Raw genomic sequence first — 54,969 nt, 5'->3', positions numbered from 1 at the left:
ATCTTCGCGTTCCTCGTCCCCGGGCTGAACACCCGCGAGCGCAAGTTCACGCTGGCGTTCTTCGCATCGGCCATCCCGCTCTTCCTGCTCGGCTGCGCCGCCGGCTGGTTCGTGCTGCCGAACATCGTGAAGGTCATGACGAGCTTCGTGCCCGACAGCTCGCCGGCGTGGCTCACGGCGAAGGAGTACGTCGACTTCGTCCTGAAGCTCGTGCTCGCGATCGGCGTGGCCTTCGTCGTGCCGGTCTTCATCGTGCTGCTGAACTACGCGGGCATCTTCAGTGCGGCGGCGATCCTCAAGGCGTGGCGCGTCGCCATCCTCGTGATCATCCTGTTCACGGCGATCGCGACCCCGTCGGCCGACGTCGTGTCGATGTTCCTCCTCGCGATCCCGATGATCCTCCTCTACTTCGTCGCCTGGTTCCTCTCATTCCTCCACGATCGCCGTGTCGCGAAGCGGAATGCCGCCGAGTTCGGAGCGGCTGTCTAGGCTGGACTGGTGACGAACCCCTCCCCGTCGGAGCGGTACGCGCTCTCGCGGCAGCAACGCAGGCAGCCACGGATCGCGGAGTTCCAGGCGACGATCCGATTCGACCTCGATCCGTTCCAGCGCGCCGCCTGCGGGGCGCTCGACGAGGGTCGCAGCGTGCTCGTCGCCGCGCCCACCGGCGCGGGCAAGACGATCGTCGCGGAGTTCGCCGTGTTCCTCGCGATGCAGGAGTCCGGCGACAAGGTCTTCTACACGACCCCGATCAAGGCGCTGTCGAACCAGAAGTACCAGGAGTTCGTCGACGCCTGGGGTGCCGACCAGGTCGGACTGCTGACAGGCGACACGAACGTGAACTCGAGCGCGCGCATCGTCGTGATGACGACCGAGGTGCTCCGCAACATGCTGTACGCCGACTCGCCCCTCCTCGACCGGCTCGCGTACGTGGTGATGGACGAGGTCCACTACCTCGCCGACCGCTTCCGCGGGGCCGTCTGGGAAGAGGTCATCATCCACCTCCCCGAGGCGGTGCGGCTCGTCTCGCTGAGCGCGACCGTCTCGAACGCCGAGGAGTTCGGCGACTGGCTCCAGGCCGTGCGCGGCGACACCGACGTCATCGTGTCGGAGGAACGACCGGTGCCGCTCGAGCAGCACGTCCTCGTCCGGCAGAAGCTCCTCGATCTCTTCGATTCCTCCGGTCAGGCGGCGACCCACCGCGTGAATCCGGAGTTGAAGCAGCTCGCCCGGGCGAGCGGACGGTCCCTCGGCGGGCGCTCGCAGCGCGGGCAGCGGGGGAGCGACCGGGGCCGCTACCATCGCGGCCAGCAGGGCGGCCAGGGGAGCGGACGGATGGACCGCCCGGAGCTCGTCGCGATGCTGCAGCAGAAGCACCTGCTGCCGGCGATCGTGTTCATCTTCTCCCGTGCCGGCTGCGATCAGGCCGTCCGCCAGCTGCTGCGGAGCGGCCTCCGACTCACCGAGGCGCACGAGCGGGACGAGATCCGCAAGATCGTCGAGGCGCGCGTGCGCACCTTCCGCGACGAGGATCTCGCGGTCCTCGGCTACTGGGAGTGGCTCGAGGGGCTGCAGCGCGGCGTCGCGGCCCACCACGCGGGCATGCTGCCGGCGTTCAAGGAGATCGTCGAGGAGCTCTTCCAGCAGAAGCTGCTGAAGGTCGTCTTCGCCACGGAGACGCTCGCCCTCGGGGTCAACATGCCCGCCCGTTCGGTCGTGCTCGAGAAGCTCGAGAAGTTCAACGGCGAGGCCCGGGTCCCGATCACGCCGGGGGAGTACACCCAGCTCACCGGCCGCGCCGGGCGCCGGGGGATCGACGTCGAGGGCCACTCCGTGATCCAGTGGGTCGAGGGCCTCGACCCCGAGGCGGTCGCGGCGCTCGCCTCGCGTCGCAGCTACCCGATGAACTCGAGCTTCAAGCCGACGTACAACATGGCGGTGAACCTCATCGACCAGTTCGGTCGCGAGCGGACCCGGCAGATCCTCGAGCTCTCCTTCGCGCAGTTCCAGGCCGACCGGGCGGTCGTCGATCTGGCGCGGACCCTGCGCAAGCAGGAGGAGTCGCTCTCCGGCTACGAGCAGGCCATGCGCTGCCATCTCGGCGACTTCGCCGAGTACGCGGGCATCCGCCGGAAGATCGCCGAGCTCGAGCGCTCGCAGGCGAAGGGCAATCCGACCCACGCGCAGCGCGAGCGGATGCAGCGCGAGATCACCGGCCTGCGGAAGGCGCTCCGCGCGCACCCCTGCCATGGCTGCGCGGAGCGCGAGGCGCACGCCCGCTGGGCGGAGCGCTGGTGGCGGCTGCGCAAGGAGCACGACCAGCTGCAGTCGCAGATCCGTACCCGCACCGGGCAGGTCGCGAAGCGCTTCGACCGGGTGACGGAGGTGCTCGAACGCCTCGGCTACCTCGAGCGCGACCGGCACGGGGCTCTCGTCTCGACGCCGGACGGACGCATCCTGAAGCGCATCTACGGCGAACGCGACCTCCTCGTGGCCGAGTGCCTCCGTCGGGGCCTCTGGACGGAGCTCGACGCCCCGGGCCTCGCCGCGATGGCGGCGGCGCTCGTCTACGAGCCCCGGCGCGACGATCGCGGCGTCGAGTACCGGCTTCCGCGCGGCGGATTCCGCGAGGCCTTCGCGCGGACGAGCGACGTGTGGTCCGAGCTCGACGACCTCGAGCGGGATCATCGCCTGAACGGCCCTGAGCAGCCGTCTCCCGCGCTCGCGCAGGCGATGCACGCCTGGGCTCGGGGTGTGCCGCTCGGCGTCGTCCTGGAGGACATCGAGCTCGCCGCCGGAGACTTCGTGCGGCTGACGAAGCAGGTGATCGACCTGCTCGACCAGATCTCGATCGTGGCCGACTCCGCGCTCGCCGTCCGCGCCCGCGACGCCATCGACGGGGTGCGGCGCGGCGTCGTGATCGACACGGTCGTGTCGTGACCCGCTCCGCTCCCGCGGACGCGGCCGACCCACAGCTTCCAGCGCCTAGGATCTCCCTCGTGCCCGACCGCCCCCGTCCGCTCCTGCCCTGGTGGGCCGCGCTTCCCGTCGCCGTCGGCGCCGCCTTCGTCTACGACCTCGGCTTCCCGGGGGCGAGCATCTGGCCCCTCGCGTTCGCCGGCATCGCCCTCGCCCTGCTGACGCTCATCGGGCGGAGCATCGGCGGGGCGCTGCTCATGGGCTACGTCTTCGGCGCCACCTTCTACCTCGTCGACGTGTCCTGGACGGGCCGCTACCTCGGGCCCATCCCGTGGCTCGCCCTCTCCCTCTTCGAGGCGGTGTTCGTCGCCGTCGGTGCGCTCGCGATCGCCCTGGCGTACCGGTGGATGCCCCGAGCCGCCCCCGGCCGGTTCGGACGGCTCGTCGCGCTCCCCGCGCTCGTGGCCGGCCTCTGGGTGCTGCGGGAGAACGTCGTCGGCTCGGTGCCCTACGGCGGCTTCCCCTGGGCACGGGCCGCGCTCAGCCAGTCGGAGAGCCCGTTCGCGGAGCTCGTCTCCTGGGGCGGCTCGACCGGGCTCGGCTTCGTGATGGTCTTCCTCGTCGCGGCCGCGATCGAGTGGGTCCGCGCCCGAGCCTGGGCCGATTGGCGGGGCGCGCTGCCCGTCGCCGCGACGCTCGTCGTCGCACTCCTGCTGCCGGCCTGGCCCACGACGCCGAACGGCGAGCTGCGCGTCGCGAGCGCGCAGGGCAACGGCCCCGCCGGCTACTTCGACGAGCGCGAGCCCGGCGAGGTCTTCCGCAGTCAGCTGGAAGCGACGGAGCCGATCCTCGACGCCGAGGACGTGGACGTGCTGCTCTGGCCCGAGGGCTCGGTCGACCTCGATCCGCTCGGCAACCCGTCCGCGGCCGCCGCGCTGGACCGGATCGCCGAGGAGATCGACGCCCCGTTCATCATGAACGCCGTGAGCTACCGCGACGAGAAGTACTTCAACACCTCGATGCTCTGGCGGGCGGGGGAGGGCGCGACGGCGTTCTACGACAAGCGCAACCCGGTGCCGTTCGGCGAGTACATCCCCGATCGCGACTTCTACATGCTCTTCGCGCCGGATCTGATCTCGCTCGTGCAGCGAGGCTATTCGCCGGGCACCAATCCGCCGGTCTTCGATCTCGACGGCACGCTCGCCGGGCTCGCGATCTGCTTCGACGTGATCTACGACGGACTGATCTGGGAGGGCGCGCGCGACGGTGCGGAGGTGTACCTCCTCCAGACGAACAACGCCGACTTCCGCGGGACCGACGAGAACCTGCAGCAGCTCGCGATCGCGAGGCTCCGGGCCATCGAGACGGGGCGTTCGGTGGTGAACCTGTCGACGGTCGGCACGAGCCAGGTCATGAACCCCTCGGGACGCACGATCGACGGGCTCGAGGCGGATGTGCCCGGCGCGATGCTGACGGACGTCGAGTTGCGGACGGGGCTCACGCCCGCCGTCTTCCTCGGCCCGTGGGTTCCCGGCTCGATCGGCCTGCTGGCGTTCGCGGGGCTCGTCGCCGCGGGGATCGCCGCCCGGCGTCGGCGGAGCTGAAGCATCCGCGGGCCTAAAGCATCCGCGGGCCTGAAGCATCCGCTCGGCGGAGCTGAGGCATCCGCCCCGTCGTCACCCCGATCTGCTGCGGAGACGACGAACGCCCCGCTCGAGGCGGGGCGTTCCGTGGTTCGCGGGAGTCGGCGCTCAGGCGCCGATCTTCTGCTGCCCGCGACGTGCGCGCAGGTAGCTGAGACGCTCGGCGAGCAGCTCCTCGAGTTCGGGGATGGTGCGGCGCTCGAGCAGCATGTCCCAGTGGGTGCGGGCGACCTTCTCGCCGGAGCGGTCGACCTCGACAGGCTTCGAGTCCACGAGCAGCGTGGCCTCGGCACCGCAGAAGCGGCACTCCCACGTCTCGGGGAGCTCGGCTTCGGTGGAGAAGACCATCACGGTCTCGCGCTCGCAGGTCTCGCAGCGGTAGGTGTACTCGGCGCGGTCGGCGAACACCACACCGTCTTCGCTCTGCAGACTCTGCGAACCGATTCGCATGCCTCGAAGGCTCCGGTCGGCCATGGTGGGCTCCTCTCGATCGCTTACAGTTCTAAACGATCAAGCTGGGCGTTCCCTTGCCAGCGGCCGTGCAATTGTCGGGGAATTCTCAGTGTTCGGCGAGGAGCTCGAGCGCGATGTCCGCCCGATCGGTCACGATGCCGTCGACGCCGAGGGCGAGGAGCCGACGCATGTCGATCGGATCGTTCACCGTCCAGACGTGCATCTCGGCCCCGACGTCGTGCAGGGCGCGGAGGAAGCGCGGAGTGACGAGCCGGATGCCGTTCGCCCGCTCCGGGATCTGCAGCGCGTGCGCGCCGCGGAGCGCCCGGACGAGGAGGGGCCGGCTGCCGCTGAGCGCCGCCGAGCGCGCTGCGAGCACACCGGAGCCGCCCGCGGACGTGGCGACGCCGGGAAGGGCGGCGGCGAGGCGGCGACGACGGGCCTCCGAGAAGCTCGTGAGGAGCACCCGGTCGGCGGAACGAGTGCGGCGCACCGCCTCGATCGTCGGCTCGAGGGCGCCCTCGGTCTTCACGTCGATGTTGAACCGGGTCTCGCCGAAGCCGTCGAGCGCCTCGGCGAGGCTCGCGAACCCCTGCCCGTCGCCGAGCTCGACGCGCCGGAGTTCCGGCATCGTCAGCTGCTCGACGCGCACCGGGCGGCCGGCGACGCGCTCGAGCGTCGGGTCGTGGGCGATCACCGCGATGCCGTCGTGCGAGACGTGCACATCGGTCTCGACGTGGGTGACGCCGATCGCGACGGCTTTCGCGAAGGCGAGCAGCGTGTTCTCGGGAGCCTCGAGGGCGAGCCCGCGGTGCGCCAGCACACGCGGAATCCCGCCCTCGAAGTACGCCGTCGTGACGTCGTCGCTCACTGCGGAGGCTGTCCCTCCGAACGCGCGCCGGGCGCCCCGCCGGGGGTGAACGCCTTGCCGATGCCCTTCAACGCCTCGGTGAGCTCGCTCGGGACGATCCAGAGCTTGTTCGCCTGGCCCTGCGCGAGCTGCGGCAGCGTCTGGAGGTACTGGTAGGCGAGGAGCTTCGGATCGGGGTCGCCCTCGTGGATCGCCCGGAACACCGTCTGGATCGCCTCGGCCTCGCCCTGCGCACGGAGCACGGCGGCCTTCGCATCGCCCTCGGCGCTCAGGATCTCGGCCTGCCGACGGCCCTCCGCCTCGAGGATCGCGGACTGCTTCGTGCCCTCGGCGGTGAGGATCGCCGCGCGACGGTCCCGCTCGGCACGCATCTGCTTCTCCATCGAGTCCTGGATCGACACGGGCGGGTCGATGGCCTTCAGCTCGACGCGGGACACGCGGATGCCCCACTTGCCGGTCGCCTCGTCGAGCACGATGCGCAGCTGACCGTTGATGTTGTCGCGGCTCGTGAGCGCCTCTTCGAGGTTCAGCCCGCCGACCACGTTCCGGAGGGTGGTCGTCGTGAGCTGCTCGACGGCGCCGAGGTAGTTCGCGATCTCGTAGGTCGCCGCACGCGCGTCCGTCACCTGGAAGTAGACGACCGTGTCGATCGAGACGACGAGGTTGTCCTCGGTGATCACCGGCTGCGGCGGGAACGAGACGACCTGCTCGCGCATGTCGACGAGCGGGCGCAGCCGGTCGATGAACGGCACGAGCACATTCAGCCCGGGCGTGAGCGTCTTGTGGTACCTGCCCAGTCGCTCGACGACGCCCGCGTAGGCCTGGGGAATGATCCGGATCGATCGGGCGATGACGACGATCACGAAGATCGCGATCGCCGCCACGACGATCGTGACGATGATGGTGGGGACGTCGATCACGACGCGGCGCTCCTCTCTACCGGCACGACGACGGCCGTCGCGCCATCGATGCCGGTGACGAGAACCTTCTCGCCGACCGCGACATCGCGCTGTTCGGTGATGGGGGAGAGCCTGGCCGTCCAGGTCTCACCGTTCTGCAGGCGGACCTGTCCGCCGTTCTGGGTCACGGTGCTCACGACCGCGCCGTCGGCGCCGATGAGCGCGTCGATGTTGCTCCTGGCCGGGTCGCCACCGCGTCTGAGCCTGCGGAGGAGCGGCGGCCTCAGTGTGAAGATGAGGACGACGGCGACGATCGCCGCGACCAGGAACTGGACCCACCAGGGGATGCCGAAGGCGCCGGAGACCAGGCCGGCGACGCTGCCGAGCGCGAGCATCAGGAACGTCATCTCGAGGGTGAAGACCTCGATGGTCGCGAACGCGAGGATCAGCACGATCCACGCGATCCAGGCGTACTGGGTCAGTACATCCACTTTCCTTCTCCTTCGAACGCCCCATTCGAAACTAGCAGCCCGGCTCCGGCATACGGGGATTGATATCCTCGGGTTCGGCGTCCGTTCGGCCGCCCGTATCGACCCCCGAGGAGTCCGCCAGTGACCAGCCCGCTCGCCCCCGCTTCGCTCGACGGCAAGGTCGCGCTCGTGACCGGTTCGTCCCGGGGCATCGGCGCCGACACGGTGCGGTACCTCGCCGCCGCCGGCGCCGCGGTCGTCGTGAACTACCGCAGCAAGGCGCCGCGCGCCGACAAGGTCGTCGCCGAGATCGTGGAGGCCGGCGGCCGTGCCATCGCCGTCGGCGCCGACCTCACCGACGCCGCCTCCGTCGCCGCGATGTTCGAGCGCACGGTCGAGGAGCTCGGCCGCGTCGACATCCTCGTGCTGAACGCCTCCGGCGGCATGGAGAGCGGCATGGGCGAGGACTACGCCATGCGGCTGAACCGCGACGCCCAGCTGAACGTCGTCGAGCAGGCCCTGCCGTTCCTCGCCGACGGCGCGCGCATCGTGTTCGTCACGAGCCACCAGGCGCACTTCATCCGCACCACGCCGACCATGCCCGAGTACGAGCCGGTCGCGCTGTCGAAGCGCGCCGGCGAGGACGCGCTCCGCGCGAAGCTGCCCGAGTTCGACGCCGCGGGCATCGAGTTCGTCGTCGTCTCCGGCGACATGATCGAAGGCACCATCACCGCGACGCTGCTCGAGCGCGCGAACCCGGGGGCGATCGCCGCCCGCCGCGAGGACGCCGGCCGCCTCTACAACGTCTCCGAGTTCGCCGCGGAGGTCGCGCAGGCCGTGCTCGACCCGATCCCGGCCGAGCACACCCGCCTCGTCGGCGACGTCTCGGGCTTCGCCCCCGAAGCCTGACGGGCGGCCCAGGCCACGACGAAACGGCCGGTGGCGGCAGCGAGGGTTTCGCGCCCGGCCGTCGACGTCCCTGCTCGGATCAGGCGGTGACGCCCTTGCCGAAGGTGAACGCGCGCACGATCTGCACGATGCCGAGCACGATGAGCGCGACGCCCGCGAAGATGAACAGCACCACGGCGCCCCAGAGCGGCGAGAACAGCAGCACGATGCCGGCCACGACGCTCAGGATGCCGAAGAAGATCGCCCAGCCCTTCGAGCCGGAGTCGCCCGACTGCACGAGCGCGACGATGCCCTCGACGATCCACAGGATGCCGACGAAGAGGCCGAGGAACAGCCCGAGGATCACGGCGGACTCGCTGGGGTTCGCGAGCACGATCACGCCGCCGATGACGAAGAGGACGCCGAGGATGATGTCGAGCGCCCTGGCTCCGCCCGAGATCCCCTTGGAGAAGATGCCGAGGCCGAGGTAGGCGAGGCCCGCGATGATGAAGTAGATCCCGAACAGGATCGTGATCACGACGGCGGAGTTCTTCGGCCAGAAGGTGATCAGCAGACCGAAGATGAGCGCGACGGCACCGGAGATGCCCAGGGTGGCGCGCACCGTGTTGATGGCGGACTTCGTCAGGTCCTTCGCATCGAGCGAGAACGAGGCGAAGACGCCGTCCGACTGGGGCGTTGACATGAGCAGTTCCTTTCTCACGACTGGGAGATACGGGGCCAGGCTAGGCCTCCCTGGAAGCTGAGTGTCGGATGTGAAGCCGCGCGTCGCGATGCGACCCCGCGCGACGCGCGGTAGTCCGGGCCGGGCAGGTGCCGGTGTCGGCGGACTACGCTAGCGTCGCTTCACGTGCAGGGGAGTGGTCGACCGGGGCTCGACCGCCCCACGACGTCGACGGGAGACGAGTGACCGAGCAGTCGGGGGAGTCGGAGCGCGCGCAGCAGCGGCTCGCCGATCTCGCGCGTCTGCGCCGGGTCCGCGACCGCATCGACCGCGAGTACGCGCTGCCGTTGAACGTCGACGAGCTCGCCCGCGGGGCGAGCATGTCGGCCGGCCATCTCAGCCGCGAGTTCAAGGCGGCGTACGGCGAGTCCGTCTACAGCTACCTCATGACCCGGCGGATCGAGCGGGCGATGGCGCTGCTGCGCCGCGGAGATCTCAGCGTCACCGAGGTGTGCTTCGAGGTCGGCTGCTCATCGCTCGGCACGTTCAGCACCCGCTTCACCGAGCTGGTCGGGGTGTCGCCGAGCGCCTTCCGCGCGCAGGTGTCCGGGCCGCTCGAGGGGGTGCCGTCGGTCCTCGCGAAGCGCGCCACGAGACCGATCAGGAATCGAGAAGCGCGCCCGAATCCGCAGCGGCTAGCGTGACGACCATGGACATCTCGATTCAGTACACCTTCCTTCCGCACACGGATGCCGAGGCATCCCTCGCCTTCTACCGTGATGTGCTCGGCCTCGAGCTCCGCAACGACGTCGGCTACGACGGCATGCGCTGGCTGACCCTCGGCGCGCCCGAGCAGAGCAACTCGGTCGTGCTCTACCCGCCGAACGCCGACCCCGGCATCACGGAGGAGGAGCAGCGCACCATCGCCGAGATGATGGCGAAGGGCACGTTCGCGAGCATCGTCCTCGCCGCCGCCGATGTCGACGCGGCGTTCGACCGAGTGCAGGCGAGCGGGGCCGAGGTCGCCCAGGAGCCCATCGACCAGCCGTACGGCGTCCGCGACTGCGCCTTCCGCGACCCCGCGGGCAACATGGTCCGCATCCAGCAGCCGAGCTGAACGACGCAGCCGATCCGACCCCAGACCTCACGCCCTACGATCAGTAGCCAAAGCCGACCCGCCGAGTGATGGAGCACGCATGACCGACGCCGCCACGACCGAGCACGCCGCCGACCAGCACGAGCGCATCCGCGTCCGCGGCGCCCGCGAGAACAATCTGAAGGACGTGAGCGTCGAGCTGCCGAAGCGGAGGCTCACGGTCTTCACCGGCGTCTCGGGATCGGGCAAGAGCTCGCTCGTCTTCGACACCATCGCGGCCGAATCCCGGCGCATGATCGACGAGACCTACAGCGCATTCGTGCAGGGCTTCATGCCCTCGGTGCCGCGACCCGACGTCGATGTCCTCGAAGGGCTCACCACCGCGATCATCGTCGACCAGGAGCGGCTCGGCGCGAACCCGCGCTCGACCGTCGGCACCGTCACCGACGCCAACGCGATGCTGCGCATCCTCTTCAGCAAGCTGGGCCGGCCGTACATCGGCGGCCCCACGGCGTTCTCGTTCAACATCCCGACGCAGCGGGCGAGCGGGGTGATGACCGGGCCCGGCGGCGAGAAGAAGATCGTGAAGGACGCCATCTACCTCGGCGGCATGTGCCCGCGGTGCGAGGGCCGGGGGCAGGTGTCCGACCTCGACCTCTCGCAGATCGTCGACGAGACCAAGTCGCTCAACGAGGGCGCGATCATGGTGCCGGGGTACACGGCCGACGGCTGGATGGTGAAGGGCTTCTCCGAGTCGGGGTTCTACCCGGCCGACAAGCCGATCGCGCAGTTCACCGAGAAGCAGCGGCACCTCTTCCTCTACGGCGAGGTGACGAAGGTCAAGATCAGCGGCATCAACATGACCTACGAGGGCCTCATCCCGAAGATCACGAAGGCGATGCTCTCGAAGGACCTCGATGCGCTCCAGCCCCACATCCGCGCGTTCGTCGAGCGCGTCGCGTCCTTCGCCGTCTGCCCGGAGTGCGACGGCACCCGCCTCACCGAGGGGGCGAGGTCCTCGAAGATCGCAGGAATCAGCATCGCCGACGCGTGCCGGATGCAGGTCACCGACCTCGCCGAGTGGGTGCGCGGCCTGGAACTGCCCGAGGCGGGCCCGCTGCTCGGCGCGCTGAGCGCCAACCTCGACGCATTCGTCACCCTCGGCCTCGGCTATCTGAGCCTCGAACGCCCATCGGGCACGCTCTCCGGCGGCGAGGCGCAGCGCATCAAGATGCTCCGGCACCTCGGCTCCTCGCTCACCGACGTGACGTACGTCTTCGACGAGCCGACCATCGGCCTGCACCCGCATGACATCCAGCGCATGAACGGCCTGCTCGAGCGGCTCCGTGACAAGGGCAACACCGTGCTCGTCGTGGAGCACAAGCCCGAGACCATCGCGATCGCCGACCACGTCGTCGACCTCGGCCCGGGCGCGGGCAGCAACGGCGGCGAGATCTGCTTCGAGGGCGACGTCGACGGCTTGAAGCGGAGCGGCACGCTCACGGGACGGCACCTCGACGATCGCGCGACGATCAAGCCGGAGGTCCGCACGTCCGATGGGGCGATCGAGATCCGGGGCGCGAACGAGCACAATCTCCGCGACGTCGACGTCGACATCCCGCTCGGCGTGCTCACCGTCGTGACCGGGGTCGCCGGCTCCGGAAAGAGCTCGCTCATCCACGGCTCGGTCGCGAAGCGCCCGGGAGTCGTCTCGATCGATCAGGGCGCCATCAAGGGCTCGCGCCGCAGCAACCCGGCGACCTACACGGGATTGCTCGAACCCATCCGCAAGGCGTTCGCGAAGGCCAACGGCGTGAAGCCCGCGCTCTTCAGCGCGAACTCCGAGGGCGCGTGCCCGAGCTGCAAGGGCTCCGGCGTGATCGTCACCGAGCTCGGGTTCATGGACACCATCGAGACCCCGTGCGAGGACTGCGGAGGCAAGCGGTTCCAGGCCGGGGTGCTGGAGTACAAGCTCGGCGGACTCGACATCACCGAGGTCCTCGATCTGCCGGTGGCGCAGGCGCGCGAGTTCTTCGCGAGCGGGGAGGCGAAGATCCCGGCGGCCGTCGCGATCCTCGGCCGCCTCGCCGATGTCGGGCTCGGGTACCTGACGCTCGGGCAGCCGCTGTCGACACTCTCCGGCGGCGAGCGTCAGCGCATCAAGCTTGCGATCGCGATGGGGGAGACGGGCGACATCTACGTGCTCGACGAGCCGACCACCGGTCTGCACCTGGCCGATGTGGAGAACCTGCTCGGGCTCCTCGACCGGCTCGTCGACTCGGGCAAGTCGGTCGTCGTCATCGAACACCATCAGGCGGTGATGGCTCACGCCGACTGGATCATCGATCTCGGTCCCGGGGCCGGACACGATGGCGGACTCGTGGTGTTCGAGGGCACACCGGCCGAGCTCGTCGCATCCAAGTCGACGCTGACCGGGCAGCATCTGGCCGAGTACGTCGGGGCGTAGGCGTCGGCGTCGCGACCCCGGACTCCAGCGAGCGAAGGCCGACTTCGTCCCGCCGTCAGAGCCTGCGCGTCAGCTGTCAGAGCCTGCGCGTCATCTGGATGCGGCGCCCGTACGCGTCGAGACCCAGCGCTGCTTCGATGGGAGGAAGACGGCGCTCGAAGTCGGATGCCGGCTCGGCCTCGATGAAACCGTGCTTCGCATAGAACGGGCCGTTCCAGGGCACGTCGGCGTAGGTGCGGAGCGTCAGCGCTCGATGGCCGCGCGACGCCGCCTCCGCGACCGCCGCGTCGAGGAGCAGCCCGCCGATCCCGCGGCGCCCGCAGTCGGGACGCACCGAGAGCTGCTCGAGATGCGCCTGTCCCTCGATCTCGAGGACGTGCGCGAAGCCGACGATCGGCGGCGACTCGCCCGTTAGGTCACTCGACTCGGCCACGAGCGTGAACCCGGGAGCTGCGGCACGCGCTTCAGCGGAGGTCTCCGGGGGCCAGTCGCTCGCGTGGAATCGGTCGATGAACAAACGATCCGCGTCGCGTTCGATCTCCTCGGTCGCGGCGAAGTCAGACGCCGAAGCGAGACGTACGGTGCAGCTCATCCTCCGACGCTATCGCGGTCATCGACCGAATCGGAGAAATTACTACCAGAACGGAACAAATCTGAGTAGGATCTGGCACACGGAACGGGGGAGCGGCATGGAACTCATCGCATGGCTCGGCGGCTTCATCGCACTGCTCGCAGCGGGAACTGCACTGCTCGCGCTCCGCTCGCGTCGTACTCGCGGCCGGCCTGGAGAGCAGGATGCGACGATCACGGGGGAGCGCACGCACAGCGACGCTCTCGCGGCCGCGCACACCGCCGGTGAAGCGCTCGGGCCGCATTGAGCGAGCCCGGGCATCTGCTCGTCTCGGCGAGCTACTTCTTCGAGAGCGTCGAACGCGCGCGGGAACTGGGATTCGACGCACGGGCGCACCATCTCGTCGACCAGGCGCGCATCCCAGGCGCAGATTGGCGCGAACGGCAACGCCGACTAGACCAGGTGCTCGGAGATGCCGTTCAAGCGGCGACCGTCCTGCAGCCTCCAAGAGGAGGCGACGGCATCGAGCTCGTACTGCGAATCAGCTTCATCTCCGACGGGACCGAGCAGCTCGGCTATGCGCTCACGAGCGAGTTCCTGCACACGTGGGCCGAACTCGGCGGAGCCATCCACATCGACAGCTGAGCGCGCATGCTCTGCATCAGTCGTCGCTCGCGACTGCGCTCGTCTCGGAGAATCGGCCGGGGTGAATCGCCCCGGCGTACCAACGACCGTGAATGACCGGCAGATCGACCATTGCCTCGCCGTGAAACGGAGAGGCGTAGTCATGTCCGTAGCCAGGGCTCGAGATCAGCAGCTCGAGTAGCTCGCGGTCCGACTTCGACGTGTCGACCGCGAAGCGAACCAACTGCACCCACATGAACGTCAGTCGGTCGAGATGCACGACGTCCCAGCCGGTGATTCGCAGCGCTGCCATTCGATGAATGTAACGCCTGTCGGGCCGCCGTCGGACGGGGTAATCATGCGCCGATAATGCACATTATGTCCGAATAGGTTTCGAAGGCACGGGGAACCGCTCGCCCCTTACCCCGTGCCGTGCTCGCCTCACCTACGCTGAGGACCAGCCTGGAAGCTGACCGCGATGCACGCGGTCGCAACGCGAGGAGGAACACGATGGGCGTGGCATTTCCGACGGGCTCGGTTTCCCTGACGACCCCGAACGGCGACATCGTCATTCTGCGCATCTGCGATCTGTGCGGTGCGACCGTCGTCGAAGCCGACGACACCGATCTCGCCTTCCACAAGCGCTGGCATCAGCTCACCGGGTCCGGCAACTGGGTCGACCCGTCGACCGGTCGGCTTCATACGCTCGGGAGCTCCTCGGCCCCGAGCGCGTGATTCTCGTCGTGACCGATCGTCACTCCCCCAGCGGTTTCCGCATCTGCTGCGTCGTCACCGTGTACCCGCTCGAGGAGTACAGCCCGATCGCGGGCGCGTTGCTGCCGAACACATTGAGCTCGAGCGCTTCGACCCCGGCCGCCAGCGTCGCCTGCTCGACGGCGGAGAGCAATGCCCGACCGAGGCCGGAGCCGCGCCGTTCCTCGACGATCTCGAAGGCATAGAGGAACGCGACCCCCGCCGCCCCGCGCGGGTGATCGAGCCCGACCCATGCCCGGCCGACCGGCTCACCGTCGTCGTCGAGCCCGAGCAGGAGCAGCATCCGCGGTGTCGCCACGCCGTCGGGGAGGAGAGCGTCGTTCTCGCCGCGGGCGCGCTCGATCGCGCCATCCGCAGCCCAGGCACCGCTCGCGATCTGCTCGGCCGCGTACTCCTCGGCGACACCCGTCTGCCACTCCTCGTACTCCTCGGGCGTCATCGCCCGCAGTGTCACCGCTCCCATGCGCCTATCCTGACACCGAGTCAGCGCGGAGCACCCAGACGCCGGACTCCTCGACGTTGCCGACCGGGTACTCGAACGCCTCCGTGCCGAGCAGCGCGAATCCGGCCTTTCGGCAGATCGCATTGGATGCCTCGTTCACGACTCGCGGATAGGCGTAGATCGACACGCTCGTGTCGTGACGGCGCACCTCCGCGACGAGTGCGCGCAGCGCCGCCGTCGCGATGCCCTGCCCCTGGTATGCGCTTTCGACGGCCCAGCCCGTCTCGACCGCGGCCTCGCCGTGATGCTCGTGCGGCCAGTAGCCGATCGACCCGACGCCCTCCGGATGCCCATCGACCACGATGCGGAACACTCGCGCGGTTCCCGTCCGCCACTCCCCCAGGTACTTCTCGTGGCGGCGAACGAGCGCCTCCGGCGTCTCCGGCCCGCCGAGATACGCGGTCATCTCGACGGTGTTGCTGCGCTGCAGCGTCGCAAGATCATCATCGTTCCAGCGTTGGAGTCGCACCTCGGTCATGCGAGTATTCGACCATGGACCGCTGACATCGCCCCTCCCCGGGCGCGACGTGAAACGGAGAAGCGTGGAGCTTTTGGTGCATCGCCGCCGTTCCCCGACCGCCCGCGCGCAGGATGCGGCTCCTCGCCCGGCCACCTGCCTCCTCGACGGCGCGCACGCCCGCGCCGGCTTCGACGTGAGCGAGGTCTCCCGCCGTATCGGCGACGGCGACGCGCTCTGGCACCGCGCCGCGGTGGACCTGCTCCGGTGGCGGGTGAAGACGCGCAGCGGTTTCCGCGTGCCCGACGGCGCGCGGGCGAGTGCGGGAGAGTCGCTCTCGATCCGCGCGGGCGCATTCGGGTGGACCGTCGAGGAACCGGTCCAGGTGATCGCCGTCGTCGACCGGCCCGACATGGTCGGCTTCGTCTACGAGACGAGGCCGGGGCATCCGCTCGACGGCGACGAGGCCTTCCTCCTCGAACGCGCACCGGACGGGATCGTCCTCACCATCCGCTCGCGCTCGCGCGCAGCGCGCAGCGGACCCTGGCGACGGGCCTACCCGCTCCTTCGGATCGCCCAGCGCGTCACCCGCTGGCGGTATCTCCGTTCGCTCCGCTGAGCACCCCGAACCGCGGCTCAGCGATCCGCCGCTGCGCGCTCAGTGATCCGCCGCTGACCGCTGCTCGTACCGGTCGAGCCGGCGCCCCTGCGCCGGCATACCGAGTTCGTTCAGCGGCCCGGACGTCGATCGCTCGGGAAGCCGGTCCGTGGTCGGACACGTCATCACGATGTTCCCGGAGATGTCCTCGAAGGAGTGCTCGAAGACCGCGTGCCCGCAGACCGGGCACGGTCGCGCACGGAGCTCGGCCGCGTCGGCCTGCTCCACGCCGCCGGTCATGGGCGGGGCGCCGAAGATCGGCTCGAGTGCGGAATCCACTCGATCGAAGAACCTGGTGAAAGCGTTGCCGTCGACTGGGCGGCTCGCCGTTTCGCGTGCCATGGGCGGATGCTACGCCCCCGCGAGCGGCGCCGCCACCCCGAGCCGCTGCCTAGGCTGGACGCATGACCTCCGTAGTTCCGAGCTCAGCGACCATCATCACCGGCGGCACCCGCGGCATCGGCGCGGCCATCGCCGAACGCCTCGCCGGCAGCGGGCACTCGCTCCTCCTCACCTACCGGAACCGGGACGACGAGGCGATCGCGCTCGCCGAGCGCCTCCGCGCACGCGGTGCCCACGTCGAACTCCTCCGCGTCGATCTCGCCCACCTCGACGCGGCCGCGGAGGTCCTCCCGACCGCGATCGCGCACTTCGGCACGGTGACGGGGCTCGTCAACAACGCGGGTATCACCGGGCGGATCGGCGGATTCCTCGACGCCCCGATCGAGGAGAGCGAACTCGTCTTCCGCGTCAACGTGCTCGCGCCGATGGTGCTCACCCGCGACGCGATCCGGCACATGTCGACCGAGCTCGGCGGCCGCGGCGGCTCGATCGTGAACATCTCCTCCGGCGCTGCGACGAGCGGCTCCCCCAATCGCTACGTCCCGTACTCGATGAGTAAAGCCGCGCTCAACGTCCTCACGCTCGGCACCGCGAAGGAGTTCGCGCGCGCCGGCGTCCGCGTGAACACCGTCTCTCCGGGTACGACGCGCACCGAGATCCACGCGGATGCCGGCCGGCCGAACGCGCCCGAGGAGCGCGCCGCGTCGATCCCGATGGGGCGAGCCGGCGAACCGCACGAGATCGCCGGCGCCGTCGTCTACCTCCTCTCCGAGGACGCGAGCTACACGACGGGCGCCGACATCCGCATCAGCGGCGGCAACTGATCCGACGATCGCGCGCTCGTTCAGGCATCCGGAAGACCAGGCGTCACGCCTCTCCGAAGCCCGATTCGACGAGCTCCGCAAGCGCATCCACCGCGGGCCCGCCCTCGGGATCCGCGCTCGCGATCACGACCTCGGCCCCTTTCGTCAGACCCATCGCCATGATGGCGAGGAGACTCTTCGCATTGGTGCCGTTCACCGTCACCGGCTGCGCGAACGTGCTCGCGAGCTTCACGAGCTCCGCCGCGGGTCGGGCGTGCAGCCCGTCCGCGTTGATGAGCCGCACCGTCCGCTGCGGACCGCCCCCGCCGGCCGAAGGGTGCGCATCGGCGACCGGCGAACCGGATGCCGGCCCAGGGGCCTCGTCGACCCCGGACGCGCTCCGCGCCGCCGCGACGACCGCCTCGAGGTCGTCGCCCGCCTGGGCCGCGACCGCTGCGGCGACCCCGCCCTCCACGAGCGGAGCATCGACGATCCGCACCCGGTCGCGCTGCTCCTCGTCGAGGAAGTCGAGCGCCGTCTCGGCGGTGAGGATGGCCGAACCGAGGTCGCACAGCACGACGACCCCGCGACCGGCATCCGCCTCGTCGATCGCGGCGCTCACCCGATCGAAACTCGTGCCGATCCGACCGTCGTCGGTCCCGCCCGCAGCGATCAACGCGGCATCCGGCGCCATCTGCCCCGCGAGCTCGACGAGCCCCTCTGCGATCTTCGCGGAGTGGGAGACGAAGACGAGGCCCACCCGTCCTTCGGCCGCCACCCCTCAGTCCCCCGCCGCCGCTTCCGCGGCGTCCGCGGCAGCACGCAGCAGCAGCGCCGACGACTCGGCCCCGGGATCGCGATGCCCGGCGGAACGCTCGCCGAGATAGCTCGCCCGCCCCTTGCGGGCCACGAGCGGCTCGGTCGCCACCGCACCGGCCTCGGCGGCGCTCGCCGCGGCCTCGAGCACGGTGCGCGCGTCGGCGCCCGCCTCGGCCGCGGCATCCGCCGCCTCGACGGCGGGCGTCCACGCGTCCACCATCGTCTTGTCGCCCGACTCCGCCTTGCCGCGCGCGACGATGCCGTCGCGCGCGGCGGTGAGCACCGCGGCGATGGCGGGGCCGTCGAGCGAGGTCGCAGAGCCGGCCGCCATCGCCCCCTTCAGGTAGGCGGTGCCGTAGAGCGGTCCGGCCGCGCCGCCGACGGTCGAGATCAGCGTCGTCGCGACGAGTTTCAGCACGTCGCCCGGCGTCGATCCCGCCGCCAGGTCGTCGAGCTTCGGCAGCACGGCCTGGAACCCGCGATCGAGGTTCTCGCCGTGATCGCCGTCACCGATCTCGCGGTCGAGGGTGATGAGTCTGATGCGATTGTCCGCGACGGTCTCCGCGCTTCTGCGCACCCAGTCGACGGCCCAGGTGATGTCCAGCCCCACGCCCAGCCCCTCCCTACCGGCCCCAGCGGAGCGCGGCCGTCTGCACGGGCGCATCCCACAGTTCGATCATCTCGTCGTCCAGCTTCAGCAGGGTGATGGACATGCCCTGCATCTCGAGCGACGTGATGTAGTTGCCGACGAGCGAGCGCACGACCTCGATGCCGTGCTCGGCGAGCGCCTCCGCCGCGCGACGGTAGGCGAGGTAGAGCTCCACCTGCGGCGTGCCGCCCATGCCGTTCACGAAGAGCAGCACCCGGTCGCCCGAGGCGTACGGCAGGTCTTCGATGATCGGGCCGAGGAGGCGATCGACGAGCCGATCGGCCGGCTCGAGCTTGATGCGCTCGCGTCCGGGTTCGCCGTGGATGCCGATGCCGATCTCGATCTCGTCCTCGGCGAGTGTGAAGCTCGGCTCGCCGGCGTGCGGCACGATGCAGGGCGTGAGCGCGAGGCCCATCGACCGGGCGTTGGCGTTCACCCGCTCGGCGACCGCAGCGACGCCGTCGAGCGAGTCACCGCGCTGGGCGGCGGCTCCCGCGATCTTCTCGACGAGCACCGTGCCCGCGACCCCACGGCGACCGGCGGTGTACAGCGAGTCCTTCACCGCGACGTCGTCGTTCGTCACCACGGCGCGCACCTCGATGCCGTCGGCCGCGGCGAGGTCGGCGGCCGTCTCGAAGTTCAGCACGTCGCCCGTGTAGTTCTTCACGATGTGGAGCACCCCTGCGCCCCCGTCGACGGCCTTCGTCGCCGCGAGGATCGGGTCGGGCGTCGGCGAGGTGAACACGGCGCCCGGCACGGCCGCATCGAGCATGCCGTAGCCGACGTATCCCGCGTGGAGCGGCTCATGACCGCTGCCGCCGCCGCTCACGAGTCCGACCTTGCCGGCGACCGGCGCATCGGCTCGCACGACGAAGATCGGGTCGTATTCGACTCGCACCAGGTCGGCGTGGGCGGCCGCGAAGCCCGCCACGGACTCGTCGACCACGCGCTTCGGGTCGTTGATGATCTTCTTCACCGCAAATCCCTTCCCCGCAGGGCCGCGCGGCGTCGCGCAGAGGGCACCGACGCCGCAACGGCAGTACCGCCAACCTACGCCCCGGCGCGTGGTTCAGGTAAGGGGGCGGAACGGAATCGCCCGTGACGCGACCGAGGGAGCGCTCTTCCGCAGCGCCCGGCTCTGTGACTAGGGTGAGGACTATCACCGCCCTTGGGCGCGGCCCGCGGGCTCAGCGAAAGGATGGGTAGTCAACGTGGACAATCTCGGGGTCTTGTTCCTCGCGGAGCTCGTCGGCACGGCGATGCTCGTACTGCTCGGCACCGGCGTCGTCGCCAACGTCGCACTCGTGCGCACGAAGGGCTTCAACGGCGGCTTCCTCATGGTCAACATCGGCTGGGGCCTCGCGGTCTTCGCCGGTGTCGTCGTCGCCTACGCCTCGGGCGCGCACATCAACCCGGCGGTGACCCTCGGCCTCGTCGCCAACGGGGCGACCGAGTTCGGCAATGCGGCGATGGGCACGACCGTGCCGGTCACCTTCCTGAGCATCATCACCTACATCGGCGCCCAGCTCATCGGTGCCATCATCGGCGCCGTGCTCTGCTGGCTCGCGTACAAGCAGCACTTCGACGAGGAGCCGGAGCCGGCGAACAAGCTCGGCGTGTTCTCGACCGGTCCGGCGATCCGTTCCTACGGCTGGAACCTCGTGACGGAGATCATCGGCACCTTCGTGCTGGTGTTCGTCGTCATCGGCTTCGGCCGCAACGGCGACGCATCCGGCCTCGCCGCCCTCGGCGCGCTCCCGGTGGCGCTGCTCGTGATCGGTATCGGCGCCTCCCTCGGTGGCCCGACCGGCTACGCGATCAACCCGGCCCGTGACCTCGGGCCGCGCATCGCGCACGCCATCCTGCCGATCAAGGGCAAGGGCTCGAGCGACTGGGGCTACTCCTGGGTGCCCGTCGTCGGCCCGATCATCGGCGGCGTCCTCGCCGGCTGGGCGGCGATCTTCGCCCTGCCGATCCTCGGCTGAACCGCTCGGGGCCGTCCTCTCGGAGGACGGCCCCGAGTCGTTCCGACCGCCTGAATCTCAGCACCACCACGACGGCGACCGCCGGAAGCGGCCGCGAGAGGAGCCAGTTCCATGGCCGACTACATCCTGTCGATCGATCAGGGCACAACGAGTACCCGCGCGATCATCTTCGACAAGGCGGGCTCGATCGTCTCGACGGGCCAGCTCGAGCACGAGCAGATCTTCCCGAAAGCGGGTTGGGTCGAGCACGATCCGTTGGAGATCTGGAACAACACCCGCGAGGTCATCGGCCAGGCACTCGGCAAGGCGGATCTCACCCGGCACGACATCGCCGCGGTCGGCATCACCAACCAGCGCGAGACCGCGGTCGTCTGGGACAAGAACACGGGTCAGCCGATCTACAACGCGATCGTGTGGCAGGACACCCGCACGCAGGACATCGTCGACCGCCTCGCCGCGGACGGCGGCGTGGAGCGCTTCAAGGCGGATGTCGGCCTGCCGCTCGCCACCTACTTCTCGGGCACCAAGATCGTCTGGATCCTCGAGAACGTCGAGGGTGCGCGCGAGAAGGCGGAGGCCGGCGACCTCCTCTTCGGCACGACGGACTGCTGGGTGCTGTGGAACCTCACCGGCGGGGCCGACGGCGGTGTGCACGCGACCGACGTGACGAACGCCAGCCGCACGCTCTTCATGGACCTCGAGACGCTGAGCTGGCGCGACGACATCCTGGAGGCCTTCGGGGTGCCGCGCTCGATGCTCCCCGAGATCAAGAGCTCCTCCGAGGTCTACGGAACGGTCGAACCGTCGAGCCTGCTGCGCGAGGTGCCCGTCGCCGGCATTCTGGGCGACCAGCAGGCGGCGACGTTCGGCCAGGCGGCCTTCGACCCGGGCGAGTCGAAGAACACCTACGGCACGGGCAACTTCCTCATCTTCAACACCGGCACCGAGATCGTGCACTCGAAGAACGGCCTGCTCACGACGCTCGGGTACAAGCTCGGCGACGACGCGCCCCACTACGCGCTCGAGGGCTCGATCGCGGTCACCGGCTCACTCATCCAGTGGCTGCGCGACAACCTCGGGCTCATCTCGAGCGCGCCGGAGGTCGAGGAACTCGCGAAGGGCGTCGAGGACAACGGCGGCGCCTACTTCGTGCCCGCGTTCTCCGGCCTCTTCGCGCCCTACTGGCGTCCGGATGCCCGCGGCGCCCTGGTCGGCCTCACCCGCTACGTGAACAAGGGCCACATCGCCCGCGCCGCGCTCGAGGCGACCGCCTTCCAGACCCGCGAGGTGCTCGACGCGGTGAACGCCGACTCGGGGGTCGAACTCAGCGAGCTGAAGGTCGACGGCGGCATGATCGCGAACAACACGCTCATGCAGTTCCAGGCGGACATCCTCGGCGTGCCCGTCGTGCGGCCGGTCGTCGCGGAGACCACGGCACTCGGCGCGGCCTACGCGGCCGGCCTCGCGGTCGGCTTCTGGTCGAACCTCGACGAGCTCCGCGCCAACTGGCAGGAGGACCGCCGCTGGGAGCCCGAGATGGAAGCCGACGAGCGCGAGCGCCAGCTCCGACTCTGGAAGAAGGCCGTGACGAAGACCCTCGACTGGGTCGACGACGACGTGCGCTGAATCGACTGTCCACGACGCACGGATGCCCCGCACGAGCGTGCGGGGCATCCTCGCGTCCGATCGCCGGAGTGGGAGCTCAGCGCTGCGTCGCAGCCACCCACTCGCCGAGCCGGCGCTCCGCGGCGCCGGAGTCGATCGCCTCCTCGGCGACGGCCATCTTGTCGCGGAAGCGGTCGATGATGGCGCGCTGCACCTGCGTCGGGTCCTTCGCGAGCTCGAACGAGACGAGCCCCGCGGCCGCGTTCAGCACGACGATGTCGCGGATTGGGCCGCGCTCGCCCGCGAACACCCGGTGCACGATCTCGGCGTTGTGGGCCGCGTCGCCGCCGACGAGGGCGCTGATGTCCGCCCTCGGGATACCGAGGTCGCGCGGGTCGAGGTCGTGCTCCTTCACGGTTCCGCGGGACACCTCCCAGATGTGGGAGTGCCCGGTGGTGGTGAGCTCGTCGAGACCGTCGTCGCCGCGGAAGACGAGCGCGGTCGCTCCGCGCGTCTGGAAGACGCCGACGATGAGCGGCACCCGGTCGAGATGCGCGACCCCGACGGCGGATGCCTCGGGCCGGGCCGGATTGCAGAGCGGGCCGAGGAAGTTGAACACCGTCGGCACGCCGAGCTGCGAGCGCACCGGACCGGCGTGCCGGAAGCCCGGGTGGAAGGCACCCGCGAACGCGAAGGTGATGCCGGCTTCGCCGAGCACCTCGGCCACGCGCTCGGCGGGGAGCGAGAGATCGATGCCGAGCGCTGCGAGCACGTCGGAGGATCCGGAGGCGCTGCTCGCGGCCCGGTTGCCGTGCTTGATGACCGGCACGCCCGCAGCGGCCGCGATGACCGAGGCCATCGTCGAGACGTTCACCGTGCCGAATCGGTCACCGCCCGTGCCGACGATGTCGAGCGCCATCGGGTCGACGGGCAGGGGCAGGGCGTGCTCGAGGATCGCGTCGCGGAAGCCGACGATCTCGTCGACCGTCTCCCCCTTCACGCGGAGCGCGACGAGGAATCCGGCGAGCTGGGCCTCCCCCGCCTGACCGGTCATGACCTGCTCCATGCACCACGCGGCGTCCGACACGCTGAGGTCTTCGCCCTCGAGAAGGGAGCTGATGATCGCGGGCCAGGTGCGTTGATCCGTCATGGCTTCGATCCTACTGTCGCGGATTCACGGCGAATTCCCGGTGATCCCGCAGCACAACTGAGGGTGACCTTACTTCAATGGACGGACACGGCTTGCCCTCCTGACGAAAACTCAGCGCTGGTTTCAGCCATAATGGAGGGGTGACGAGCACCTCTATCACTCCTCAGGCGAGCATGCCCGTGATCAATCGGCCCAACACCGTGGCGGTGGGGACGATCGTCTGGCTCGGCAGCGAGGTCATGTTCTTCGCTGGCCTCTTCGCTATCTACTTCACGCTGCGGTCGACGTCGCCCGAGCTCTGGACGTTCGAGGCGGGTCGCCTGAACTTCCCGTTCGCGCTGACGAACACGATCATCCTCGTGCTGTCGAGCTTCACGTGCCAGTTCGGCGTCTTCGCCGCGGAGCGCATGCAGCCGTACATGACCGGCGCCTGGTACAACCCGCTCAAGTGGGGCATGGTCGAGTGGTTCTTCCTCACCTACGCCATGGGCGCGGTCTTCGTCGCCGGCCAGATCTGGGAGTACGCCACGCTCGTCAGCGAGGGCATCGCGATCGATTCGAACGCCTACGGCTCGGCGTTCTACCTCACCACCGGCTTCCACGGCCTCCACGTGACCGGCGGTCTCATCGCCTTCCTGCTCGTCATCGGCCGCGTCTTCGCGGTCAAGAACTTCGGCCACAAGGAGGCGACGAGCGCCATCGTCGTCTCGTACTACTGGCACTTCGTCGATGTCGTCTGGATCGGCCTCTTCCTCGTCATCTACGTGCTCAAGTGACCACCCCGAGACGCCGACGCAGCATGTCCGAGAACAGAAAGAGCCCTATGAACCGCCAGAAGCGACGCACCGGCCGCCGGCATCCGCTCGCCACCGTCGCCCTTCTCGCCCTGGGTCTGGTCTTCACCGGCGGCGCCTACGCGGCGTTCAGCACCGGCACGGCCCAGGCCGAGTCCAGCGCGAACTCGCAGCAGACGATCGACGAGGGCAAGAAGCTCTTCCAGGCCAACTGCGCCACCTGCCACGGCCTCGAGGCGCAGGGCACGAAGGAAGGCCCGAGCCTCATCGGCGTCGGCGCCGCGGCAGTCGACTTCCAGGTCGGCACCGGTCGCATGCCGATGCAGATGCAGGGCCCGCAGGCGCAGCAGAAGCCGGTCCAGTTCACCGATGAGCAGGTCAAGCAGCTCGCGTACTACGTCGCCTCGCTCGGCCCGGGCCCGGACATCCCCGCCGACCACCTCACCAACGGCGGCGGCGACGCCGCGAACGGTGCAGAGCTCTTCCGCATCAACTGCGCCATGTGCCACAACGTGGCCGGTGCCGGTGGCGCGCTCACCGAGGGCAAGTTCGCTCCCCCGCTGACGGACGTCTCGGGCGTGCACATCTACGAGGCCATGGTCACGGGCCCGCAGAACATGCCGGTGTTCAACGACATGAACATCTCGCCGGAGGACAAGCGCGACATCATCACGTACCTCAAGTACGTGCAGGACAACCGCTCGCCCGGCGGCTTCGAGCTCGGCTCGATCGGCCCGGTCGCCGAGGGTCTGTTCATCTGGATCTTCGGTCTCGGATCGCTCGTCGCGATCACCGTGTGGATCACCGCGAAGTCCAACTGACGCACCCCGGCATCGAAGAAGCTTTACAAAGGAGAACCATGGCTCAGGACGACCACAGCGGCACGGACGTCGCCGCTGCCGACTCGTCGCACGCCGCGCCCGCCGCTTCGCCGGGCACCGCGCTCATCGCTCAGGACGCGTTCGAGAACCCGGGCTTCCCGGCCCACCGCCCGCGCGTCACCGACGAGGACCCGAAGCGCGAGAAGCGGGCCCAGCGCACGGTGTACACGCTCTTCTACCTGTCGATCGTCGGCAGCGTCTGGGCCATCGCCGCGTACATGCTGTTCCCGATGGAGTCGAACAACGTCGGCGACGTCCGGTTGAACAACCTGTTCATCGGCCTCGGCGCGACCCTCGCCCTCCTCGGCATCGGCTTCGGCGCCGTGCACTGGGCGAAGTCGCTCATGTACGACGTCGAGCTCGTCGACGAGCGTCACCCGGTCGGCGGCTCCCCCGAGACGCAGGCCGCCGCGGTGAAGGTGTTCCAGGACGCCGATCGCGAGTCCGGGTTCTCCCGCCGCGCGGTCATCCGCAACAGCCTCATCGGCGCACTGCTGGTCTTCCCCCTCCCCGCCGTCGTGCTCTTCCGCGGGCTCGCCCCGCAGGACCAGAACCCGATCGAGCTGCTCAGCCACACGATGTGGAAGAAGGGCACGCGCCTCGCGCTCGACCCCTCGGGCGCCCCGATCAAGGCGTCCGACGTCACCATGGGCAGCGCGTTCCACGTCATCCCCGAGGGCCTCCAGGACCTGGAGCACGGCAAGCTCGACGAGAAGGCCAAGGCCGCCGTCCTGCTCATGCGCCTCGACCCGAAGGACCTGAACGAGCTCCCCGAGCGCAAGAACTGGTCGTACGACGGCATCGTCGCGTACTCCAAGATCTGCACGCACGTCGGCTGCCCGGTGGCGCTCTACGAGCAGCACACCCACCACCTGCTGTGCCCCTGCCACCAGTCGCAGTTCGACGTGTCGAACCACTGCGAGGTCATCTTCGGCCCGGCCAAGCGGCCGCTGCCGCAGCTGCCGATCGCCGTCGACGACGAGGGCTACCTCATCGCGCAGAGCGACTTCACCGAACCTGTCGGCCCGAGCTTCTGGGAGCGTCATTGAGCACCGCAACCACCAACGCCCCGGAGAAGCGGTCGTTCACCGCGGCGGCGTCCGTCTACATCAACGAACGCACGAGCATCGCGGGCTTCGTCAAGGAGCTCGGCCGCAAGGCCTTCCCCGACCACTGGTCGTTCCTCCTCGGTGAGGTCGCGCTCTTCGCCTTCGTGGTCGTGCTCATCTCGGGCACGTTCCTCACGTTCTTCTTCCAGGCCTCGATGGCCGAGGTGCACTACAACGGCTCGTACGTGCCGCTGAAGGGCGTCGAGATGTCGGTCGCGATGGCGTCGACGCTCGACATCTCCTTCGACATCCGCGGTGGCCTCTTCGTCCGCCAGATGCACCACTGGGGCGCGCTGCTCTTCGTCGCCGCCATCGGGCTGCACATGCTGCGCATCTTCTTCACCGGTGCGTTCCGCAAGCCGCGCGAGCTCAACTGGGTGATCGGCTTCGTGCTGTTCATCCTCGCGATGGCCGAGGGCTTCACCGGGTACTCGCTCCCCGACGACCTGCTCTCGGGCAACGGCCTCGCGATCATCAACGGCATGATCAAGGGCTTCCCGCTCGTCGGCACCTGGATGTCGTTCCTGCTGTTCGGCGGCGAGTTCCCCGGCACCGACATCGTCGGACGCCTGTACACGCTGCACATCCTGCTGCTGCCCGCGCTCGTGGTCGCCTTCGTCGCGCTGCACCTCGTCTTCGTGGTCGTGCACAAGCACACGCAGTACGCCGGCCCCGGCAAGACCCCGCAGAACGCGGTCGGCCCGCCCATCCTCCCGGTGTACGCGGCCAAGGCCGGCGGCTTCTTCTTCATCGTCTTCGGCGTCCTCGCGCTGATCGCGTCGCTGTTCACGATCAACCCGATCTGGAACTACGGCCCGTACGACCCGTCGCCCGTCTCCGCGGGTACGCAGCCCGACTGGTACATCGGCTTCGCCGACGGTGCGCTGCGACTCATCCCGCCGGGCTGGGAGTTCGTCTGGCTCGACCGCACCTGGTCGTTCAACATCCTGGTCCCCATCATCGCGATCGGCGTCTTCATCGTCCTCGCCCTGATGTACCCGTTCATCGAGGCCTGGGTGAAGGGCGACAAGCGCGAGCACCACATCGCCGACCGTCCCCGCAACGCTCCGACGCGCACCGCGATCGGCGCCGCCGGCGTCACCTTCTACGCGGGCCTCTGGGCCGCGGCGAGCTCCGACCTCCTGGCCACCCACTTCTCGCTGACCATGGAGGGCGTGATCCACGCGCTGCAGGCCGTGGTCATCCTCGGGCCGTTCGTCGCGTACTTCATCACGAAGCGCGTCTGCATCGCCCTGCAGAAGAAGGACCGCGAGATCGTCCTCCACGGCTTCGAGTCGGGCCGCATCGTGAAGCTGCCCGGTGGTGAGTTCATCGAGGTGCACGAGCCGCTCGACGAGTACGAGCGGTGGCGTCTGGTGAGCTTCGAGACCTACGAGCCGCTGATGCTCCGTCCGAACTCCCGCGGCAAGATCACCTTCGGTCAGCGCCTCCGCGCCGGCATGTCGCGCTGGTTCTTCGAGGACCGGATCGCTCCGGTCACGAAGGGCGAGCTCGAGGCCGGTCACGGCGAGCACCACTGAGCCGACCGCTCAGCATCAGCTCGGGCACCGCATGACCATTCAGACCCTGTCTGAGTGGCTGCGGTGCCCGAGCTGTTTCGCATTTCCGCTCGAGGCGGTCCCACCACTGCAGTTGCGCTGCCCCGCGGGGCACAGCTTCGATGCGAACAAGCGCGGGTACCTGACCGCACTCGGTGCCGCTTCCGCCGGACTCCGGGGCGACGACGCCGCGATGCTCGACGCCCGTGCCCTCGTGCACGATGCGGGCTTCTTCGATCCGCTGAAGCGCGCACTCGCCGAGATGCTGCGCGAGCACTCCCCTGATGCGGCACCGCGCATCCTCGACGCAGGATGCGGCACCGGGCACTACACCGAGACCGCCCTCGACGCGTTCGGTGCCGCGCGACCCGCCGTCGGCGGCACGGCCGCCGTGGTCAGCGAGACGGGCGAGGCGCCCAGGGTGCTCGCGATGGACCTCTCCCCGGCTGCGGTGCTGCGCACCGTCCGCCGTCGTCCGGCCTCCGTCGACGGACTCGTCGCAGACACCTGGCAGCCGCTGCCGATCCGCGATGCCTCGATCGACGTCGTGCTCGATGTCTTCGCACCGCGCAATGCGACGGAGTTCCGGCGTGTGCTGCGTCCCGGCGGCCTGCTGCTCGTCGTGGTCCCCCGTCCGGAGCATCTCCAGGAGCTTCGCGCCGAGGGGCGAGTGCTGCAGATCCCCGAGGGGAAGGCGGACAGCCTCGTCGACGAGCTCGCCCCGGCCTTCCGGCTCCGGTCGGCGCAGCACGTGGGCGCGCAGTTCCCGCTCGAGCAGGATGCCGCTGCTGACGACGCGCTCGCGGCTGCGATCATCGCCATGGGCCCGTCAGCCCATCATCGGACCCAGGAGCCTGCAGCGGGCGCCCTGGCGCTGCCAGAGGCCATCTCACTGTCCGTGGACGTGCTCGCGCTCGAAGCCACGGCGTAGAACGAGCCGCCATTTCCCGCGCCAGTGCGCCACTCCCGCGGCGCCGGGCCGCTCCCCGCGCCAGCGCGCCACTCCCGCGGCGTCGCGCCACGTGTGGTGGAGCAACGAGCCGGAAGTGGCGCTGACGCCAGCGGTCCGCGACCCCGGTGCACCACTCCCCATCGCTCGCCGATTCTCCACGCCCACCACGAGCCGGCGCCGCACTTCCACCACGCGCCGGCGCAGCACACGCCAGCGCGCCGACGCAGCACTCCCCCGCGCGCCGGTGCCGCACCCCGGCACGCCCCCTCGCACCGGCGGCCGGCATTCGACGTCCTACGGCTGACACACGCGAAACGGCCCGGCATCCTCGTGGATGCCGGGCCGTTCGAAACGCGATGCGTCAGCGGGCGAAGTTGCCGCGGTAGTACTCGTAGACCCAGCCGACGAGCGAGATCAGCACCAGCGGGACCGCGATGAACGAGATCCAGAAGCCGACCGCGAGGCCGAGGAAGCCGAGCGCCGCCGCACCGGCGAGCACGATCGGCCACCAGCTCCACGGGCTGAAGAAACCCAGCTCCGGGTCGCCGTCGTCGATGTTGGCGTCGAGACGGTCCTCGGGGAGCTCGGCGCCCTGCGCCTTGTGCACGCGTCCGAGGTAGAACGCGATGAAGGCGGACAGGATCGCCGCGAGCGAGATCGCGATCGTGCCGGCCCACTCGGGGCCGCCGTTCACCTCGATGCCGCTCGCTGCGGTCCACACGCCGTAGACGGCGGCGATGGCTGCGAGGAAGACCGCGAGGATCCAGAAGAGGACGACATTGGCGCGCATTACTTGATCTCCTCCGTGGCGGCGTCGTACACCGGAGCCTCAGGGGCATCCTTGGCGGGTCCGATGCCGACGGGCACTCCCGCCTCCGGGTGGTTGAGGTCGAACGCCGGGCGCTCCGAGCGGATGCGCGGGATCGACGTGAAGTTGTGCCGCGGCGGCGGGCAGCTGGTGGCCCACTCGAGCGAACCGCCGTAGCCCCACGGGTCGTTGACCGTGACCTTCGGCGCCTTCCGAGCCGTGATGTAGACGTTCAGGAAGAACGGGATCAGCGAGATGGCCAGGATGCCGGCACCGATCGTCGACAGCTGGTTCATCCAGGTGATGTTGTCCTCCGGCAGGTACGAGTAGTACCGACGGGGCATCGCGACGACGCCGAGCCAGTGCTGCACGAGGAACGTCGTGTGGAAGCCGATGAACAGCAGCCAGAAGTGCCACTTGCCGAGCGTCTCGTTCAGCATCTTGCCGGTCCACTTGGGCCACCAGAAGTAGAAGCCCGCGAACATCGCGAACACGACCGTGCCGAACACGACGTAGTGGAAGTGCGCCACGACGAAGTATGTGTCGGACACGTGGAAGTCGAGCGGCGGCGAGGCCAGGATGACACCGGTGAGGCCACCGAACACGAAGGTGATCAGGAAGCCGAGCGACCAGATGAGCGGCGTCTCGAAGGTGATCGAGCCGCGCCACATCGTGCCGACCCAGTTGAAGATCTTCACGCCGGTCGGCACCGCGATCAGCATCGTCATGAGCGCGAAGAACGGCAGCAGCACGGAGCCGGTGACGTACATGTGGTGCGCCCAGACCGTCACGGAGAGCGCCGCGATGGCGATCGTCGCGTAGATCAGGGTCTTGTACCCGAAGATCGGCTTTCGGCTGAACACCGGGAAGATCTCGGACACGATGCCGAAGAACGGCAGCGCGATGATGTACACCTCTGGGTGGCCGAAGAACCAGAACAGGTGCTGCCACAGGATGACGCCGCCGTTGGCGGGATCGTAGATGTGGGCGCCGAACACGCGGTCCGCACCGGCGGCGAGGATCGCGGCGGCCAGCACCGGGAACGCCATCAGGATGAGGATCGAGGTGACGAGCGTGTTCCAGGTGAAGATCGGCATGCGGAACATGGTCATGCCGGGGGCGCGCATCGTCACGATGGTCGTGATGAAGTTGACCGCACCGAGGATGGTGCCGAAGCCGGAGAGGCCGAGGCCGAGCATCCAGAGGTTGCCGCCGACACCCGGTGAGAACGTCGTCGACGCGAGCGGCTGATAGGCGAACCAGCCGAACGACGCCGCGCCCTGCGGGGTGAAGAAGCCGGCGACCGCCATGAGCGAGCCGAAGTTGAACAGCCAGTAGGCGAAGGCGTTCAGACGCGGGAAGGCCACGTCGGGGGCGCCGATCTGGAGCGGCATGAGCACGTTCGCGAAGCCCGCGAAGAGCGGCGTCGCGAACATCAGCAGCATGATCGTGCCGTGCATCGTGAAGAGCTGGTTGTACTGCTCGCGGGTCTGGATGATCTCCAGGCCCGGCTCGAACAGCTGCGCGCGGATGATGAGGGCCATCACGCCGCCGATGCAGAAGTAGATGAACGAGGTGATCAGGTACATGTACCCGATGACCTTGTGGTCGGTGGAGGTGATCCACTTGACCAGGACGTTGCCCTTGCGCTCGACCTTCGAAGCGCCGAACGGCAGGCTCGACGACTGCGGTCGAGCCGGTGCGGTCGTGGTGCTCATTCGGCTTCGTGCTCCTCTTTCAGTTCGGGCGCGCCCGTGCCGGGCAGGTTCTGGTTCCGGTCGTACTCGTTCGACAGCTGGCCCTCCTGGCCCGCGTCGCGGAGCGACTGGATGTAGTCGTCGTACTCGGCCTGCGAGACGACCTCGACGTTGAAGAGCATGAGCGAGTGGTACTCGCCGCAGAGCTCGGCGCACTTGCCGGCGTAGGTGCCCTCGCGCTCGGGGACGAACGACATGTAGTTCGTCTTGCCCGGGTACATGTCCTTCTTGTAGAGGAAGTCGACGACCCAGAACGAGTGGATGACGTCGCGCGACTCGAGCTCGAGCTCGACGTTCGCGCCGACCGGCAGGTAGAGCGTGGGCAGCGCGGCCTGGTCGACCGAGCCGGCGGGCCCGTTCGGGTCGAGCTGGGCCTGGATGCCGGGCGAGTAGACGTCCTCGTTGACGTAGTTGAAGTCCCAGGCCCACTGCTTGGCGATGACCTCGACCTTGACGTCGACCTCGTCAGCCGTGAAGCGCTTCTCGATCTCGGCCTGGTCGCGCGCGGTGAAGGCGAAGAAGCCCAGCACGAGGATGAGCGGCACGATCGTGTAGAAGACCTCGATCGGCATGTTGTACCGCAGCTGCACGGGCAGACCGGTCTGGCCCTTGCGCCGGCGGTAGGCGATGACGGCCCAGATGGTGAGGCCCCAGGTGATGACACCCACGATGAGCAGCACGATCCAGGACGTGACCCAGAGGCCGGAGACGCGCTCCGTGTGGTTGGTCGCGGGCGCCTCGCCCTCGATGAATCCGGGGAGGAAACCGTTCAGCTGCGCCTGGGTGCACCCGGCGAGAACGAGGCTGAGCGACGCTGCGATCGGAACTGCAGCCCATCGGAGTCGGCGATTGTTGCGCACCGGAGACCTTTCGGGAGACTCGAAGGCGCTTCACAGGGAAGCGCGGTGATCGGTGTCTAGCCTACTCCGACTCCGCGCCCTGGGTGTGCACCCGGAGCGGATGTCGCGATCGGAATCCGGTGGATTTCGGGACGGATCTGCGGAAAAACACGCGAGGGAGGCCGCGATGCGGCCTCCCTCGGAGCGAGTTCTCCGGTCGGATCAGTGGAACGAGTCCCCGCAGGCGCAGCTTCCCTGCGCGTTCGGGTTGTCGATCGTGAAGCCCTGCTTCTGGATCGTGTCCTCGAAGTCGATCGTCGAACCGTCGAGGTACGGCACGCTCATCTTGTCGACGATGACCTCGACGCCGTCGAAGTCGACGACCGCGTCGCCGTCGAGCATGCGCTCGTCGAAGTACAGCTGGTAGATGAGGCCCGAGCATCCGCCGGGCTGCACGGCCACGCGCAGGCGGAGGTCGTCGCGGCCCTCCTGCGTGAGGAGGCTGCGCACCTTGTCGGACGCGGGCTCGCTCAGCTTGACGCCGTGCGTGGTCTCGGTGATGGTCTCGCTCATCTCACTCCTCAGTGATCTCGCCGTTCTGACGACGATTGTACGTCCACTCCGTAGAGCGTCGGCTGAATGCAGGATATTCCCGGCTCGCGACGCGCGCGGCGGCGCGAGCCGGGCATCCGTCAGGCGCCGCGGGCGTTCAGCCGGCCGAACAGGAGGGCCTCGCTCAGCAGCGCCCGCTTGAACACGCCGAGATGGAGCGACTCGTTCGGGCTGTGGGCCCGCGAGTCCGGGTCCTCCACGCCGGTCACGAGGATCTGCGCGTCCGGGAACTCCTCCACGAGCTCGGCGATGAACGGGATCGAGCCGCCGACGCCCGTGTCGACCGGCGCTCTCCCCCAGGCCTCGGCCATGGCCGCGCGGGTCTCGGCGACCGCCCAGCCGCTCGTGTCGACGAGGAAGGCCTGACCGCGGTCGACGTCCTCGAAGCTGAGCTTCGCGCCGAAGGGCGCGTGCTGCTCGAGGTGGGCGCGGAGCGCCTCGAAGGCGGCCCCGGCATCCTGTCCCGGGGCGATCCGGGCGCTCACGCGGACGCGCAGCGACGGGATCAGCGTGTTGGAGGCGTTCGCGACGTCCGGTGCATCGATGCCGGTGACGGTGATGGCCGGCTGGGCCCAGATGCGGTCGAGGATCGAGCCGCGGCCGATCGGGCTGACCCCGTCGAGCAGTCCGGCCTCTGCGCGCAGCTGCGCCTCGTCGTACGCCGGGATGTCGAGCTCGGCGTGCGCGAGGCCCTCGACGGCGACGGAGCCGTCGTCGTCCCACATGGTGCCGAGCATCCGGATGGCGGCGAGCATCGCGTCGGGCACCGCCCCGCCGAACATGCCGGAGTGCGAGGCGTGCGCGAGCGTCTCGACCCGCAGGTTGAAGGCGACGGCACCGCGCAGCGCGACCGTGATCGCGGGCGTGTCGATGTCCCAGTTGCCCGAGTCGGCGACGATGATCGCGTCCGCCTCGAGCAGCTCGCGGTTCTCGCGGAGGAAGTTGCCGAAGGAGCGGGAGGCCCACTCCTCCTCCCCCTCGATGAACACCGAGAGGCCGAGATCGAAGTCGCCGGATGCCTCCGCGAACGCGCGGATCGCACCGATGTGGGCCATCACGCCCGCCTTGTCGTCGGCCGCGCCGCGGCCGTGCAGGCGGTCGCCGCGCTGGGTGGGCTCGAACGGCGGCGTGTCCCAGTCCTCGTCCTTGCCGGGCGGCTGCACGTCGTGGTGCGCGTAGAGGAGCACGGTGGGGCGCCCGTTCCGCGCGGCGCGGCGCGCGACGATCGCGGGCTGGCCGAGCTCGGAGCCGTCCTCGACCGGCGCGCGGCGGATCTCGACGAGCTCGAACACGCCGGTGCCGCGGAGCAGTTCCGCCACGGCCTCGGCGCTCTCCGCGACGTGGGCGGGGTCGAACGCGGGCCAGGAGACGGAGGGGATCCGGACGAGCCGGCCGAGCTCGGCGACGACGCCGGGGAAGGCCGAATCGACGGCGGATCGGATCGCGTCCGCGTTCGGCGTCGTGGGCTCGGCGGATACGTGGTTCGTGGGGTCGGTCATGCCGGTAATCTTAAAGGTGAACCGATTCGAGGAATCCAGTGGCCAAGCAGCAGAAGACCGAGCAGGCGTCGACCGAGACGCTCGACGAGACGCAGGAGCGTCTGAAGAGCGGCGGCAAGGGCGCCCCCACCCCGACCCGAGCCCAGCAGGAGGCCGCGCGCAAGCGGCCGCTCGTGCCATCCGACCGCAAGGAGGCGGCCAAGCAGGCGCGCGCCAAGGCCGCAGAGGCGCGCGAGCGCGCCCGGGTCGGCATGGCGATGGGCGACGACAAGTACCTCCCGGCCCGCGACCGCGGTCCGCAGAAGAAGTTCGTGCGCGACTACGTCGATGCGCGCTTCAGCGTCGGCGAGATCCTGATCCCGGTCATGTTCCTCGTCATCATCCTCACCTTCGTGCCGAGCGCCGAGGTGCAGGCCATCAGCATCCTCGTGCTCTGGGCGTTCTTCGCGATCGCCGTGGTCGACTGCGTCATCCTCGGCTACGTGCTGACGAAGAAGCTCCGCGCGAAGTACGGCGACAAGGCCGAGCGCGTGCGCTGGTACGCGGCCATGCGCGCGCTGCAACTGCGTCCGCTGCGGCTGCCGAAGCCCCAGGTGAAGCGCGGGAAGTACCCCGCCTGACCCCGGTCACGACGAAGGGCCCCGTCCGAGCGACGGGGCCCTTCGTCGTTCCACGGCGCGGACACGGAGGCATCGGCCCAGTCCCGAGCAGCGACCAGCTCAGCGGGCGAATGCGCCGAGCCGGATGAGCGGGACGCGCGTCTCCTCGTCGGTCATGGAGCCGTGCTGCCCGACCATCCGCTCGGGCGCCCGATTCGCCTCCCGCGCGTCGTAGTAGGCGACGCCGGCGCGCGCCGCGACGAGGACGTCGCCGATCCGGGGCCGCACCTCGTCGTCGACGACGGGTCCGTAGAGCCCGGCGGCGATCGCCTCCTCGCGGGTCAGCACCCAGGCGCGCTTCGACTCGGCCTCCTGCCAGCGGGCGACCAGCCGATCGCGTTCGGCTGCGGGGAACGTCGGGTCGAACCAGAGGGACAGGCAGCGCGGCTCGCCCCCGATGTGGCGGATGCCGTCGAGGAGCGCCGGCCGCGCGTCGATGTGCACGTGCCGGTGCTCGGGGACATCGACGACGCCGTGGTCGGCGGTGACGAGCATGCCGACGTCGCGGGGCAGGCGCGTCGCGAGCGCGGATGCCTCGCCGTCGAGCTCCTCGAGGGCCGCGAGCCAGCGGTCGGACTCCCAGCCGTGCGCGTGGGCGAGCTGGTCGAGCTCGGGGACGTAGAGGTAGACGAGGGTCGGCTCGGGTCGGGCGACCGCCTCGAGCGCCGCGGCGAAGCGATCGGCGAGGCTCGCCCCGGACCGGTACTCGGCGCCCCGAAGCACCGCCCGGGTGTAGCCGCTGTCCGCGTAGCGGGGCGCGCCGACGGCGACCGCCCGGACGCCGAGCGCCGCGGCCCGTTCGAAGAGCGTGCCGCTCCGCTGCCAGCCGTCGGGGAGGAGTCCCTGCTCCCAGCCGTTCAACTGGTTCGCGAGCACGTCCCGCTCCGGCTCGAGCACGCGATATCCGACGAGCCCGTGCTCGCCCGGCATGACCCCGGTGGCGAAGGAGGCGATCGCGGCGGCCGTGGTCGACGGGAACACGGTGCGGATCACGTCCCGCTTCGCCATCCGCCCGGCGAGGAAGCGGGCGTGGCCCGCCCGTGCCTGGAGGTTCGCCGCGCCGAGTCCGTCGACCAGCAGCACGATCGCCGATCTGACTCCGGGAAGACCGAAGGCGCCGCCTCCCCCGGTGACGGCCGCGAGCGAACTCGCGAGCACCCCGGCAAGCCGCGGGGCCGTGTCGTCCGTCACCGGTAGCATTGCAGGCATCGCGCCCAGTCTGACACAGGCCGGGCGCGCCCCTGTTGCCTCGCGCGCGAGCGCCTCGACCGAGATTGACGGATGACCCGAGCACCCCACGACCCCGAGCAGTCGCCCATCGCCGAGCGCATCGAAGACGTCGACGTCGCCGCCGAGATGCAGGGGTCCTTCCTCGAGTACGCGTACTCGGTCATCTACTCCCGCGCCCTGCCCGATGCGCGCGACGGTATGAAGCCGGTGCAGCGGCGCATCCTCTACATGATGAGCGACATGGGCCTCCGGCCCGACCGGGGCCACGTGAAGTCGGCCCGCGTCGTCGGCGAGGTCATGGGCAAGCTCCACCCGCACGGCGACTCGGCCATCTACGACGCCCTCGTCCGTCTCGCGCAGCCGTTCACGCTCCGGGTTCCACTCGTCGACGGGCACGGCAACTTCGGCTCCCTCGACGACGGACCGGCCGCCGCGCGATACACCGAGGCGCGCCTCGCTCCCCCGGCGATGTCGATGACCGAGAGTCTCGACGAGGACGTCGTCGACTTCGTCCCGAACTACGACAACAGCCACCAGCAGCCCGAAGTGCTCCCGGCGGCCATCCCGAACCTGCTCGTGAACGGTGCCAGCGGCATCGCCGTGGGCATGGCGACGAACATGGCCCCGCACAACCTCGTCGAGGTCGTGCACGCGGCGAGGCACCTCCTCGAGTACCCCGATGCGGGACTCGACGAGCTCATGGAGTTCGTGCCCGGCCCCGATTTCCCCTCGGGCGGCACGATCGTGGGGCTCGCGGGCATCCGCGACGCGTACGCCACCGGCCGCGGCTCGTTCAAGACCCGGGCCCGGGTCAGCGTCGAGCAGCTGACCGCCCGCAAGGCCGGGCTCGTCGTCACCGAGCTGCCCTACCTCGTCGGCCCCGAGAAGGTCATCGAGAAGATCAAGGACGGGGTCAACGCCAAGAAGATCACCGGCATCTCCGACGTCACCGATCTGACCGACCGCAAGCGCGGACTCCGACTCGTCATCGGCATCAAGACGGGCTTCAACCCGCAGGCGGTGCTCGAGCAGCTCTACCGGCTGACCCCCCTCGAGGACTCCTTCAACATCAACAACGTCGCCCTCGTCGACGGCCAGCCGCAGACGCTCGGCCTCCGCGAGCTGCTGCTCGTCTACGTCGGCCACCGCGTCCGGGTCGTCACCCGCCGCAGCGAGTTCCGGCTCGCCCGCCGCCGCGAGCGGCTGCACCTCGTCGAGGGCCTCCTCATCGCGATCCTCGACATCGACGAGGTCATCCAGGTCATCCGCACGAGCGACGACACCGATCAGGCGCGGCACCGCCTCCAGGACGTCTTCGACCTCAGCCAGCTGCAGGCCGAGTACATCCTCGAGCTGCGTCTGCGCCGCCTCACCAAGTTCTCCCGCATCGAGCTCGAGGCCGAGCGCGACAAGCTGCAGGCCGAGATCGCCGAGCTCGAGGAGCTCCTCGGCAGCGAGGCGCGCATCCGCGCTCTCGTCTCCGACGAGCTCGAGCAGGTCGCCGAGCTCTACGGCACGCCGCGCCGCACCCTGCTCACCGAGGCGAAGACGCTCCCCGCCGGCGCCTCGCGCAAGGCCGTCGCCGCCTCGCTCGAGCACGCCGACGTGCCCTGCCGGGTGTTCCTCAGCGTGACCGGTCGTATCGCCCGCGTCGACCGGCCCGAGGGGGAAGACGCGCTCGTCATCACCGTCCCGGCTCGGCGCAGCAAGCACGACGCGGTCGCCTCGACGCTCGACACGACGAGCCGCACCGAGATCGGCGCCATCACCTCGACCGGGCGGCTCATCCGGTTCTCCCCCCTCGACCTGCCGACGCTGCCCGCGAACTCCGTGCAGCTCGGCGCCGGCGTGCGCATCGCCGACTACCTCGGGCTCGCCGACCGCAGCGAACGCGTCCTCGCGATCGTCTCGCTCACGAGCGAGCAGCCGATCGCACTCGGCACCAAGCAGGGCGTCGTCAAGCGCGTCGCGCCGGGCGGGTACCCGAACCGGCCCGACTTCGAGGTGATCTCGCTGAAGCCGGGCGACGAGGTCGTCGGCGCGGTCCAGGGCGGGGACGACGACGAGCTGGTGTTCATCGCGAGCGACGCGCAACTGCTGCACTTCTCGGCGTCCTCGGTCCGCCCGCAGGGCTGCCCGGCCGGCGGCATGGCGGGCATGAAGCTCGCCGCGGGCGCTCGGGTGCTCTCCTTCACGGCGCTCTCCCCCGCCGAGGTCGAGACGGCCGTGGTCGTCACCATCGCGGCGACGAGCGACACGCTGCTCGGCGCAGACCCCGGGGCGGCGAAGGTCTCGTCGTTCGAGGAGTTCCCCGGCAAGGGCCGGGCGACCGGCGGTGTGCGCGCGCAGCGCTTCCTGAAGGGCCAGGATGCGCTCACCGTCGCCTGGGCGGGTCCGGAGCCGGCGTACGGTCTCGGCGCGGACGGCTCGGTTCGGGCGCTCCCGGAGCCCGGCGCCAAGCGCGATGCCTCGGGCGTCCAGCTCGACGCGGTGGTCAGCACCGTCGGTCGGCGCATCGGCTGACGCCTTCCGCGCTCGGCGCGGTATCCGCTCGGCACCCCGCGACCGGGATGCCGAGGGCGCCGTCAGGCGTCGATGCGCTCCCGGCTGAGTCCTGTCGCACTGTCGACGATGAACTCCTTGCGCGGGGCGACCTCGTTGCCCATGAGCAGCTCGAAGATGCGACCGGCGTTCTCGGCATCGGCGAGGTTCACCCGGCGAAGGGTGCGGTGGTGCCGGTCCATCGTGGTCGAGGCGAGCTGCTCGGCATCCATCTCGCCGAGCCCCTTGTAGCGCTGGATCGGGTCCTGATACTTCTTGTTCTGCCGCTTCAGCGTGCTGAGCAGCCCGTTCAGCTCGGCCTCGGAGTAGGTGTAGATCGTCTCGTTCGGCTTGGATCCCGGGTTCTGCACGACGACGCGATGCAGCGGCGGGACGGCGGCGAACACGCGCCCCTCCTCGATCATGGGCCGCATGTAGCGGAAGAACAGCGTCAGGAGCAGCGTGCGGATGTGCGCGCCGTCGACGTCGGCGTCGCTCATGATGATGACCTTGCCGTAGCGCGCCGCGGAGAGGTCGAAGGTGCGCCCCGAGCCGGCTCCGATCGTCTGGATGATCGCGGCGCACTCGGCGTTGCCGAGCATGTCGGCGACCGACGCCTTCTGCACGTTGAGGATCTTGCCGCGGATCGGCAGGAGCGCCTGGTGCTCGCTGTCGCGCGCGAGCTTCGCAGTGCCGAGGGCGGAGTCGCCCTCGACGATGAACAGCTCGCTCTGCGCGACGTCGCTCGAGCGGCAGTCCGCAAGCTTCGCGGGGAGCGAGGAGCTCTCGAGGGCGTTCTTGCGGCGCTGCGTCTCCTTGTGGGTGCGCGCCGAGATGCGCGCCTTCATCTCCGAGACGATCTTCTCGAGCACGAGCGAGGTCTGCGCCTTGTCGTCGCGCTTCGTCGAGGCGAAGCGCTCGCCGAGCCGCTTCGTGATGACCGAGGAGACGATGGAGCGGACCGCGGGCGTGCCGAGGACCTCCTTCGTCTGGCCCTCGAACTGCGGCTCGGGCAGTCGCACGGTCAGCACCGCGGTGAGCCCGGCGAGGATGTCGTCCTTCTCGAGCTTGTCGTTGCCGACCTTGAGCCGCCTGGCGTTCTGCTCGACCTGGGTGCGCAGGAGCTTCAGCAGGCCCTGCTCGAACCCGGCCTGGTGGGTGCCGCCCTTCGGCGTCGCGATGATGTTCACGAAGCTGCGCACGACGGTGTCGTAGCCGGTGCCCCAGCGCAGGGCGATGTCGACCTCGCAGGTGCGCTCGACCTCGGTGGGGATCATGGCGCCGCCCTCGGACAGCACGGGCACCGTCTCGGTGAACCGGCCCTCGCCGGTCAGCCGCCAGATCTCGGTGACGGGCCCGTCGCTCGCGAGATGCTCGACGAATTCCGAGATGCCGCCCTCGAAGTGGAAACGGTGGGTCTCGGGCGCCTCGCCGCGTTCGTCGACGACGGTGAGTCCGAGGCCGGGCACGAGGAACGCGGTCTGCCGGGCGCGGCCCAGCAGCTCCTCGATCTGGAAGCTCGCGCCCTTCGTGAAGATCTGCGGGTCGGCCCAGTAGCGCACGCGCGTGCCGGTGACGCCCTTCTTGACCTTGCCGACGGCGTCGAGCGAGCTCGCCTGCTCGAACGGGGTGAACGGTGCGTCGGGGTCGGGACCGCCGGCGTCGGCGAAGCGGCCGGGCTCGCCGCGGTGGAACGACATCGCCCAGGTCTTGCCGTCGCGGTCGACCTCGACGTCGAGCCGGGACGACAGCGCGTTCACGACCGAGGCGCCGACACCGTGCAGACCGCCGGAGGCGGCGTAGGAGCCGGAGCCGAACTTGCCACCCGCGTGCAGCTTGGTGAACACGACCTCGACGCCGGTGAGCCCGGTCTTCGGCTCGACATCGACCGGGATGCCTCGAGCCTGGTCGCGCACCTCGACGCTGTCGTCGGCGTGCAGGACGACCTCGATCTCGCGCCCGTGGCCGGCCAGCGCCTCGTCGACCGAGTTGTCGATGATCTCCCACAGGCAGTGCATGAGCCCGCGGGAGTCGGTCGACCCGATGTACATGCCGGGTCGCTTGCGCACGGCCTCGAGGCCTTCGAGCACGGAGAGGTGGCGGGCGGAGTAATCGGAGCTCACGTCGGTCAAGCCTAGTGACCGCCGCGGACACTCCCGCGCAGGCGCTGCGCTCTCAGCGAAATGCCCGGGAATGCGGAAGGGACGCCGCATCCCTCGTGTTTTGATTGATGCACACGGAAGTCAGAGCGCGAACGAAGGAGGAGCTATGACCCAGCAGACCGAGGCGAACGATGCGGTCGACGTCGAGCGTACCTACGAGCTCACCGCGCTCGACCGCTGCGACGCATGCGGCGCTCAGGCGTACATCCGCGTCGTGGTCGCGAACGGCGAACTCCTCTTCTGCGCCCACCACGGCCGCAAGCACCAGGAGAAGCTCTCGCAGATCGCCCAGTCCTGGCACGACGAGTCGGACCGCCTCCTCGTCGACGCCCGCGACTGAGCCCGCACTTCTCAGAACTTCACGAAGAACGCCCCGGCCGAGGCCGGGGCGTTCTTCGTATCGAAGGGCGGTCACCTGCTGGACGCTCAGGCCTCCGGCGCGAGCTCGATGCCGGCGGCGCGAAGCTGAGCCTGCCGGGCGGCGGCCGCGTAGGCATCGATCGCCGCGGCGGCCTCCCCCGGCTCGTACGCCAGCCCACGGCGCTCGGCCATGATCCGGAGGAGCGCATCGGCGAACGCCGGGTTCTTCGCGAGGACCGGCCCGTGCAGGTGCGTGCCGATCACGGAGCCCATGACGACGCCCTCCTGGCCCGAATCCCGCCCGTTGCCCGCGCCGGCGCGCAGACGGCCGAGCGGTGAGCCCTCGGCCCCGACGTAGTCGCGCGCATGGTTCTCGAAGCCGACGAGCCGCCCGAAGCGGGGCGAGGCGACGACGACGTCGCCGGTCACGCGACCGTCGCGGGGCACGGCCCGCCCGGGCAGGATGCCGAGGCCCTCGAGCGAGCTGCCGTCGCGGTGCTCGACGCCCCAGCCGAGCAGCTCGAGCCCGGTGCCGATCCCGAGGATCGGCACGCCCTCGGTGCCCCAGCGGCGCAGCTCCTCGTGCATCGTGCGCAGCACGTCACGGCTGCGCTCGAGCGAGGCGTCGCTGCCGGATCCGAGGACGACCGCGTCGACCTCGCCCGGCAGCTCGGCGGCCCGCTCGACGCTGACGGTGCGCGCGGCGATGCCGGCCCACTCGGCTCGTCGCTCGAGGACGGTCGCGTTCTGCGCGTCGCCGTTCGTGTTCTGCGTTCCCGGCAGGAGCGAGACGATCGTGAAGGTCATTCCGCCTCCGTCAGTCCGAGATGGGCGCGGGTCCGGCGCATCGAATCGGCGGTGAAGACGATCGTCTTCACGCCGTGCTGCGGCGGCGGTGCGGCGAGGAAGTCGTCGAGCGCACGGTGCAGCTCCGGCTCGACCCGGTCGATCACGACGCCGTCGTACGCGAGCATGAGGGCGGCCTCGGCCGCCTTCGATCCGCTGACGATCGAGACGCGACCGAGCGAGGAGGCGTCGACGGGCCAGAAGTACGAGGGATCGCGCACGTCCGAGCCGACCGCGAAGAGGATCTGCTCGGTCCCCGTCGGGATCGCGTCGATGTTGAGCTGATAGCTCGCCGGGTTCTGCACGAGGACGAAATCGACGTCCTGATCACGGACGCGGACCCGCTCACCCCGGCCGAACACCGGCGGGATGCTCGAGAGCGCCGCGGCGGCGGTCTCCGCCGAGAATCGATCGCCGAGCACCGCCTGGGCGGTCGCGTAGGCCGCGGCCGCGTCGACGGCGTAGTGGATGCCCCGGGCGGGCAGGCCGACGGGCCGCTCGGCCCCGTGGTCGGAGAGCACCGCGGATGCCCCGTCGACGCGTTCGACGCGCACGCCCGCGGTGGCGTCCAGGCGGCGCTCGCTCGTCTCGGTGTTGCCGAGCCCGCGGGGGGCACCGGCGAGCACCTCGTCGGACACGCCGAAGCGGCGGACCGCCACGCCCGGCGCGACCCGCGCGGCGAGCCGTTCGAGGTAGGCGTCGTCGGCGTTCACCACGATCGCCTCGCCGGCGCGGGCGGCGATCCGCGCCAGCATCCCGGCGACCATCTCGGAGTCGTGGAATCGGTCGATCTGATCGACCATGACGTTCGTGAGGGCGACGACGCGGGCATCGACGCCCTGCATGACGAGCGCGCCGTGGCCCTCGTCCATCTCGAGCACCGCGACGTCGCCCGGCACACGGCCGCGCCAATCGGCCTGCTCGAGGAGCGCCGAGGTGAGTCCCTGACTGATGTTCGCCGTCGACGGGTTCGTGAAGATGGACACGCCGTGGGCCCGGAGGATCGCGACGAGCATCTTCGTCGTCGTCGATTTGCCGCTGGAACCGGAGACGACGACGAGTCCCTGCGGGAACCCGGAGAGCGTCCGCTTGAGGTAGCCGGGCGCGATGCGGTTGACCACGAGGCCCGGGATCGCGGAGCCGCCGCCCGGCTTCCTCAGCCGGGCGGCGATCCGAACGAGCTTGCCGACGGCGATCGCCGGCGCGTAGCGCACCGCCGGCCTACTCGAGGTAGTCCCGCAGCGACTGCGACCGCGACGGGTGCCGCAGCTTCGCCATCGTCTTCGACTCGATCTGGCGGATGCGCTCACGGGTGACCCCGAAGGTGTCGCCGATCTGGTCGAGCGTCTTCGGCATGCCGTCGCCGAGCCCGAAGCGCATGCGGATGACTCCCGCTTCGCGCTCGCTCAGGGAGTCGAGCAGCGACTCGAGCTGCTTCTGCAGCATCGTGAAGCCGACCGCGTCCGCCGGGACGACCGCCTCGGTGTCCTCGATCAGGTCGCCGAACTCGCTGTCGCCGTCCTCGCCGAGCGGGGTGTGCAGCGAGATCGGCTCGCGCCCGTACTTCTGCACCTCGATGACCTTCTCGGGGGTCATGTCGAGCTCCTTCGAGAGCTCTTCGGGCGTGGGCTCGCGCCCGAGGTCCTGCAGCATCTGCCGCTGCACGCGGGCGAGCTTGTTGATGACCTCGACCATGTGCACGGGGATGCGGATCGTGCGGGCCTGGTCGGCCATGGCGCGGGTGATCGCCTGACGGATCCACCAGGTGGCGTAGGTGGAGAACTTGAAGCCCTTCGTGTAGTCGAACTTCTCGACGGCACGGATGAGGCCCAGGTTGCCCTCCTGGATGAGGTCGAGGAACTGCATGCCGCGCCCGGTGTACCGCTTCGCGAGCGAGACCACGAGACGGAGGTTCGCGCCAAGCAGGTGGCTCTTCGCCCGCTGCCCGTCCTTCGCGACCCACTGGAGCTCACGGCCGAGCTGCGAGCGCTTCTCGGCGTCGGACATGTGGGAGAGCTTCTCCTCGGCGAAGAGGCCCGCCTCGATGCGCATCGCGAGCTCGACCTCTTCGGCGGCGTTCAGCAGCGCCACCTTGCCGATCTGCTTCAGGTAGTCCTTGACCGGGTCGGCGGTGGCGCCGGTGATCGCGGCGGAGTAGACGGGGACCTCGTCCTCGTCGTCGGCGGCGCGCAGCACGAGCGCTCCCGTCGGGTGCGGCTCGGCCGGGATCGGCTTCGCCTCCTCGTCGGTGTCTGCGTCGTCGGCGGCGACCTCGGTGTCGTCCGTCTCGACGTCCTCGACGACGACGTCCTCGCCGTCGAGCTCCTCGTCCTCGCCGTCGTCCTTCGCCTTGGCCTTCGACTTCGTCGAGGCCTTCGCGGTGGCGGTGCGCGCGGTCTTCGACGCGGTCGTGGCCTTGGGGGCGGCCTTCGCCGTGCCCGCCTTCGCGGCGGCGCGCTTCGTCCCGGCTGCTGCGGGCTTCTCGACGGATGCCTCCGCCTCGGCCGTGGCAGTCTTCGTGGACTTGGTTGCCATAGGTGTTGACCCTCTCCTCGTCGGTGCGCTCGCGACACGACGACGGTGCTCGGCATGTTCGGCTGCCCGGTGTTTTCGGACACTACGAGGACCCATGTCAAGTCCGCAGCGAATGCGATCGAGATCGCCTCGGCCGACCAGAACGGGTCCTGCCTACAATTATACCAGCGAGCCGTCGGTTCTCGGTGCGTCCGGCCCGGTTCGACCGCGCGCGCCCCTCGAAGAATGAGAACGTCTCGGCATCCGAGCGTATTCCGTCGCAGCCTCAGACGGGGTGCGGCGGCTCCTCGTCGGAGGAACGCCGGAACGCGAGGAACTTCTCGAGCTCCGCGGCGATCTCGTCGGCCGTCGGCACCTCGCCGTCCTCGTCCGTGAGCGGAGAGCGCAGGCTGGTGCCCGCCATGTACGCGTCGTACCGGTGCTCGAGCGTCGTCACGAGCTTCGCCAGCTCCTGGTTCTCCGCGACCTGCTCGTCGATGCGGGCGACGAACTCCCTCCCCTGCTCGCGAAGCACCTCCGTCGGGAAGATCAGGCCGGTGCCGGCGCTGATCGCCTCGAGCGCCGAGATCGCCGCCGCCGGGTACTCCGTGTCGCCGAGGTAGTGCGGCACGAGCAGGACGAAGCCGGCGACCGGGAACTCCGACTCCTGCAGGCGGTACTCGACGAGGTGCAGCGCGTTCGCCGGCACCTGCGTCGTCGGCCGCCAGACCGACATCGTCTCGATCAGCTCGCTGCGATTGCCGCTCACGGTGACGCCGATCGGACGCGTGTGCGGGACAGGCATCGGAATCGCGTTCAGCCAGCTGAGCGACGCCACCTCGAACCGCTCGACGAGATCGAGCAGGGCACGGGAGAACCGCTCCCACTGGAAATCGGGTTCGAAGCCCGTGAGGAGGAGGAACGGCCGGCCGAGCTCGTCCTTCGCGAGGTCGAGCCCCAGCCGCGCCGGGCGGTAGTCGGTCAGATGATCGCCGTCGAAGACGATCACTGGGCGGCGGGCCCGGTAGTCGAGGAGTTCGTCGGCGTCGAACACGGCCACCTCGACGGTGTCGAGCGTCGAACGCAGGTACTCGGTCGTCTGGGCGACGGCCCCGCCCGCGTCGGCGAAGCCCGTCAACCCGGCGACGAGCGGCAGCCCGGGAGGCACCTCGACCGCGGGGTTCAGCTCGTACAGGGAACGGGGGTCGCGCATGCTCCCAGCCTACTGAGGCCCGCCGGAGCGACCGCCGATGCGGCCGACCGCCGTGCACGCCCAGAGCGAACACCGCGCCGCGTAGCATCGAAGCCATGCCGATTCCCGCACTCTCGATCTCCTCCTCCCCTGCCTCCGATTCCTCGGCCGACGTCATCCTCCTCGCCTCCCGCAGCAGCGACGACGGGCCGGTGCTCCTCGCGGCGCCGGGCTTCGAGTGGGCCGCCGCGCCGCTCCGGGCGCTGGGGGCGAAGGGTGCCCCCGAGGAGCTCGTGCGGCTCGCCGACCCCGCCGTCGAGGGCCGGATCGTCGCCGTGGCCGGGATCGGCGGCGTGGCCGACCCCGACGCCCTGCGACTCGCGACGGGCAGCGCACTGCGCCAGCTGAGTGACGTGACGACCGTCGCCATCGCCGTCCCCGCGGCATCCGCCGCCGAAGCGGCCGCTCTGCTCGAAGGCGCCGCGCTCGGCGCCTACCGATTCAACGAGTACCGCTCGACGCCGAAGCCGGCGGTCTCCTCGATCGCCCTGCACACGGCGCTCGATGAGGAGGAGCTCGGACTGGAGCGTGTACGCGCCGTCGCCGAAGCGGTCGCCTCGACCCGCGACCTCGTGAACCTCTCCCCCTCCGAGTTGTACCCGGCCCGCTTCGCCGAGATCGCCGCCGAGGCCGCGCGCGCCGCCGGCGTCGACGTGAAGGTGTACGAGGAATCCGAGCTCGAGGAGGGCGGCTTCGGCGGCATCCTCGGCGTCGGCCAGGGCTCCGCCCGGGGCCCCCGCCTCGTCCGGCTCGAGTACGCCCCCGCGGGCGCCACCACCTCGCTCGCCCTCGTGGGCAAGGGCATCACCTTCGACTCCGGCGGCCTCAGCCTGAAGCCCATGCAGTCCATGGTCGGCATGAAGGGCGACATGGCCGGCGCCGCCGCCGTGATGAACGCCACGGTCGCGCTCGCCCGGCTCGGCGTCCCCGTGCACATCACCACGTGGCTCTGCCTCGCCGAGAACCTGCCCTCCGGCACGGCGATGCGGCCGAACGACGTCCTCCGCATCCGCGGCGGCAAGACCGTCGAGGTGCTCAACACGGACGCCGAGGGTCGACTCGTGCTCGCCGACGGCCTCGTCGCCGCGAGCGAGGAGCAGCCCGACGCGATCGTCGACGTCGCGACGCTCACCGGCGCGCAGATGGTCGCGCTCGGCGGCCGGATCTCCGGGCTGATGGGCGAGGACGGCCTCGTGCAGCGGGTCCGCGACGCGGCCGCCGCCGTCGACGAGGCCGTGTGGCCGATGCCGCTTCCCGCGCACCTGATGCCGCTCCTGAAGTCCGACGTCGCCGACCTCGCGAACACGAAGCTCGGCGGCATCGTGCCCGGGATGCTCCTCGCCGGGGTGTTCCTCCAGGAGTTCGTGGGCGAGCGCGACGGGTCGAAGATCCCGTGGGCGCACCTCGACATCGCCGGCCCGGCCGACAACGGCGGTTCCGGGTGGGGCTTCACGAGCGGCGGGCCGACCGGGATCGCCGTGCGCACCCTCGTCCGGCTTGGCGAGGAGCTCTCCGCGGAGTAGTAAGGTCGAACCGGGGCGAAAACACTCGCCCCGGTCACTCGCCCCGGGCACGAACCCGGGAGCGGTCCGTGTCGCAGATCTGATGCGCGAGGGAGATACCGGTTTGTCCGAGCAGAACTTTGACATCGTCGTCCTGGGCGGCGGGAGCGCCGGGTACGCGGCGGCCATCCGAGCGGTCGAGCTCGGCATGACCGCCGTCGTCGTCGAGAAGGACAAACTCGGTGGCACCTGTCTGCACCGCGGTTGCATCCCGACGAAGGCGCTGCTCCACGCCGCCGAGGTCGCCGAGTCCGCGAAGGACTCCGCGAAGTACGGCGTCAAGACCTCCTTCGAGGGCATCGACATGCCCGGAGTCACCGCGTACCGCGAGGGCATCGTCGCGAGCAAGTGGAAGGGCCTCCAGGGTCTGCTGAAGGCGCGGGGCATCCCGGTCGTCGAGGGCGAGGGCCGCCTGGTTGCGCCGAACACGGTCGAGGTCGCCGGTGAGCGCTACGTCGGAAAGAACGTCGTGCTTGCGACCGGCTCGTACTCGCGCTCGCTCCCCGGTCTCGAGATCGGCGGACGCGTCATCACGAGCGAGCAGGCGCTGCAGCTCGACTTCGTCCCCGGCAAGGTCGCCGTGCTCGGCGGCGGCGTCATCGGCGTCGAGTTCGCGAGCGTCTGGCGCTCCTTCGGCGCCGAGGTCACCGTGATCGAGGCGCTCCCCCACCTCGTGCCGAACGAGGAGGAGTCGATCTCGAAGCAGCTCGAGCGCGCGTTCAAGAAGCGCGGCATCGACTACTCGCTCGGCATCCGCTTCCAGAGCGTCACCCAGAACGAGTCGGGCGTCGTCGTGACGCTCGAGAACGGCACCACGATCGAGGCCGAGCTGCTGCTCGTCGCCGTCGGTCGCGGCCCCTCGACCCAGGGCCTCGGCTTCGAAGAGGCGGGCATCCAGATGGACCGCGGCTTCGTGCTCACGAACGAGCGCCTCGCGACGAACGTGCCCGGCGTCTACGCCATCGGCGACATCGTCCCGGGTCTGCAACTCGCGCACCGCAGCTACCAGCAGGGCATCTTCGTCGCCGAAGAGATCGCGGGCCTGAACCCGATCGTCGTCGAGGACGTCAACATCCCGAAGATCACGTACTGCGAGCCCGAGGTCGCCTCGGTCGGATACACCGAGGCGAAGGCCGGCGAGAAGTTCGGCGCCGAGCAGGTCACGAGCTACGAGTACAACCTCGCGGGCAACGGCAAGAGCAGCATCCTCGGCACGAGCGGTTCGATCAAGGTCGTCCAGGTCAAGGAGGGCCCGATCGTCGGCGTCCACATGATCGGCGGCCGCGTCGGCGAGCTCATCGGCGAAGCCCAGCTCGCCGTGAACTGGGAGGCGTACCCGGAGGACATCGCGCCCTTCATCCACGCCCACCCCACGCAGAACGAAGCGTTCGGCGAGGCCGTGCTGAAGCTCGCCGGCAAGCCGCTGCACGCGATCTGACCCCACCCGCTCCATAATCGGACCGCACAAGGCGTCCAACGCTGTGAAGGAGACAAGCGAATGAGCCAATCAGTCAGCCTCCCGGCACTCGGTGAGAGTGTCACGGAGGGGACGGTCACGCGCTGGCTGAAGGCCGTCGGCGACCGCGTGGAGGTGGACGAGCCTCTGCTCGAGGTCTCCACCGACAAGGTCGACACGGAGATCCCGTCGCCGGTCGCCGGCGTCATCGAGGCGATCCTCGTCCAGGAGGACGAGACCGTCGAGGTCGGCACCGCACTGGTCACCATCGGCGACGGCTCGGCTCCCGCTGAGGCCCCCGCCGCTCCGGCGGCCGAGGCCCCTGCTGCCGAGGCCCCCGCTGCTCCGGCACCGGCCGCTCCGGCAGCCGAGGCCCCTGCGGCTCCGGCACCGGCCGCCCCGGCGCCTGCTGCCGAGGCCCCCGCCGCTCCGGCACCCGCCGCTCCGGCGCCTGCTGCCGAGGCGCCCGCGGCACCGGCACCCGCCGCCCCGGCTCCGGCTGCCCCGGCCGCCGAGGCCCCCGCCGCTCCGGCTCCGGCTGCCCCGGCCGCCGAGGCCCCCGCCGCTCCGGCACCCGCCGCGCCGGCCGCCCCGGCCCCGGCACCCGCAGCTCCGGCTGCCCCGGCCGCTGAAGCTCCGGCACCCGCGCCCGAGGCGCCCGCCGCTGGCGGCTCGCACGCGGGCCCGAGCGGATACGTGACCCCGATCGTCCGCAAGCTCGCGAGCGAACAGGGCGTCGACCTCGCCAGCGTCACCGGCACCGGCGTGGGCGGCCGCATCCGCAAGCAGGATGTGCTGCAGGCGCAGAACGCCCCCGCAGCGGCGGCCTCGGCCCCCGCCCGCACCCCGCTCGAGACCTCGCCGCTGCGCGGCACCACGCAGGCGATGACCCGTCTGCGCAAGGTCGTGGCCGAGCGCGCCGTCGTCTCGATGCAGTCGACCGCGCAGCTCACCACCGTGGTCGAGGTCGATGTGACCCGTGTCGCGAAGCTCCGCGACCGCGTCAAGGGCGAGTTCCTCCAGAAGACCGGCAACAAGCTCTCGTTCCTGCCGTTCTTCGCCCTGGCCGCCGCCGAGGCGCTCCGCGCCTACCCGATCATCAATTCCACCGTCGAGGGCGACTCGATCGTCTACCCGGCGCAGGAGAACATGAGCATCGCGGTCGACACCGAGCGCGGCCTGCTCACGCCGGTCGTGCGCGACGCGGGCGAGCTCGACATCGCGGGCCTGGCTGCGCAGATCGCCGACCTGGCCGAGCGTACGCGGAACAACCAGCTGAAGCCCGACGAGCTCTCCGGCGGCACCTTCACGCTGACCAACACGGGTTCGCGCGGCGCGCTGTTCGACACCCCCGTGGTGTTCCTCCCGCAGACCGCCATCCTCGGCACGGGCACGGTCGTGAAGCGCGCCGTCGTCGTCTCGCAGGACGGCTCGGACGCGATCGCGGTCCGCTCGATGGTGTACCTCGCGCTGTCGTACGACCACCGCATCATCGACGGTGCGGACGCGGCCCGCTTCCTCACCGCGGTGAAGGAGCGGCTCGAGGAGGGTGCGTTCGACGCCGACCTCGGCATCTAGTCGAACAGCTCCCGCAGACGCCATCCGGCCTCGCTCCTCATCATGAGGAGCGAGGCCGGTTCGCTGTCAGCGCCGACCACCTCGACATCGAGGAGCACCGCTCCGCCCATCGTGCCGGCCATGGCGATCGTGCCGAGCTCGTACTGGACGCGGGGCTGCGCTCCCCCTTCGGCGATGCGCACGCGATCGGCGCTCTCCAGCGCCGACCCCGGCTGCACGACCTCGGCGAGGCACTCCCGGTCGGCCGCCGCGATGCAGCTCTCCCGGATCTCGAGCAACTCCGCGGCGATGGCCGGGTAGTCCTCGCCATCCCCCGCGGGCGCGCTCCCGGATTCGGACTCCGGCTCGCCCGCGGACGTGCCCCCGGGCTCCGACTCGGGCTCGGGCTCCGACTCGGGTTCGGGCTCGGGAATCGGCATCGGGGTGGCAGTCGAGGCTGCCGACCGTGTCGGCGCGCCGCGTTCGGCCGACGCTCCACGCTCGGGCGGGACGAGCGTCAGCATGAGCACCGATGCGGCGGCCGCGGTCAGCGCCCCGACGACGACCGCGCCCCTGCGGCGCGCGACGAGCTGCGTCACCCGCTCCCGCCACTGCCCGAGCCGGAGCACTCCGAGCAGGGGGGTCTCCGCGGCCAGCAGCTCCCCGATCGCGGCGTTCCGTTCCGGCTCGCGTTCACGCCGGCGCGATGTCGCCCGGCTCCCACGGCCGTGCCGCTCGAGCGCCGCGCCAGGATCCGGCGCGACCACCGCATCGAATCCGGCTCGAGACGGCGCGAGCCGCGGAGCGTCGGCACCGGTGGGCGGACGACGCGGCTCCCCGGCTCCGTTCACGGGGGCGGCCACCGCCGCGCGGAACAGCTCCTGCTCGAGCGCCAGAGCGAACGACTCGAACGGGCGCGCGTCGAGGCGGGCACGGGCGAGATCGGCGACCCGTGCGAGTGCGGCCGACGGTGCGCTGGCACCGATCACGAGGACGAGGAGGTCGACCAGCGCCGCATGCGCCCGCCGCTCCTCCGCCGTCCGTTCCGCCGACGCGGGGCCGAGACGGACCAGCTGCCCGAGCCCCGTCAGCCGTGGGCGCCCGGTCGCATCGAATCGCACGTCGGCCATCGACAGACCCGGAAGCGCGAAGCCGGCGCGCGCGAGGGCGCCGACCGCCGCCACGATGGGCGCGAGGGCGGTGACCGCCTCACCCGGGGAGAGTCGCCGGTGCTCGAGCACGCCGGCGAGACGCTCGCCCATGACCGGCTCGACCACGAGGCAGACGCGACCGTCGGGCAGGGTGAAGACGTCGAAGGCCCTCGGCAGCGCCCCTCCGCCGAGCGCGGAGTACGCCTCCAGCTCGACGGTGACGGTCTCGTCGTCGATGTCGTGGCCGTAGACGCGCAGCGCCACGGGCTGCGCCGTGGCCGCGGCGGGCCGGGCGCCCCGAACGGTCGCGTCAGCGTCGAACACGGCACCGTCCGCCGCGTCCGGAACCGCCAGGTACACCTGCGCCCGGGCGCCCACCGCGATGCGCCGCACGATGCGATAGCCGCCGACGAGACCCCCTGGGATCACTGCGCTCCCGGCGCCGATGGATGCGGCGGCTCCCGTGACGCCGTCGAGCGGCTCCCGCGGCTCCGCCCAGGGGGAACGGCCCGACGGAGCGGCCGCCGCTGCGGCGACGGCGTCGATCTCGCCCCGTCGGGGGCGCCCTGGTGCACGGCGACGCGCCCGTCGTCCGCGCGGCGTGTCGTGGGTGTTCTGCTGCTCCATTCCTCGATGCTGCAAGGCGCGCACGCCCGTCTCCGCGCCGCGCGCCCGGTCGGTGGAGAGGCGGTCGCTCGAGCCGGCTGTGGACGAGAGCCACCGCGGGGTCGACGGTGTCTAGACTGATCCGCATGCTCGACTCTGTCGTCACGGGGCTAAGCGCCAACTCCGTGCCGTACGAGGAGGGACTCTCCCTCCAGCGCGCCGTCCATCATGCGGTGGTCTCCGGAACCAATCCGGGCACCGTCATCCTGCTCGAACACGAACCGGTCTACACCGCCGGGAAACGCACGAGTCCCGACGAACGACCGAACGACGGCACACCAGTCGTCGAGGTCGATCGCGGTGGCAAGATCACGTGGCACGGCCCGGGTCAGCTCGTCGGGTATCCGATCCTCCGCCTCCCCGAGCCCATCGACGTCGTCGGCTACGTCCGCCGCCTCGAGGACGTGCTCATCGCCGTGCTCGCCGAGCTCGGCGTCGCGGGGCGCCGAGTGGAGGGCCGCTCGGGCGTCTGGGTGGGCGACGGCGTCGACGAGAAGATCGCCGCCATCGGCATCCGCGTCGCCGACGGCGTGACCATGCACGGCTTCGCCCTCAACTGCTCGAATTCGCTCGAACCGTACGAGAAGATCGTCGCGTGCGGCATCCGCGATGCCGGCGTGACGTCGATCTCCCACGTCCTCGGACGCACCGTGCGTCCGATCGACGTCGTCGAGCCGGTGCTCCGCCACCTCGAGGCCAGCGAGGGGGCGGCCGCCGCATGAGCGCCGAACCGCAGGGGCGCCGTCTGCTGCGCCTCGAAGTCCGCAACGCCCGGACGCCGATCGAACGCAAGCCGGAGTGGATCAAGACGAGGGCGAAGATGGGGCCCGAGTACCGCGCTCTGCAGTCCCTCGTGAAGAGCGAGGAGCTGCACACCGTCTGCCAGGAGGCCGGCTGCCCGAACATCTACGAGTGCTGGGAGGACCGCGAGGCCACCTTCCTCATCGGCGGGTCCCAGTGCACCAGACGCTGCGACTTCTGCCAGATCGACACCGGCAAGCCCGCCGAGTACGACGCCGACGAGCCGCGCCGGGTCGCGGAATCGGTCGTGCGGATGCAGCTGCGCTACTCGACCGTCACGGGCGTGGCCCGCGACGACCTGCCCGACGGCGGCGCGTGGCTGTACGCCGAGACCATCCGGCAGATCCACGCCCAGTCGCCCGGCACGGGGGTGGAGATCCTCGTCCCCGACTTCAACGGGGAGCCGGAGCTGCTCGGCGAGGTCTTCTCCGCTCGCCCCGAGGTGTTCGCGCACAACGTCGAGACGGTGCCGCGCATCTTCAAGCGCATCCGTCCGGCGTTCCGCTACGAGCGCTCGCTCGACGTCCTCACGCAGGGCCGCGAGACGGGGCTCATCACGAAGTCGAACCTCATCCTCGGCATGGGCGAGGAGCGGGCGGAGGTCTCGCAGGCCCTCCGCGACCTCCTGGAGGCCGGGACCGACATCATCACCATCACGCAGTACCTCCGGCCGAGCCCGCGGCATCTGCCGGTGGCGCGCTGGGTGCGGCCGGAGGAGTTCGTGGAGCTGAAGGCGGAGGCCGAGGAACTCGGCTACCTCGGTGTGCTCGCGGGACCGCTGGTGCGGTCCTCGTACCGGGCGGGCCGGCTCTGGGCCCAGTCGATGCGGGCGAAGGGCCGGCCGCTCCCGCCCGAGCTCGCCCACCTCGCGGACCCGGAGCTGGGCTTCGCGCAGGCGGTCGGCTGACGGCTGGGATGCCCCGACGGACTCCGGTCCCGGCGGGGGCCGCACGCGGGCCGCGAACACGGTCTGCAGCGGCCCCCGCCGCCGGTATCCTTGACGCATGGCACGCACCAAGGACTCCGCGTCCTCCTCCAAGGAGCCCGGCCGTCTGAAGCAGATGTGGCAGGTCTTCCAGATGACCCGCCGCTACGACTCGACCGCGCAGTGGCTCATGCTCCTCGGCTTCCTCGCCCCGATCGCGGTGACGCTCGGACTCGCGCTCTGGCTCAGCGAGGGCAACGGCTTCACGATCGCGCTGTGGGTGGTCGCGGGTGTCCTCGCGGGCCTCCTGATCGCGATGATCATCCTCGGCCGTCGCGCCGAACGCGCCGCGTACTCCCAGATCGACGGCCAGCCCGGTGCGGTCGGCGCGGTGCTCCGCAGCGGCCTCCGCGGCGGCTGGGTCGGCAACGAGATGCCGGTCGCGGTCAACGGCCGCACGCAGGACGCCGTCTACCGCGCCGTCGGTCGCGGCGGCGTCGTGCTCATCAGCGAGGGGCCCGCGAGCCGCACGCAGCGCATGCTCGACGACGAGCAGCGCAAGGTGGCCCGCGTGCTGCCGACGGTCGACGTCACCCTGGTGTCCGTGGGACACGAGGAGGGCGACGTCGAGTTGCACCGCCTCGCGGCGACGCTCCGCAAGCTCAAGAAGACCCTGACGAAGCCCGAGGTGCTCGCGGTGTCCAACCGGCTGAACTCGCTGCAGAGCTCGCTGCCGATCCCGAAGGGCATCGACCCGCTGAAGGTGCGCCCGCAGCGCGGCAAGCTCCGCTAAGCCGGCGCCGGGTCCTCGATTTCACGCGAACGGGGCGGTCTCCTGAGGGAGGCCGCCCCGTTCCGTTGCGAAGAGGATGGCTGCCGGTCAGCGGCTGCGGATGAGGACCGTTCCCGCGACCTTGTCGTGGAAGCCGCGCTGATCCGAGTCCCAGACGAGCGCGGGGACGACGATCGCGAGCAGCAGCGAGCGGACGATCGGGCGACGGATGCCGATCCAGCCGCCCTCGAGCGGCACGACCGCCATGCCGAGGACACGATGGCCGATGCTGCCGCCGATGGTGGGAATGAAGACGATCTGGAGCACGACGAACACGAGCGGCGTGACGAAGTTGTACGCGACCGAGTCGTAGGGCGT

The 54,969-nt window shown here is 70.1% G+C and carries 55 protein-coding genes (2 of these 55 only partly in view); 28 read left to right on the top strand and 27 right to left on the bottom strand.

The features are described 5' to 3' along the window. The 3 genes in view from tatC to lnt are tightly spaced (at most 59 nt apart) and all read left to right on the top strand, a layout consistent with a single transcriptional unit that may run on beyond the window. Window positions 1–489: the 3' portion of a twin-arginine translocase subunit TatC gene (gene tatC, locus ROT00_RS06670; protein WP_404773347.1), read on the top strand. Its footprint begins 309 nt before the window's first position; 489 of the gene's 798 nt are visible here — the last part of the coding sequence; its start codon lies off the left edge, out of view; the stop codon is at window positions 487–489. A 9-nt stretch (window positions 490–498) separates the two neighbouring features. Next, window positions 499–2,940, top strand: coding sequence for a DEAD/DEAH box helicase (locus ROT00_RS06665; protein ID WP_404773345.1), 2,442 nt, complete (start codon window positions 499–501; stop codon window positions 2,938–2,940). Window positions 2,941–2,999: 59 nt separating this feature from the next. After that, a complete protein-coding gene (gene lnt, locus ROT00_RS06660; protein WP_404773343.1) occupies window positions 3,000–4,523 on the top strand; it encodes an apolipoprotein N-acyltransferase in 1,524 nt (507 codons plus the stop codon). Window positions 4,524–4,670: 147 nt separating this feature from the next. On the opposite strand, the gene ROT00_RS06655 is transcribed toward lnt, so the two are convergent. The 4 genes from ROT00_RS06655 to ROT00_RS06640 form a co-directional block, all read right to left on the bottom strand. Continuing rightward, window positions 4,671–5,036, bottom strand: coding sequence for an RNA polymerase-binding protein RbpA (locus tag ROT00_RS06655; protein WP_404773341.1), 366 nt, complete (start codon window positions 5,034–5,036; stop codon window positions 4,671–4,673). 85 nt (window positions 5,037–5,121) lie between these two features. Next, window positions 5,122–5,886 (bottom strand): glycerophosphodiester phosphodiesterase family protein, encoded by a 765-nt coding sequence (locus tag ROT00_RS06650; protein WP_404773339.1) that lies wholly within the window; start codon window positions 5,884–5,886, stop codon window positions 5,122–5,124. Beyond that, window positions 5,883–6,806, bottom strand: a complete 924-nt coding sequence (locus ROT00_RS06645; protein WP_404773338.1) for an SPFH domain-containing protein — start codon at window positions 6,804–6,806, stop codon at window positions 5,883–5,885. Before ROT00_RS06645 ends, ROT00_RS06650 begins: the two co-directional genes overlap by 4 nt. Then, window positions 6,803–7,276: an NfeD family protein gene (locus ROT00_RS06640; RefSeq protein ID WP_404773336.1), complete on the bottom strand. Its 474-nt coding sequence runs from the start codon at window positions 7,274–7,276 to the stop codon at window positions 6,803–6,805. The genes ROT00_RS06645 and ROT00_RS06640 overlap by 4 nt, the downstream gene beginning before the upstream one ends. A 120-nt stretch (window positions 7,277–7,396) precedes the next feature. Here ROT00_RS06640 and ROT00_RS06635 point away from each other — a divergent pair, with 120 nt between their 5' ends. Continuing rightward, entirely contained in the window at window positions 7,397–8,164 is a 768-nt protein-coding gene (locus tag ROT00_RS06635) for an SDR family oxidoreductase (protein WP_404773334.1), read from the top strand. A gap of 79 nt (window positions 8,165–8,243) precedes the next feature. On the opposite strand, the gene ROT00_RS06630 is transcribed toward ROT00_RS06635, so the two are convergent. Continuing rightward, window positions 8,244–8,846 carry an HdeD family acid-resistance protein gene (locus ROT00_RS06630; RefSeq protein WP_404773333.1) on the bottom strand — a complete coding sequence of 201 codons (603 nt, stop codon included), beginning with the start codon at window positions 8,844–8,846 and terminating at the stop codon, window positions 8,244–8,246. Window positions 8,847–9,067: 221 nt separating this feature from the next. Between ROT00_RS06630 and ROT00_RS06625 the strand changes: the two genes are divergently transcribed. The 3 genes from ROT00_RS06625 (at window position 9,068) to ROT00_RS06615 (ending at window position 12,388) form a co-directional block, all read left to right on the top strand. After that, window positions 9,068–9,529, top strand: coding sequence for a helix-turn-helix transcriptional regulator (locus ROT00_RS06625; RefSeq protein WP_404773332.1), 462 nt, complete (start codon window positions 9,068–9,070; stop codon window positions 9,527–9,529). A gap of 5 nt (window positions 9,530–9,534) precedes the next feature. Continuing rightward, window positions 9,535–9,942 (top strand): VOC family protein, encoded by a 408-nt coding sequence (locus ROT00_RS06620; protein WP_404773331.1) that lies wholly within the window; start codon window positions 9,535–9,537, stop codon window positions 9,940–9,942. A 79-nt stretch (window positions 9,943–10,021) separates the two neighbouring features. After that, window positions 10,022–12,388 carry an ATP-binding cassette domain-containing protein gene (locus ROT00_RS06615; protein ID WP_404773330.1) on the top strand — a complete coding sequence of 789 codons (2,367 nt, stop codon included), beginning with the start codon at window positions 10,022–10,024 and terminating at the stop codon, window positions 12,386–12,388. A 76-nt stretch (window positions 12,389–12,464) separates the two neighbouring features. On the opposite strand, the gene ROT00_RS06610 is transcribed toward ROT00_RS06615, so the two are convergent. Then, on the bottom strand, window positions 12,465–12,980 hold the full coding sequence (locus ROT00_RS06610; protein ID WP_404773328.1) for a GNAT family N-acetyltransferase: 516 nt from the start codon (window positions 12,978–12,980) through the stop codon (window positions 12,465–12,467). Window positions 12,981–13,077: 97 nt separating this feature from the next. Between ROT00_RS06610 and ROT00_RS06605 the strand changes: the two genes are divergently transcribed. Together ROT00_RS06605 and ROT00_RS06600 are read left to right on the top strand one after the other, a co-directional pair. Then, window positions 13,078–13,266: a hypothetical protein gene (locus tag ROT00_RS06605; RefSeq protein ID WP_404773327.1), complete on the top strand. Its 189-nt coding sequence runs from the start codon at window positions 13,078–13,080 to the stop codon at window positions 13,264–13,266. Further along, the gene (locus ROT00_RS06600; protein ID WP_404773325.1) at window positions 13,263–13,604 is read left to right on the top strand and encodes a hypothetical protein; all 342 of its coding nucleotides are present in this window, start codon (window positions 13,263–13,265) and stop codon (window positions 13,602–13,604) included. The genes ROT00_RS06605 and ROT00_RS06600 overlap by 4 nt, the downstream gene beginning before the upstream one ends. 16 nt (window positions 13,605–13,620) lie before the next feature. On the opposite strand, the gene ROT00_RS06595 is transcribed toward ROT00_RS06600, so the two are convergent. After that, window positions 13,621–13,896 (bottom strand): hypothetical protein, encoded by a 276-nt coding sequence (locus ROT00_RS06595; RefSeq protein ID WP_404773324.1) that lies wholly within the window; start codon window positions 13,894–13,896, stop codon window positions 13,621–13,623. A gap of 197 nt (window positions 13,897–14,093) precedes the next feature. Here ROT00_RS06595 and ROT00_RS06590 point away from each other — a divergent pair, with 197 nt between their 5' ends. Further along, window positions 14,094–14,318: a histidine ammonia-lyase gene (locus tag ROT00_RS06590; protein ID WP_404773322.1), complete on the top strand. Its 225-nt coding sequence runs from the start codon at window positions 14,094–14,096 to the stop codon at window positions 14,316–14,318. A 19-nt stretch (window positions 14,319–14,337) separates the two neighbouring features. On the opposite strand, the gene ROT00_RS06585 is transcribed toward ROT00_RS06590, so the two are convergent. Together ROT00_RS06585 and ROT00_RS06580 are read right to left on the bottom strand one after the other, a co-directional pair. Continuing rightward, on the bottom strand, window positions 14,338–14,820 hold the full coding sequence (locus ROT00_RS06585) for a GNAT family N-acetyltransferase (RefSeq protein WP_404773321.1): 483 nt from the start codon (window positions 14,818–14,820) through the stop codon (window positions 14,338–14,340). 4 nt (window positions 14,821–14,824) lie between these two features. Next, entirely contained in the window at window positions 14,825–15,337 is a 513-nt protein-coding gene (locus ROT00_RS06580; protein ID WP_404773319.1) for a GNAT family N-acetyltransferase, read from the bottom strand. 76 nt (window positions 15,338–15,413) lie between these two features. Here ROT00_RS06580 and ROT00_RS06575 point away from each other — a divergent pair, with 76 nt between their 5' ends. Continuing rightward, on the top strand, window positions 15,414–15,935 hold the full coding sequence (locus ROT00_RS06575) for a DUF1990 family protein (protein ID WP_404773318.1): 522 nt from the start codon (window positions 15,414–15,416) through the stop codon (window positions 15,933–15,935). Window positions 15,936–15,974: 39 nt separating this feature from the next. On the opposite strand, the gene ROT00_RS06570 is transcribed toward ROT00_RS06575, so the two are convergent. Next, window positions 15,975–16,316 carry a hypothetical protein gene (locus ROT00_RS06570; RefSeq protein WP_404773316.1) on the bottom strand — a complete coding sequence of 114 codons (342 nt, stop codon included), beginning with the start codon at window positions 16,314–16,316 and terminating at the stop codon, window positions 15,975–15,977. Between the two features lie 62 nt (window positions 16,317–16,378). Here ROT00_RS06570 and ROT00_RS06565 point away from each other — a divergent pair, with 62 nt between their 5' ends. Next, window positions 16,379–17,140, top strand: coding sequence for an SDR family NAD(P)-dependent oxidoreductase (locus tag ROT00_RS06565; protein ID WP_404773314.1), 762 nt, complete (start codon window positions 16,379–16,381; stop codon window positions 17,138–17,140). A 43-nt stretch (window positions 17,141–17,183) separates the two neighbouring features. Here ROT00_RS06565 and dhaM read toward each other — a convergent pair whose 3' ends face one another. The 3 genes from dhaM to dhaK are packed head-to-tail and all read right to left on the bottom strand — an operon-like array spanning window position 17,184 to window position 19,563. Further along, on the bottom strand, window positions 17,184–17,897 hold the full coding sequence (dhaM, locus tag ROT00_RS06560; RefSeq protein WP_404773312.1) for a dihydroxyacetone kinase phosphoryl donor subunit DhaM: 714 nt from the start codon (window positions 17,895–17,897) through the stop codon (window positions 17,184–17,186). A 3-nt stretch (window positions 17,898–17,900) separates the two neighbouring features. Further along, on the bottom strand, window positions 17,901–18,548 hold the full coding sequence (gene dhaL, locus ROT00_RS06555; protein ID WP_404773310.1) for a dihydroxyacetone kinase subunit DhaL: 648 nt from the start codon (window positions 18,546–18,548) through the stop codon (window positions 17,901–17,903). 13 nt (window positions 18,549–18,561) lie between these two features. Then, window positions 18,562–19,563 carry a dihydroxyacetone kinase subunit DhaK gene (gene dhaK, locus ROT00_RS06550; protein ID WP_404773308.1) on the bottom strand — a complete coding sequence of 334 codons (1,002 nt, stop codon included), beginning with the start codon at window positions 19,561–19,563 and terminating at the stop codon, window positions 18,562–18,564. A 235-nt stretch (window positions 19,564–19,798) separates the two neighbouring features. Here dhaK and ROT00_RS06545 point away from each other — a divergent pair, with 235 nt between their 5' ends. Both ROT00_RS06545 and glpK read left to right on the top strand, forming a co-directional pair. Further along, window positions 19,799–20,572, top strand: a complete 774-nt coding sequence (locus ROT00_RS06545; protein WP_404773307.1) for an MIP/aquaporin family protein — start codon at window positions 19,799–19,801, stop codon at window positions 20,570–20,572. A gap of 111 nt (window positions 20,573–20,683) precedes the next feature. Next, entirely contained in the window at window positions 20,684–22,198 is a 1,515-nt protein-coding gene (gene glpK, locus ROT00_RS06540) for a glycerol kinase GlpK (protein WP_404773305.1), read from the top strand. A gap of 76 nt (window positions 22,199–22,274) precedes the next feature. On the opposite strand, the gene trpD is transcribed toward glpK, so the two are convergent. Beyond that, on the bottom strand, window positions 22,275–23,327 hold the full coding sequence (trpD, locus tag ROT00_RS06535) for an anthranilate phosphoribosyltransferase (protein WP_404773303.1): 1,053 nt from the start codon (window positions 23,325–23,327) through the stop codon (window positions 22,275–22,277). A gap of 173 nt (window positions 23,328–23,500) precedes the next feature. Here trpD and ctaE point away from each other — a divergent pair, with 173 nt between their 5' ends. The 5 genes from ctaE to ROT00_RS06510 all read left to right on the top strand — a co-directional run bounded on the left by ctaE (window position 23,501) and on the right by ROT00_RS06510 (window position 28,601). Continuing rightward, the gene (gene ctaE, locus ROT00_RS06530) at window positions 23,501–24,103 is read left to right on the top strand and encodes an aa3-type cytochrome oxidase subunit III (RefSeq protein ID WP_243570844.1); all 603 of its coding nucleotides are present in this window, start codon (window positions 23,501–23,503) and stop codon (window positions 24,101–24,103) included. 47 nt (window positions 24,104–24,150) lie between these two features. Next, window positions 24,151–24,942, top strand: coding sequence for a cytochrome bc1 complex diheme cytochrome c subunit (qcrC, locus tag ROT00_RS06525; RefSeq protein WP_230768765.1), 792 nt, complete (start codon window positions 24,151–24,153; stop codon window positions 24,940–24,942). 38 nt (window positions 24,943–24,980) lie between these two features. Next, on the top strand, window positions 24,981–26,051 hold the full coding sequence (qcrA, locus tag ROT00_RS06520) for a cytochrome bc1 complex Rieske iron-sulfur subunit (protein ID WP_404773301.1): 1,071 nt from the start codon (window positions 24,981–24,983) through the stop codon (window positions 26,049–26,051). After that, complete coding sequence (gene qcrB, locus ROT00_RS06515; protein ID WP_404773300.1) at window positions 26,048–27,652, top strand: cytochrome bc1 complex cytochrome b subunit; 1,605 nt, start codon at window positions 26,048–26,050, stop codon at window positions 27,650–27,652. Before qcrA ends, qcrB begins: the two co-directional genes overlap by 4 nt. A 211-nt stretch (window positions 27,653–27,863) precedes the next feature. After that, window positions 27,864–28,601: a methyltransferase domain-containing protein gene (locus tag ROT00_RS06510; protein ID WP_404773298.1), complete on the top strand. Its 738-nt coding sequence runs from the start codon at window positions 27,864–27,866 to the stop codon at window positions 28,599–28,601. A 382-nt stretch (window positions 28,602–28,983) separates the two neighbouring features. Here the strand turns inward: ROT00_RS06510 and ROT00_RS06505 are convergent, their stop codons facing one another. From ROT00_RS06505 to ROT00_RS06485, 5 genes are all read right to left on the bottom strand, one after another. After that, window positions 28,984–29,412, bottom strand: a complete 429-nt coding sequence (locus ROT00_RS06505; RefSeq protein ID WP_404773296.1) for a cytochrome c oxidase subunit 4 — start codon at window positions 29,410–29,412, stop codon at window positions 28,984–28,986. Further along, window positions 29,412–31,148: an aa3-type cytochrome oxidase subunit I gene (gene ctaD / locus ROT00_RS06500; RefSeq protein ID WP_404773294.1), complete on the bottom strand. Its 1,737-nt coding sequence runs from the start codon at window positions 31,146–31,148 to the stop codon at window positions 29,412–29,414. Before ctaD ends, ROT00_RS06505 begins: the two co-directional genes overlap by 1 nt. Then, window positions 31,145–32,047: an aa3-type cytochrome oxidase subunit II gene (ctaC, locus tag ROT00_RS06495; RefSeq protein WP_404773293.1), complete on the bottom strand. Its 903-nt coding sequence runs from the start codon at window positions 32,045–32,047 to the stop codon at window positions 31,145–31,147. The genes ctaD and ctaC overlap by 4 nt, the downstream gene beginning before the upstream one ends. 201 nt (window positions 32,048–32,248) lie before the next feature. Continuing rightward, window positions 32,249–32,599, bottom strand: a complete 351-nt coding sequence (locus ROT00_RS06490) for a HesB/IscA family protein (protein ID WP_404773292.1) — start codon at window positions 32,597–32,599, stop codon at window positions 32,249–32,251. Between the two features lie 119 nt (window positions 32,600–32,718). After that, window positions 32,719–34,137, bottom strand: coding sequence for a dipeptidase (locus tag ROT00_RS06485; RefSeq protein WP_404773290.1), 1,419 nt, complete (start codon window positions 34,135–34,137; stop codon window positions 32,719–32,721). Window positions 34,138–34,175: 38 nt separating this feature from the next. On the opposite strand from ROT00_RS06485, the gene ROT00_RS06480 reads away from it, so the two are divergent. Next, window positions 34,176–34,757: a DUF3043 domain-containing protein gene (locus ROT00_RS06480; protein WP_404773288.1), complete on the top strand. Its 582-nt coding sequence runs from the start codon at window positions 34,176–34,178 to the stop codon at window positions 34,755–34,757. Window positions 34,758–34,856: 99 nt separating this feature from the next. On the opposite strand, the gene ROT00_RS06475 is transcribed toward ROT00_RS06480, so the two are convergent. After that, window positions 34,857–35,996 (bottom strand): alkaline phosphatase family protein, encoded by a 1,140-nt coding sequence (locus ROT00_RS06475; protein ID WP_404773506.1) that lies wholly within the window; start codon window positions 35,994–35,996, stop codon window positions 34,857–34,859. Between the two features lie 81 nt (window positions 35,997–36,077). Here ROT00_RS06475 and ROT00_RS06470 point away from each other — a divergent pair, with 81 nt between their 5' ends. Further along, on the top strand, window positions 36,078–38,549 hold the full coding sequence (locus tag ROT00_RS06470; protein WP_404773286.1) for a DNA gyrase/topoisomerase IV subunit A: 2,472 nt from the start codon (window positions 36,078–36,080) through the stop codon (window positions 38,547–38,549). Between the two features lie 62 nt (window positions 38,550–38,611). On the opposite strand, the gene ROT00_RS06465 is transcribed toward ROT00_RS06470, so the two are convergent. After that, on the bottom strand, window positions 38,612–40,690 hold the full coding sequence (locus ROT00_RS06465) for a DNA gyrase/topoisomerase IV subunit B (protein WP_404773284.1): 2,079 nt from the start codon (window positions 40,688–40,690) through the stop codon (window positions 38,612–38,614). Window positions 40,691–40,835: 145 nt separating this feature from the next. On the opposite strand from ROT00_RS06465, the gene ROT00_RS06460 reads away from it, so the two are divergent. Further along, window positions 40,836–41,069 (top strand): DUF7455 domain-containing protein, encoded by a 234-nt coding sequence (locus tag ROT00_RS06460; protein WP_189086390.1) that lies wholly within the window; start codon window positions 40,836–40,838, stop codon window positions 41,067–41,069. A gap of 86 nt (window positions 41,070–41,155) precedes the next feature. Here the strand turns inward: ROT00_RS06460 and ROT00_RS06455 are convergent, their stop codons facing one another. The 4 genes from ROT00_RS06455 to ROT00_RS06440 all read right to left on the bottom strand — a co-directional run bounded on the left by ROT00_RS06455 (window position 41,156) and on the right by ROT00_RS06440 (window position 45,662). Further along, on the bottom strand, window positions 41,156–41,896 hold the full coding sequence (locus ROT00_RS06455; RefSeq protein WP_404773282.1) for a type 1 glutamine amidotransferase: 741 nt from the start codon (window positions 41,894–41,896) through the stop codon (window positions 41,156–41,158). Continuing rightward, on the bottom strand, window positions 41,893–43,149 hold the full coding sequence (locus ROT00_RS06450) for a MurT ligase domain-containing protein (protein ID WP_404773280.1): 1,257 nt from the start codon (window positions 43,147–43,149) through the stop codon (window positions 41,893–41,895). Before ROT00_RS06450 ends, ROT00_RS06455 begins: the two co-directional genes overlap by 4 nt. Before the next feature lie 7 nt (window positions 43,150–43,156). Beyond that, window positions 43,157–44,566, bottom strand: coding sequence for an RNA polymerase sigma factor (locus ROT00_RS06445; protein ID WP_404773279.1), 1,410 nt, complete (start codon window positions 44,564–44,566; stop codon window positions 43,157–43,159). 169 nt (window positions 44,567–44,735) lie between these two features. Next, window positions 44,736–45,662, bottom strand: coding sequence for a proteasome assembly chaperone family protein (locus tag ROT00_RS06440; protein WP_404773277.1), 927 nt, complete (start codon window positions 45,660–45,662; stop codon window positions 44,736–44,738). 95 nt (window positions 45,663–45,757) lie between these two features. Between ROT00_RS06440 and ROT00_RS06435 the strand changes: the two genes are divergently transcribed. The 3 genes from ROT00_RS06435 (at window position 45,758) to sucB (ending at window position 50,297) form a co-directional block, all read left to right on the top strand. Further along, complete coding sequence (locus ROT00_RS06435) at window positions 45,758–47,224, top strand: leucyl aminopeptidase (protein ID WP_404773275.1); 1,467 nt, start codon at window positions 45,758–45,760, stop codon at window positions 47,222–47,224. 103 nt (window positions 47,225–47,327) lie between these two features. Then, window positions 47,328–48,701: a dihydrolipoyl dehydrogenase gene (gene lpdA / locus ROT00_RS06430; RefSeq protein WP_404773274.1), complete on the top strand. Its 1,374-nt coding sequence runs from the start codon at window positions 47,328–47,330 to the stop codon at window positions 48,699–48,701. A 60-nt stretch (window positions 48,702–48,761) separates the two neighbouring features. After that, window positions 48,762–50,297 carry a 2-oxoglutarate dehydrogenase, E2 component, dihydrolipoamide succinyltransferase gene (gene sucB / locus ROT00_RS06425; RefSeq protein ID WP_404773273.1) on the top strand — a complete coding sequence of 512 codons (1,536 nt, stop codon included), beginning with the start codon at window positions 48,762–48,764 and terminating at the stop codon, window positions 50,295–50,297. Here sucB and ROT00_RS06420 read toward each other — a convergent pair. Then, entirely contained in the window at window positions 50,294–52,054 is a 1,761-nt protein-coding gene (locus tag ROT00_RS06420; protein ID WP_404773271.1) for a hypothetical protein, read from the bottom strand. The genes sucB and ROT00_RS06420 overlap by 4 nt on opposite strands. Window positions 52,055–52,179: 125 nt before the next feature. On the opposite strand from ROT00_RS06420, the gene lipB reads away from it, so the two are divergent. From lipB to ROT00_RS06405, 3 genes are all read left to right on the top strand, one after another. Beyond that, window positions 52,180–52,815, top strand: a complete 636-nt coding sequence (gene lipB, locus ROT00_RS06415; RefSeq protein WP_404773270.1) for a lipoyl(octanoyl) transferase LipB — start codon at window positions 52,180–52,182, stop codon at window positions 52,813–52,815. Continuing rightward, window positions 52,812–53,801: a lipoyl synthase gene (gene lipA / locus ROT00_RS06410; protein WP_404773268.1), complete on the top strand. Its 990-nt coding sequence runs from the start codon at window positions 52,812–52,814 to the stop codon at window positions 53,799–53,801. The genes lipB and lipA overlap by 4 nt, the downstream gene beginning before the upstream one ends. A gap of 97 nt (window positions 53,802–53,898) precedes the next feature. After that, window positions 53,899–54,612 carry a DUF4191 domain-containing protein gene (locus ROT00_RS06405; RefSeq protein WP_404773266.1) on the top strand — a complete coding sequence of 238 codons (714 nt, stop codon included), beginning with the start codon at window positions 53,899–53,901 and terminating at the stop codon, window positions 54,610–54,612. A gap of 87 nt (window positions 54,613–54,699) precedes the next feature. On the opposite strand, the gene ROT00_RS06400 is transcribed toward ROT00_RS06405, so the two are convergent. Beyond that, window positions 54,700–54,969: the 3' portion of an RDD family protein gene (locus ROT00_RS06400; RefSeq protein WP_404773265.1), read on the bottom strand. Its footprint extends 168 nt past the window's final position; only the last 270 of its 438 coding nucleotides appear in the window; its start codon lies off the right edge, out of view; the stop codon is at window positions 54,700–54,702.

It is taken from the genome of Agromyces mediolanus (genome assembly GCF_044917495.1).
GTDB lineage: Bacteria > Actinomycetota > Actinomycetes > Actinomycetales > Microbacteriaceae > Agromyces > Agromyces mediolanus_B.
Note: the sequence above shows the minus strand (reverse complement) of the source record. Positions and strands in the feature narration are given on the sequence as shown.

What these genes read in the sequence shown, in the direction of transcription:
- ROT00_RS06655 (WP_404773341.1), bottom strand. Translation starts at nt 5,036, where the DNA reads ATGGCCGACCGGAGCCTTCGAGGCATGCGAATCGGTTCGCAGAGTCTG.
- ROT00_RS06630 (WP_404773333.1), bottom strand. Translation starts at nt 8,846, where the DNA reads ATGTCAACGCCCCAGTCGGACGGCGTCTTCGCCTCGTTCTCGCTCGAT.
- ROT00_RS06620 (WP_404773331.1), top strand. Translation starts at nt 9,535, where the DNA reads ATGGACATCTCGATTCAGTACACCTTCCTTCCGCACACGGATGCCGAG.
- ROT00_RS06615 (WP_404773330.1), top strand. Translation starts at nt 10,022, where the DNA reads ATGACCGACGCCGCCACGACCGAGCACGCCGCCGACCAGCACGAGCGC.
- ROT00_RS06610 (WP_404773328.1), bottom strand. Translation starts at nt 12,980, where the DNA reads ATGAGCTGCACCGTACGTCTCGCTTCGGCGTCTGACTTCGCCGCGACC.
- ROT00_RS06605 (WP_404773327.1), top strand. Translation starts at nt 13,078, where the DNA reads ATGGAACTCATCGCATGGCTCGGCGGCTTCATCGCACTGCTCGCAGCG.
- ROT00_RS06595 (WP_404773324.1), bottom strand. Translation starts at nt 13,896, where the DNA reads ATGGCAGCGCTGCGAATCACCGGCTGGGACGTCGTGCATCTCGACCGA.
- ROT00_RS06590 (WP_404773322.1), top strand. Translation starts at nt 14,094, where the DNA reads ATGGGCGTGGCATTTCCGACGGGCTCGGTTTCCCTGACGACCCCGAAC.
- ROT00_RS06585 (WP_404773321.1), bottom strand. Translation starts at nt 14,820, where the DNA reads ATGGGAGCGGTGACACTGCGGGCGATGACGCCCGAGGAGTACGAGGAG.
- ROT00_RS06580 (WP_404773319.1), bottom strand. Translation starts at nt 15,337, where the DNA reads ATGACCGAGGTGCGACTCCAACGCTGGAACGATGATGATCTTGCGACG.
- ROT00_RS06570 (WP_404773316.1), bottom strand. Translation starts at nt 16,316, where the DNA reads ATGGCACGCGAAACGGCGAGCCGCCCAGTCGACGGCAACGCTTTCACC.
- ROT00_RS06565 (WP_404773314.1), top strand. Translation starts at nt 16,379, where the DNA reads ATGACCTCCGTAGTTCCGAGCTCAGCGACCATCATCACCGGCGGCACC.
- glpK (WP_404773305.1), top strand. Translation starts at nt 20,684, where the DNA reads ATGGCCGACTACATCCTGTCGATCGATCAGGGCACAACGAGTACCCGC.
- trpD (WP_404773303.1), bottom strand. Translation starts at nt 23,327, where the DNA reads ATGACGGATCAACGCACCTGGCCCGCGATCATCAGCTCCCTTCTCGAG.
- ctaE (WP_243570844.1), top strand. Translation starts at nt 23,501, where the DNA reads ATGCCCGTGATCAATCGGCCCAACACCGTGGCGGTGGGGACGATCGTC.
- qcrC (WP_230768765.1), top strand. Translation starts at nt 24,151, where the DNA reads ATGAACCGCCAGAAGCGACGCACCGGCCGCCGGCATCCGCTCGCCACC.
- qcrA (WP_404773301.1), top strand. Translation starts at nt 24,981, where the DNA reads ATGGCTCAGGACGACCACAGCGGCACGGACGTCGCCGCTGCCGACTCG.
- ROT00_RS06510 (WP_404773298.1), top strand. Translation starts at nt 27,864, where the DNA reads ATGCTCGACGCCCGTGCCCTCGTGCACGATGCGGGCTTCTTCGATCCG.
- ROT00_RS06505 (WP_404773296.1), bottom strand. Translation starts at nt 29,412, where the DNA reads ATGCGCGCCAATGTCGTCCTCTTCTGGATCCTCGCGGTCTTCCTCGCA.
- ctaD (WP_404773294.1), bottom strand. Translation starts at nt 31,148, where the DNA reads ATGAGCACCACGACCGCACCGGCTCGACCGCAGTCGTCGAGCCTGCCG.
- ROT00_RS06490 (WP_404773292.1), bottom strand. Translation starts at nt 32,599, where the DNA reads ATGAGCGAGACCATCACCGAGACCACGCACGGCGTCAAGCTGAGCGAG.
- ROT00_RS06485 (WP_404773290.1), bottom strand. Translation starts at nt 34,137, where the DNA reads ATGACCGACCCCACGAACCACGTATCCGCCGAGCCCACGACGCCGAAC.
- ROT00_RS06475 (WP_404773506.1), bottom strand. Translation starts at nt 35,996, where the DNA reads ATGCTACCGGTGACGGACGACACGGCCCCGCGGCTTGCCGGGGTGCTC.
- ROT00_RS06470 (WP_404773286.1), top strand. Translation starts at nt 36,078, where the DNA reads ATGACCCGAGCACCCCACGACCCCGAGCAGTCGCCCATCGCCGAGCGC.
- ROT00_RS06460 (WP_189086390.1), top strand. Translation starts at nt 40,836, where the DNA reads ATGACCCAGCAGACCGAGGCGAACGATGCGGTCGACGTCGAGCGTACC.
- ROT00_RS06455 (WP_404773282.1), bottom strand. Translation starts at nt 41,896, where the DNA reads ATGACCTTCACGATCGTCTCGCTCCTGCCGGGAACGCAGAACACGAAC.
- ROT00_RS06445 (WP_404773279.1), bottom strand. Translation starts at nt 44,566, where the DNA reads ATGGGTCCTCGTAGTGTCCGAAAACACCGGGCAGCCGAACATGCCGAG.
- ROT00_RS06440 (WP_404773277.1), bottom strand. Translation starts at nt 45,662, where the DNA reads ATGCGCGACCCCCGTTCCCTGTACGAGCTGAACCCCGCGGTCGAGGTG.
- ROT00_RS06435 (WP_404773275.1), top strand. Translation starts at nt 45,758, where the DNA reads ATGCCGATTCCCGCACTCTCGATCTCCTCCTCCCCTGCCTCCGATTCC.
- sucB (WP_404773273.1), top strand. Translation starts at nt 48,762, where the DNA reads ATGAGCCAATCAGTCAGCCTCCCGGCACTCGGTGAGAGTGTCACGGAG.
- ROT00_RS06420 (WP_404773271.1), bottom strand. Translation starts at nt 52,054, where the DNA reads ATGGAGCAGCAGAACACCCACGACACGCCGCGCGGACGACGGGCGCGT.
- lipB (WP_404773270.1), top strand. Translation starts at nt 52,180, where the DNA reads ATGCTCGACTCTGTCGTCACGGGGCTAAGCGCCAACTCCGTGCCGTAC.
- lipA (WP_404773268.1), top strand. Translation starts at nt 52,812, where the DNA reads ATGAGCGCCGAACCGCAGGGGCGCCGTCTGCTGCGCCTCGAAGTCCGC.
- ROT00_RS06405 (WP_404773266.1), top strand. Translation starts at nt 53,899, where the DNA reads ATGGCACGCACCAAGGACTCCGCGTCCTCCTCCAAGGAGCCCGGCCGT.